General features: G+C 64.9%; 43 protein-coding genes and 1 pseudogene. 18 read left to right on the top strand and 26 right to left on the bottom strand.

Going from position 1 to position 41,446, the window contains the following annotated elements:
* From EIP85_RS20550 to EIP85_RS20530, 5 genes are all read left to right on the top strand, one after another.
* Positions 1 to 480: cupin domain-containing protein (locus EIP85_RS20550; protein ID WP_206615610.1), on the top strand; the 480-nt coding region annotated here is incomplete at its 5' end.
* A gap of 227 nt (positions 481 to 707) precedes the next feature.
* On the top strand, positions 708 to 1,292 hold the full coding sequence (locus EIP85_RS20545) for a DUF805 domain-containing protein (RefSeq protein WP_164871833.1): 585 nt from the start codon (positions 708 to 710) through the stop codon (positions 1,290 to 1,292).
* Complete coding sequence (locus EIP85_RS20540; protein ID WP_127904089.1) at positions 1,279 to 1,809, top strand: hypothetical protein; 531 nt, start codon at positions 1,279 to 1,281, stop codon at positions 1,807 to 1,809. The genes EIP85_RS20545 and EIP85_RS20540 overlap by 14 nt, the downstream gene beginning before the upstream one ends.
* Positions 1,810 to 2,068: 259 nt before the next feature.
* Positions 2,069 to 3,493 carry an alkaline phosphatase family protein gene (locus EIP85_RS20535; RefSeq protein WP_127904088.1) on the top strand — a complete coding sequence of 475 codons (1,425 nt, stop codon included), beginning with the start codon at positions 2,069 to 2,071 and terminating at the stop codon, positions 3,491 to 3,493.
* Between the two features lie 250 nt (positions 3,494 to 3,743).
* Positions 3,744 to 4,199 carry a c-type cytochrome gene (locus EIP85_RS20530; RefSeq protein WP_127904087.1) on the top strand — a complete coding sequence of 152 codons (456 nt, stop codon included), beginning with the start codon at positions 3,744 to 3,746 and terminating at the stop codon, positions 4,197 to 4,199.
* 141 nt (positions 4,200 to 4,340) lie between these two features.
* Here the strand turns inward: EIP85_RS20530 and EIP85_RS20525 are convergent, their stop codons facing one another.
* The 5 genes from EIP85_RS20525 to EIP85_RS20505 all read right to left on the bottom strand — a co-directional run bounded on the left by EIP85_RS20525 (position 4,341) and on the right by EIP85_RS20505 (position 9,445).
* A complete protein-coding gene (locus EIP85_RS20525) occupies positions 4,341 to 5,336 on the bottom strand; it encodes a Gfo/Idh/MocA family oxidoreductase (RefSeq protein ID WP_277749325.1) in 996 nt (331 codons plus the stop codon).
* The gene (locus EIP85_RS20520; protein ID WP_127904085.1) at positions 5,333 to 6,580 is read right to left on the bottom strand and encodes a Gfo/Idh/MocA family protein; all 1,248 of its coding nucleotides are present in this window, start codon (positions 6,578 to 6,580) and stop codon (positions 5,333 to 5,335) included. Before EIP85_RS20520 ends, EIP85_RS20525 begins: the two co-directional genes overlap by 4 nt.
* 7 nt (positions 6,581 to 6,587) lie before the next feature.
* Positions 6,588 to 7,589, bottom strand: coding sequence for an ABC transporter permease (locus tag EIP85_RS20515; RefSeq protein ID WP_127904084.1), 1,002 nt, complete (start codon positions 7,587 to 7,589; stop codon positions 6,588 to 6,590).
* Positions 7,586 to 8,407: an ATP-binding cassette domain-containing protein gene (locus tag EIP85_RS20510; RefSeq protein WP_206615613.1), complete on the bottom strand. Its 822-nt coding sequence runs from the start codon at positions 8,405 to 8,407 to the stop codon at positions 7,586 to 7,588. Before EIP85_RS20510 ends, EIP85_RS20515 begins: the two co-directional genes overlap by 4 nt.
* 69 nt (positions 8,408 to 8,476) lie before the next feature.
* Complete coding sequence (locus EIP85_RS20505) at positions 8,477 to 9,445, bottom strand: sugar ABC transporter substrate-binding protein (protein ID WP_127904083.1); 969 nt, start codon at positions 9,443 to 9,445, stop codon at positions 8,477 to 8,479.
* A 243-nt stretch (positions 9,446 to 9,688) separates the two neighbouring features.
* Between EIP85_RS20505 and EIP85_RS20500 the strand changes: the two genes are divergently transcribed.
* The gene (locus EIP85_RS20500) at positions 9,689 to 10,693 is read left to right on the top strand and encodes a LacI family DNA-binding transcriptional regulator (protein ID WP_164871831.1); all 1,005 of its coding nucleotides are present in this window, start codon (positions 9,689 to 9,691) and stop codon (positions 10,691 to 10,693) included.
* A 1,077-nt stretch (positions 10,694 to 11,770) separates the two neighbouring features.
* On the opposite strand, the gene EIP85_RS20495 is transcribed toward EIP85_RS20500, so the two are convergent.
* From EIP85_RS20495 to EIP85_RS20465, 7 genes are read right to left on the bottom strand one after another with little or no spacing between them, the layout of a single operon-like run.
* Positions 11,771 to 12,685 (bottom strand): FAD:protein FMN transferase, encoded by a 915-nt coding sequence (locus EIP85_RS20495; RefSeq protein WP_127904081.1) that lies wholly within the window; start codon positions 12,683 to 12,685, stop codon positions 11,771 to 11,773.
* On the bottom strand, positions 12,685 to 13,278 hold the full coding sequence (locus EIP85_RS20490; protein WP_127904080.1) for a nitrous oxide reductase accessory protein NosL: 594 nt from the start codon (positions 13,276 to 13,278) through the stop codon (positions 12,685 to 12,687). The genes EIP85_RS20495 and EIP85_RS20490 overlap by 1 nt, the downstream gene beginning before the upstream one ends.
* On the bottom strand, positions 13,275 to 14,102 hold the full coding sequence (locus EIP85_RS20485; protein ID WP_127904079.1) for an ABC transporter permease: 828 nt from the start codon (positions 14,100 to 14,102) through the stop codon (positions 13,275 to 13,277). Before EIP85_RS20485 ends, EIP85_RS20490 begins: the two co-directional genes overlap by 4 nt.
* Positions 14,099 to 15,010: an ABC transporter ATP-binding protein gene (locus EIP85_RS20480; RefSeq protein WP_127904078.1), complete on the bottom strand. Its 912-nt coding sequence runs from the start codon at positions 15,008 to 15,010 to the stop codon at positions 14,099 to 14,101. Before EIP85_RS20480 ends, EIP85_RS20485 begins: the two co-directional genes overlap by 4 nt.
* Positions 15,007 to 16,269 (bottom strand): nitrous oxide reductase family maturation protein NosD, encoded by a 1,263-nt coding sequence (locus tag EIP85_RS20475; RefSeq protein ID WP_127904077.1) that lies wholly within the window; start codon positions 16,267 to 16,269, stop codon positions 15,007 to 15,009. Before EIP85_RS20475 ends, EIP85_RS20480 begins: the two co-directional genes overlap by 4 nt.
* A gap of 12 nt (positions 16,270 to 16,281) precedes the next feature.
* Entirely contained in the window at positions 16,282 to 18,186 is a 1,905-nt protein-coding gene (gene nosZ, locus EIP85_RS20470) for a TAT-dependent nitrous-oxide reductase (RefSeq protein WP_127904076.1), read from the bottom strand.
* A 12-nt stretch (positions 18,187 to 18,198) separates the two neighbouring features.
* Positions 18,199 to 20,391, bottom strand: coding sequence for a NosR/NirI family protein (locus tag EIP85_RS20465; protein WP_127904075.1), 2,193 nt, complete (start codon positions 20,389 to 20,391; stop codon positions 18,199 to 18,201).
* Positions 20,392 to 20,602: 211 nt separating this feature from the next.
* Here EIP85_RS20465 and EIP85_RS20460 point away from each other — a divergent pair, with 211 nt between their 5' ends.
* Together EIP85_RS20460 and EIP85_RS20455 are read left to right on the top strand one after the other, a co-directional pair.
* Positions 20,603 to 21,040: a pseudoazurin gene (locus EIP85_RS20460; protein ID WP_127904074.1), complete on the top strand. Its 438-nt coding sequence runs from the start codon at positions 20,603 to 20,605 to the stop codon at positions 21,038 to 21,040.
* A gap of 68 nt (positions 21,041 to 21,108) precedes the next feature.
* The gene (locus EIP85_RS20455) at positions 21,109 to 21,324 is read left to right on the top strand and encodes a DUF1858 domain-containing protein (protein WP_127904073.1); all 216 of its coding nucleotides are present in this window, start codon (positions 21,109 to 21,111) and stop codon (positions 21,322 to 21,324) included.
* 73 nt (positions 21,325 to 21,397) lie between these two features.
* On the opposite strand, the gene EIP85_RS20450 is transcribed toward EIP85_RS20455, so the two are convergent.
* Positions 21,398 to 22,093: a Crp/Fnr family transcriptional regulator gene (locus EIP85_RS20450; RefSeq protein ID WP_127904093.1), complete on the bottom strand. Its 696-nt coding sequence runs from the start codon at positions 22,091 to 22,093 to the stop codon at positions 21,398 to 21,400.
* Between the two features lie 124 nt (positions 22,094 to 22,217).
* Between EIP85_RS20450 and EIP85_RS20445 the strand changes: the two genes are divergently transcribed.
* Both EIP85_RS20445 and EIP85_RS23525 read left to right on the top strand, forming a co-directional pair.
* Positions 22,218 to 22,520 carry an NnrS family protein gene (locus tag EIP85_RS20445; RefSeq protein WP_127904072.1) on the top strand — a complete coding sequence of 101 codons (303 nt, stop codon included), beginning with the start codon at positions 22,218 to 22,220 and terminating at the stop codon, positions 22,518 to 22,520.
* Positions 22,517 to 22,723 (top strand): annotated as a pseudogene (locus tag EIP85_RS23525) (hypothetical protein); the annotation flags it as partial. The gene EIP85_RS20445 and the pseudogene EIP85_RS23525, both read left to right, overlap by 4 nt.
* A gap of 73 nt (positions 22,724 to 22,796) precedes the next feature.
* Here EIP85_RS23525 and EIP85_RS20435 read toward each other — a convergent pair.
* Genes EIP85_RS20435 through EIP85_RS20400 form a run of 8 tightly spaced genes read right to left on the bottom strand, consistent with a single transcriptional unit; the run spans position 22,797 to position 27,545 of the window.
* Positions 22,797 to 23,180, bottom strand: coding sequence for a DUF488 domain-containing protein (locus EIP85_RS20435; protein WP_127904071.1), 384 nt, complete (start codon positions 23,178 to 23,180; stop codon positions 22,797 to 22,799).
* On the bottom strand, positions 23,177 to 23,521 hold the full coding sequence (locus EIP85_RS20430) for a carboxymuconolactone decarboxylase family protein (RefSeq protein ID WP_127904070.1): 345 nt from the start codon (positions 23,519 to 23,521) through the stop codon (positions 23,177 to 23,179). The genes EIP85_RS20435 and EIP85_RS20430 overlap by 4 nt, the downstream gene beginning before the upstream one ends.
* Complete coding sequence (locus EIP85_RS20425) at positions 23,514 to 23,999, bottom strand: hemerythrin domain-containing protein (RefSeq protein ID WP_127904069.1); 486 nt, start codon at positions 23,997 to 23,999, stop codon at positions 23,514 to 23,516. The genes EIP85_RS20430 and EIP85_RS20425 overlap by 8 nt, the downstream gene beginning before the upstream one ends.
* Positions 24,000 to 24,011: 12 nt before the next feature.
* Positions 24,012 to 24,458, bottom strand: coding sequence for a group III truncated hemoglobin (locus EIP85_RS20420; RefSeq protein WP_338325357.1), 447 nt, complete (start codon positions 24,456 to 24,458; stop codon positions 24,012 to 24,014).
* A gap of 46 nt (positions 24,459 to 24,504) precedes the next feature.
* On the bottom strand, positions 24,505 to 25,764 hold the full coding sequence (locus EIP85_RS20415; RefSeq protein ID WP_127904068.1) for a NifU family protein: 1,260 nt from the start codon (positions 25,762 to 25,764) through the stop codon (positions 24,505 to 24,507).
* Complete coding sequence (locus tag EIP85_RS20410) at positions 25,757 to 26,938, bottom strand: P-loop NTPase (protein WP_127904067.1); 1,182 nt, start codon at positions 26,936 to 26,938, stop codon at positions 25,757 to 25,759. Before EIP85_RS20410 ends, EIP85_RS20415 begins: the two co-directional genes overlap by 8 nt.
* A 4-nt stretch (positions 26,939 to 26,942) precedes the next feature.
* Positions 26,943 to 27,239, bottom strand: coding sequence for a DUF6522 family protein (locus tag EIP85_RS20405; RefSeq protein WP_127904066.1), 297 nt, complete (start codon positions 27,237 to 27,239; stop codon positions 26,943 to 26,945).
* A 45-nt stretch (positions 27,240 to 27,284) separates the two neighbouring features.
* Complete coding sequence (locus EIP85_RS20400) at positions 27,285 to 27,545, bottom strand: DUF2249 domain-containing protein (RefSeq protein ID WP_127904065.1); 261 nt, start codon at positions 27,543 to 27,545, stop codon at positions 27,285 to 27,287.
* A gap of 99 nt (positions 27,546 to 27,644) precedes the next feature.
* On the opposite strand from EIP85_RS20400, the gene EIP85_RS23080 reads away from it, so the two are divergent.
* Both EIP85_RS23080 and EIP85_RS20390 read left to right on the top strand, forming a co-directional pair.
* Positions 27,645 to 27,896 carry a hypothetical protein gene (locus EIP85_RS23080; RefSeq protein ID WP_127904064.1) on the top strand — a complete coding sequence of 84 codons (252 nt, stop codon included), beginning with the start codon at positions 27,645 to 27,647 and terminating at the stop codon, positions 27,894 to 27,896.
* A gap of 154 nt (positions 27,897 to 28,050) precedes the next feature.
* Positions 28,051 to 28,482, top strand: coding sequence for an RrF2 family transcriptional regulator (locus EIP85_RS20390; RefSeq protein ID WP_127904063.1), 432 nt, complete (start codon positions 28,051 to 28,053; stop codon positions 28,480 to 28,482).
* A gap of 114 nt (positions 28,483 to 28,596) precedes the next feature.
* Here EIP85_RS20390 and ubiV read toward each other — a convergent pair whose 3' ends face one another.
* From ubiV to ubiT, 3 genes are read right to left on the bottom strand one after another with little or no spacing between them, the layout of a single operon-like run.
* Positions 28,597 to 29,514: a ubiquinone anaerobic biosynthesis protein UbiV gene (gene ubiV, locus EIP85_RS20385; protein ID WP_127904062.1), complete on the bottom strand. Its 918-nt coding sequence runs from the start codon at positions 29,512 to 29,514 to the stop codon at positions 28,597 to 28,599.
* 4 nt (positions 29,515 to 29,518) lie between these two features.
* Positions 29,519 to 30,538, bottom strand: coding sequence for a ubiquinone anaerobic biosynthesis protein UbiU (gene ubiU, locus EIP85_RS20380; protein WP_127904061.1), 1,020 nt, complete (start codon positions 30,536 to 30,538; stop codon positions 29,519 to 29,521).
* Positions 30,535 to 31,038 (bottom strand): ubiquinone anaerobic biosynthesis accessory factor UbiT, encoded by a 504-nt coding sequence (gene ubiT / locus EIP85_RS20375; protein ID WP_127904060.1) that lies wholly within the window; start codon positions 31,036 to 31,038, stop codon positions 30,535 to 30,537. The genes ubiU and ubiT overlap by 4 nt, the downstream gene beginning before the upstream one ends.
* 507 nt (positions 31,039 to 31,545) lie before the next feature.
* Between ubiT and nirK the strand changes: the two genes are divergently transcribed.
* Positions 31,546 to 32,733: a copper-containing nitrite reductase gene (gene nirK / locus EIP85_RS20370; protein WP_127904059.1), complete on the top strand. Its 1,188-nt coding sequence runs from the start codon at positions 31,546 to 31,548 to the stop codon at positions 32,731 to 32,733.
* A 296-nt stretch (positions 32,734 to 33,029) separates the two neighbouring features.
* Here nirK and EIP85_RS20365 read toward each other — a convergent pair whose 3' ends face one another.
* A complete protein-coding gene (locus EIP85_RS20365; protein ID WP_127904058.1) occupies positions 33,030 to 34,049 on the bottom strand; it encodes a nucleotidyltransferase family protein in 1,020 nt (339 codons plus the stop codon).
* Positions 34,050 to 34,763: 714 nt separating this feature from the next.
* Positions 34,764 to 35,699, bottom strand: a complete 936-nt coding sequence (locus EIP85_RS20360; RefSeq protein ID WP_127904057.1) for a LysR family transcriptional regulator — start codon at positions 35,697 to 35,699, stop codon at positions 34,764 to 34,766.
* A gap of 137 nt (positions 35,700 to 35,836) precedes the next feature.
* Here EIP85_RS20360 and chvE point away from each other — a divergent pair, with 137 nt between their 5' ends.
* From chvE to EIP85_RS20335, 5 genes are all read left to right on the top strand, one after another.
* Entirely contained in the window at positions 35,837 to 36,901 is a 1,065-nt protein-coding gene (gene chvE / locus EIP85_RS20355; RefSeq protein ID WP_127904056.1) for a multiple monosaccharide ABC transporter substrate-binding protein, read from the top strand.
* Positions 36,902 to 36,964: 63 nt separating this feature from the next.
* Positions 36,965 to 38,482, top strand: coding sequence for a multiple monosaccharide ABC transporter ATP-binding protein (gene mmsA / locus EIP85_RS20350; protein WP_127904055.1), 1,518 nt, complete (start codon positions 36,965 to 36,967; stop codon positions 38,480 to 38,482).
* Between the two features lie 10 nt (positions 38,483 to 38,492).
* Complete coding sequence (gene mmsB, locus EIP85_RS20345) at positions 38,493 to 39,728, top strand: multiple monosaccharide ABC transporter permease (RefSeq protein WP_127904054.1); 1,236 nt, start codon at positions 38,493 to 38,495, stop codon at positions 39,726 to 39,728.
* 3 nt (positions 39,729 to 39,731) lie between these two features.
* The gene (gene araD1 / locus EIP85_RS20340) at positions 39,732 to 40,703 is read left to right on the top strand and encodes an AraD1 family protein (RefSeq protein ID WP_127904053.1); all 972 of its coding nucleotides are present in this window, start codon (positions 39,732 to 39,734) and stop codon (positions 40,701 to 40,703) included.
* Positions 40,704 to 40,732: 29 nt separating this feature from the next.
* On the top strand, positions 40,733 to 41,446 hold a 714-nt coding region (locus EIP85_RS20335; RefSeq protein ID WP_206615609.1), incomplete at its 3' end, for a dihydroxy-acid dehydratase domain-containing protein.

Below are 41,446 nucleotides of genomic sequence, written 5' to 3'. Positions count from 1 at the left end.
CATCGCAACCAAAGGAGAAAAGCGATGAAAGTTGACGTGAACCGGCCCAAGGAGGGCGACGCTCTCTGGGTCGTGGGTGACCGCATCCGGTTTCTCGGGGGTCTTCCGGGCTCGGAACTCGAACTGATCGAGGTCGAGGTGCCGGACGGATCGGGAACACCGCCCCACAGCCACGCCTCCGCCGAGATGTTCTACATCGTCGAAGGCGAACTGACCGTTCGGCAGTTTCCCGGCGCAACCGAACCGCCGGTGGTGATCACGGCCGGTCCGGGCACTGCGGTCCGCATTGCTTCGGGCATGCCACACAACTATGCGAACGAAAGTGGCTGCACTGTACGAATGGTAGTATTGATCGAGCCGACCATGATCGCCTTCTTCCGCGACATCGGCACCGCCGAGGCGCAAGAGCAGCCTGACTTCGCCAGGATCGGTGCCGCGATGGAACGGCACGGCATCGACGTGCTTAACATGGCTGCCTGAGTAACGGCGACCTTTGCGAACTGCACCGTCGGCCGCGCGACCCCATGCGCGGCCGGCCCAGAGCTGGCGTTGGTCCTTGGTTCACGCCAACGTCCACTTCGCGTCCCAGACGCACGGAGCGGTCGCGCTATGCCACCGACACCTTGAGGCGCGCTCGCTGCAAAATTGGCGAACGCGTTAGAGAAGTGGTCGCGCATCAGGGGGCGATTGACTCCGATCAAGGCACAATGGCCGAAGACCTGCCAGTTCAAGAAATAGAGTTGTATGGGCGAATTGGCATGTCTTTCGAGAGGGCCATTGCAACCTGCCTGCATCAATATGCAAACTTCTCCGGGCGCGCCTCGCGGTCGGAGTTCTGGTGGTTCACTTTGGCAGTCACTCTCGCCTATGTCGTTGCCGCGCCCGCCCTCGGGTTTCTGGGTCTCGCACTTTTTGACGATCCACTTTCTGGGCGAGCCGCTCGACTGCTCTTGGGCTTTGCACTTTTGGTCCCATGGCTATCGGCCGGTTATCGTCGCTTGCATGATATCGGCTGGCCCGGATGGCCAATCCTGTTGCCGTCCGTAATGACTCTGGCGTGGCCTGCCACTTTCATAGCGATGTGGTTCTTTGGAGGCGATGCGAAGCCAGCGTCCGAGGTGCAGTTCGCGATTGCCCAGGTCCTGGCAGTGCTGCTTTGGGTTCTGACCTGGATGACACTGCCGACCTGGGCCGTCCTGGCCTACTTTCTTGCTCGGCCCAGTAAAGGTGCTGCGAGCGCGTCCGATCCCCCATCGTCTCTGGATGAGGGAGGGGCAGATGGAGCCGGATGACCAAGCCGATCTCAAAGGCCGTAGCTCGGCTCGTGTGCTTATCCATGCAATCTGGATAAGCGGCTTGGCTCTTCCCGCTTTAATGGGCGTGGTGGCGCGCGAGACGCTCAGGGCTCAGAACGTCTCTGTGGTCACTCTCCCGGACGGCCTTGCCCTCATTCTCCCACTTTCTGTTTGGTTCGAAATTCCCTTCCTTGTCCTGGCCTTGATTACTCGGTGGCTTCTCGCGCGGACGATCCAAAGACGGCCCCAACGCTTTTCCTTCTGGCTCACTGCCTTGATCGGCGCCTTCCTGGCGATGGCTGCGTTCGATGGATACTCGCTCTTCAATATGCTCATGTATCAAGGCCCCGGCGGCCTGGCAGAGGCCGTCTCCATGACGCTCGCCTTATGGATGCTGACCGTTCCTTTCTTGCTGATCCAAAGCGGCGGCGCTGCTCTGGCTGGCGGCGCTATCGTATCGCTTGCGCTGTGGGTCTCATCCAAAATCGGATACCGAGTAATGGGACGTTTCTGATAGCGACCCAGGCACGAACCGGCCATTCGTCCCTGCCGCAGCGAATGCCCGCATCCCGCCCTTTCTTCCCCAAGACGCAGGCGCGGCATTGGCGACGGTTGTAGGTGCTCGGAGACGCCCCAAAGGTCATGCAGTTTCCGACCGGTAGGAATTGCCGCATGACCTACAGTAAGGTCCTGTCGGGACTCGATTGGCCGTACCGGATTGCTCTGGATCAGGCGATCGACCCATCCTGGCTTCGTGAACCGGAGGTGTAACGATGGCCGAGATTGACCATGTCGTTGTGCTGATGCTCGAGAACCGATCCTTCGACAGCATGCTCGGACGGCTTTATCCCGACCGCTCGGATTTTGCGGGTCTAAAGGGGAACGAGACCAATGTCGTGAATGGCAAGAAGATCCGCGTGTGGACCAGCGGCGGAATCCAAGAGCCTTCTTTCACGATCCCCGACCCGGACCCGGGAGAGTCATTCGACGACATCACGGCCCAGATTTTCGGCGCGGGAAACGCGCCACCATCACCGGCCACCATGGAGGGATTCGCCACAAACTACGCAAGCATCCCAAATGCCACCGCGAAGGACATCATGCATGGCTACTCGCCGGATCAGGTTCCGGTCCTGAGCACGCTCGCGCAGTCCTTTGGTGTGTCCGACGATTGGTTCGCCTCGGCGCCTAATCAGACCTGGCCAAACAGGTTCTTCGTCCACACCGGAACGGCAAGCGGCTACGTGAACAACATGCCCCTGCATGTCCCCTACCTGATGGAGACGATCTACAATCGGCTGTCGGCTGCCAACCGGAGTTGGCGGGTGTACTTCCACGACATGCCCCAGGTGGCGACACTCTCGAGAATCTGGGCGGACCTGCCCGATCACCTCTATTCGTTCGAAGAGCATTTCATGGCCGACGCGATGGCGGGACGGCTTCCCAGTTACAGCTTCATCGAACCCCGATACTTCTCCGACCCACTTCTGAGCCGGATGCCGAACGATCAGCATCCACCGCATGACATCACTTACGGCGAACGGTTGATTGCGCGCTGTTACGACGCGATCAGAAATGGTGCGGCGTGGACCCGGACCTTGTTCATCATCACCTACGACGAGCACGGCGGCCTGTACGATCACGTCCCGCCGCCTGACGCAGTTCCACCGGATGATCTGGCGTCCGACGGCTTCAAGTTCGACCGCTATGGAGTGCGGGTGCCGGCGGTCTTGATCTCCCCATGGATCCCCGCTGGTAGCGTTGTGCGTCCCCCCGAAGGATCAACGTATCCGTTCGACCACACGTCGATCATCGCAACGGTGAGAAAGCTGTTCGGGATCACGGAGCCTCTGACCAAGCGGGATGCCGTTGCACCGGATCTCCTACATGCCCTTTCGCTGCAAGAGCCGTCGAATGTCGGCCCGGCTAATCTAACCGTCCCTGGTACGGCTCCCCGGGCTGAGGAGGTCAAAGCGGTTCATCAGCAGAATGCCAATCACATGCAGATGGCACTCTCGCAGTTTGCCGACCACCTCCCCTCCGGTTCGGCAAACGTGTTAGGGCACCTTGATGCTGACGGAGCGGAGCAGCTTGAGGACGACGCAGAGAAAGCAGGCTCGACCGTCGGCGCCACGCTCGACAGGGCCAAGAAAGGGCTCACTCGATTCTTGCAGGGCGAAGGCATCTCCAATTTGTAGAATTATGTGAGGCGTGGCGCTGCCGGCCCCGACAACACGCTTACACGATGCGCAGACTGGATGATCTCGCCGTGCCAACTCGTTTGAACTCTCTCTATATTGCTGGGCCGACGGTGGGTGCTCTTCGCGTGACCAGCCGCCTCGCGATACAGGGCAGCCGAACACCGGATGACAGCCATCAATGAGAAGATATGACACTCTTAGACAGTAGGCCTTGCGACGAACTCTTTCACATCGCAGGAGGTTCAAGATGTTCATCCAAAGTATTAGGCTGAAGGGCGCCGCTGCTACCTCTGCCGTGCTTGTCCTTCTTTTCGCGCCACTTCCGACCGCTGCGGCCGACTCTACGAGCATCGCGCTCGGCCAGATCGAATACATGCAGTCCTGTGCTACCTGCCACGGCAGCGACGCCAAAGGGGGCGGCCCCGTCGCTCCAGCACTCAAGACACAGCCGACGAACCTGACGGTTCTCGCGCAGAGAAGTGGGGGCACGTTCCCGAGGCAGCAGATCCGGGACTACATCGACGGTCAGTCCATGATCAATCCTCACGGAGACCGCGCCATGCCGGTCTGGGGCTACCGCTATCTCGCCGAGGCTTTGCAGAAAGCTCATGAGGTTCCTCATGGCGTGGACGCCGGGCAGCTTGCGAACAGCCGTATCGACGCGCTGGTCGACTACTTGGAGTCGATACAGGTTAAGGGGTGATCGTCGGGGTAGAAGTCTCTGGCAGAAGAGAATGGCCCCGGCGGGAGAAGAGACGCCGAGGCCACCCGGTCGCCGGGACCCGGTGTCGAGGGGCCGAGTCCCGACGGCATCGGCGGTCAAACGCCATGCCGATGCATTGCTTCACCACGGATCGCGCCCGACGGGCGGGACGGGTGACCAGCCGCCCGACCGCAGCGAGGCGATCGCGGCTTCGGCCGCCTGCATGGCGCGAAGCCCGTCGACGGCAGAGGCACCTTCCGCTGTGGGTATGCCGTTGCCGATGCCCTGCACCCAGCACGAGAGCATGACGCGATAGGCATCCGCAAAGCGTTCGACGAAATCGGCGCACGGTACCTCGACCATCCGGCCGTTCACGCCGACCTGGGCAAAGGACGGCGCGGCCATCTCGATCATGCCCTCGCGTCCAAGCACCTGGGTCCGAATGTCGTATCCGTAGCCTGCGTTCATCGACACTTCGATGTCCGCCAGAGCGCCGTTCGAAAGTTCCACGAGGGCCAACAGCGGATCGCGCTCCTGCGCATTCGCGGGCGGGGCCGATACCAGCACGCGGACGGGCTCTGCTCCTGTCAGCCAGCGCAGGATGTCGAACTCATGCACCATAGCATTGGAAATGCCCATCGCTCCAGTGAAGAAGGCGGGAGCGACCCGGTTCCGGTGGACGCAACGGATGAGGCGGAGGGGCCCGACCTCGTCGCGTGCCAGTTCCATCTTCAGGCTGCGATAGGCAGGATCAAAACGCCGCATGAAGCCGACGAGAACCGGCGGCGCTTCGGGTGACGCGGCATGGGACGCGATCTGACGGCAGGCGGCGGATGTGTCGGCGAGCGGCTTCTCGCACAGGACCGGCTTGCCCCGCCGGATGCAGGCCGCCGTATATCCGGCGTGGGTGTGGTCCGGGCTCGCGATGATGACCGCATCGACATCCGGCGATGTGATGAGGTCTTCCGGATCGGCGAAGATCGCGACCGGCCCGATCGCAGCCCGAAGCGCCGCGACGTTCCGCTCTTCCGGCTCGCTGACAGCCGCGAGTGCCGCACCCTTGATTTCACGATCGATCGCGATGGCATGCGCGCGCCCCATCGTTCCGGCCCCGATGATCCCTACCCGGATTGTCAACTCGGTACCCCCGCTTCGACCGTAGGCGGCATGTTCGCCGTCAGTGCATTCCTTGGTCCGCCGGGGTCGATCCAGCGGCCACCATTCCGGCTCGATTGAACACAGGCCTCGACAAAGGAAATGCCCAGGACACCATCGTAGATATCGGCGGCAAGGCATGGAACTTCGGATGGGAGCCCGGTAGCGCGCGCAGAAATATCGACCGCGATTTCCGAATAAAGGTTCGCAAATGCTTCCAGATAACCTTCCGGATGGCCACGCGGCACGCGCGACATTCGTTCAGTGCCGGCAAAGAGCCCCGGTTCTCCCCGCGCCAGAGTTCGGATGGCACGACCGAAAGGGGCGAAGCGGAGGTGGTCGCTATCCTCCTGCGCCCATTCCAGCCCTGCCTTCTCGCCATACACGCGCAGCCGCAGACCGCACTCGTTGCCGGGCGCCACCTGCGAAACCATCAGTGTCCCCTCGGCGCCGTTCGTGAAACGCAGCAGCACATGAGCGTTGTCGTCCAGTGCTCGCCCCGGGATGAAGCTGCGCAACTGCGCCGAGAGGCCTTTCACCTCGAGTCCGGTGACAAAGCGGGCGAGGTGGAAGGCATGAGTGCCGATGTCCGAGATTGCGCCGCCCTTGCCTGAGCGGCCGGGATCGGTCCGCCAAGCCGCGTGGCGATCACCTTCTTGGTCGATGGGCTCAGTCAGCCAGTCCATCATGAACTCAACGTGTACGAGCCGGATATCTCCCAGCAGTCCCTGTCGCACCATCTCTCGCGCCTGGCGGATCATTGGATAGGCGGCGAAGGCATGGGTGACGTAGAAAGCCGCGTTGCCGAGTTCGACGGCGCGTTGCAGGTCCAATGCGTCTTCAAGCGTCGCCGTCAGGGGCTTGTCGCAGATGACGTGGATGCCGGCCGCGACAAAGGCGCGGGCAATCGCGTGGTGGGTGTGGTTGGGTGTGGCGATGGCCACGACTTCAATCCCGTCGGCCCGCCGCGCCTCCCGCTCCGCCATCTCTCGATAGTCAATGTAGGTCCGCTTAGGGTCAAGGAAGAAAGCCGCGCCAGCGCGCCGGGCAGTTTCCGGGTTTGATGAGAGTGCTCCGGCAACCAGTTGGTAGCGATTGTCCATTCTTGCGGCGAGCGCATGGACGGGTCCAATGAACCCACCGCCCCCGCCGCCGACAAGGCCGAGGCGCAGCCGCGCCTTGGGAGCCGGGAAGCGGTTGGCGGAAACATAGGCGGTGGAACTCATGGGACACTCAATGCTTGATGCGGGCACGGGTGCGCAGGGTGTCGATATAGACCGCTGCAATCAGGATCACGCCGACGACGATCTGCTGGATGAATGGCGACATGCCGAGCACGTTCAGCCCGAACCGGATCTCCGCCATGATCAGCGCGCCGATGATCGCGCCCCAGACGGTGCCGCGCCCGCCCATCAGGCTGCCGCCCCCGATCACCACCGCGGCGATCGCGTCGAGTTCGTAGCCGAAGCCGATGCCGGGATGGGCAGAGTCGATCCGCGAGGCGAGGATGATCGAGGCGAGCCCCGCCGTGGCCCCCGAGATGGCAAAGATGGCAACTTTGTAGGCGCGCAGGTTGATCCCGGCGCGTCGCGTCGCCTCCTCATTGCCGCCCATGGTAAAGGCGTAGCGGCCGACTTTCGTCTCGTAGAAAACGCCGAGCATGATCACCGCAAAGACGGCCAGGATGATCACGGCGACTGGGATGCCAAGGATCGTGCCACCGGCGATCAAGTCGAATCCCGGCGGGAACCCGTAAAGTGAACGGCCGTTGCTGATCATCAGCGCCATGCCCTGGGCGATGCCGAGGGTGCCGAGGGTGACGATGAACGAGGGCAACCGGGCAAAGGCGACGAGGAAGCCATTCGCCGAGCCCATCAGAGCGCCCGCGCCAATGGCGACCACGAAACCCAGTTCCATGGGCATACCGCCGTCGATGACCGAGACCCCCATGGTGACCATGGCGAGCGACATCACCGTGCCGACCGAGATATCGATCCCGCCGCTGATGATCACCAACATCTCGCCAATGGCGAGGATCGCCCGCGTCGTCGCCTGCAGGAAGATCAGGCTCACGTTGCTGAAGGTTATGAAGCCGGGGCGGGCGGCTTCGAGAAGCGCCAGGATCAGAATGAAGACGAGAACCGTCGAGAGCTTGTCGAGCAGACGCAGCGTGAGGTCCTTCGTGGACGTGCTTCCGGCACCGACTGTGGTGATGTTCTCCTGTCCCGCGGTCATGTCCGTGCCTCCGGGCTGCCAGCCGCAGTGAGCTCCAGTGCTTCGTCGATTCCGGAGATGATCATCCGGATGAGCCCGTCCCGGTCGACCTCGCCGACGGGACGGTTGGTGACAACGCGCCCGGTCTTCAGGATGACCACGCGATCGGCCACCCGCATCACGTCATCCATGTTGTGACTGATCAGCACGATCGCCTCGCCGCGGTTGCGGAGCCCTTCAATCAGCGTCAGCACCTGCTCCTGCTGGGCCACGCCGAGCGCCGCGGTCGGCTCGTCCATGATGATGAGCTTGGCGGCGGAATAAACGCTCTTGGCGATGGCGATCGTCTGCCGCTGGCCGCCGGAGAAATCACGCACCGGGGCGTGAATGTCCGTGATGTTGATCTTCAGATCGGTAAGCAGGCGCCTGGTTTCCTCGGCCATCCGGCGGCGGTCGAAGACACTTACGAGCCCGCGGACCACGGACCGCCGGATCTCCCGTCCGAGGAAGATGTTAGTGGGCACGTCGACATTGTCACAAAGCGCGAGATCCTGATAGACCGTCTCGATCCCGAGTTCCTTGGCCCGGGCGGGCGAGCCGATCTCCGCCTCCTGCCCATCCACATGAATGCTGCCCTCGCTTGGAAACACGGCACCTGCAAGAATCTTGATTAGCGTCGACTTGCCGGCCCCGTTGTCACCCAGAAGAGCAACGACCTCACCTTTGTTGACATGGAAATCCACGTCCTCGAGGGCTGCGACACCACCGAAGAATTTCGAGATTCCACGCATTTCCACGATCGGCAGAATTCTCGTGCCGCTATCGCTTTGAGCGATCATCGTCGCCACCCTCCGCAACGGAATTGTGTTCTGGCCGTGGGGCGGCCGGTCCGGCCGCCCCACGGCGGATCAGGCTTTGATGCCGAGGATGTCGTGCCGGTAGGTGTCGACGTTCCAATAGTTGAGAAGCTTCATCCCAGAGTTGATGCTCTTCGGAAAATCCGATGGCTTCTTCTTGCCCGCTGCAATCTCGGTCAGAATCTGGACTGCCATCTCCCCCATCGCCTTGGCGTTCTGAGACACATCACCGGCAGATTCGTGTTCCTTGACCAAGGCAGTGCCTTCGCGGATGCCATCGAATCCGACAACGATGATATCCTCGCGCTTGTGGCGCTTGAGGACCTCGGCCGCGCCTACAGCCATCAGGTCCGACGAGGCGAAGATCAGGTTGAGGTCCGGGTTGCCAGTCAGGATCGCCTCGGTCGCATCCACAGCGCCAGAAGTTGTCCAATGGCCAGTGATGGAGGAGACGATCTTCATCTTGGGGTACTTGGAGATCCCCTTGTGGAAGCCAGTCCGGCGGTCGATCGCTGCCTCGGAGCCGGGCTCGCCCTCGAGCTGTGCCACTTTACCCTCGTAGCTCAGGAGCGACGCTGTGTAGTCTGCCGCGAGGCCGGCGGCCACGACGTTGTCGGTCGCGATGAGCGTGACAAAGTTCTTCGGATCTGTCTCGACGCCGCTGTCGATCATCACTACGGGAATGCCCGCCTTCGCGGCGCGTGCGACCACGGGTGCTAGGCCCTTGCTATCCAATGCGGCCAGCGCGATCCCGTCGACCTTGCGCGAGATGAGGTCTTCCATCATCGAGACCTGTTGCTCCACTGCCCCGTGGCCGGAGGTCGAATGGATCTCGATATCTACGCCGAGTTTCTTGCCTTCCTGTTTGGCGAACTGGGCAATGTTGTTCATAAAGACGTCGTTGATCACGGTCTTCGGCAGGACGCCGATAACAAACCGGCCTCCCGTCGCAGCAAAAGACTTGGAGGCAACAGCCATGGCGGCCGCCCCCACGAGCACCTCGCGTCGCGCAAGCTTCATCGATTCCTCCCTATCGCGCCTGTGGGTCCCTGAGCGGGGCGGCCAGGCTTAACCGCTTCCCTGCTTGGTCGTGCTCCGGCGCCCCCCTTCTGCAAATGTGCAGGGCAACTCCGTTTTGCTACCGGTAGCACAGCATTTGCTACCGGTAGCATATTAGTAACAAACATGTCAATATGCATCATGAGATTGTTCTCATCCCCCAGGGGGGCTATCGCCTCGGGGGCGGCAAATGGAGAAGCGAACTTGAAAGAAGATGGCGCGGCGGCGACGGCCGCAGATGTCGCGCGGCTGGCAGGTGTATCGAAGTGGACCGTGATCCGCGCCTTCAAGACGGATGGCCGGATTGCGGAGAAGACGCGCAGGCGCGTCCTCGATGCGGCGGCCACGCTGAACTACCAGCCGAACCTTCTGGCCCGCAGCCTTGCCACGCGACGGACGCATCAGGTCGCGATTCTGGTGGATGACTTCGACAACCCCTACAAGCTGCCCACACTGAAGCGGCTGACGGCGGGCCTCCAGCGCGAGGGGCTCCTCGCCTTCCTCGTGAACATCAACGACGACTTCACCCATTCGGTCGCACTCTCGAATGCGCAGCAGAGGCGCGTCGACTCGGTCGTCTTCTTCGGGACGGCCTATGACCCGACGGCCGCCAGCGCGCAGATTCTCCGGTCCTCAAGCCAGCCGACCTTCGTCCTGGCGCGGGAATCGGCACACGACACGCTGCCCAGCGTCTTCACCGATCCGGTCCACGGCGTGACCGAGTTGGCCGAACACGTCTATGAGCGGGGTTACCGCAAGCCTGTTTTCGTCGCCGGCCCGCCCCCGGCGGCCACCCCCCTCGGCCGCCGCCGCCAATATCAGAAGTTCTGGAAGGCGCGGGGGCTCGAGACACTCCCCGAGATCCGGGTGAACGTCTACGACTACAAGACCGCCTGCCGGGTCATCGGCGAGCGTTTCGAGAGCGACCCGCAGATCCGGGCCTGCGACGTGCTTCTCTGCGAGAACGACATCCTCGCGCTCGCAGCGCTCGACGTGGTCCGCTACGACCTCGGGCTAAAGGTCCCTTCCGACGTCGCCGTCGTCGGCTTTGACGGCATCGACCTTGCAGCCTCTGGGTCGTACCGGTTGACGACCTACCGGCAGCCGTTCCAAGAAATGGTCGACGAGCTCATTGAAATGATCACGGAACGAAAGCCCGCGAGGCGGCTCGTCCTGCGCGGAGAAGCGATCATCCGGTCTACGACATAGAGGTTTGAATGTGTCGGCCAAGCACCCTTGCGCGGCTCGCCAGTCGGCGGCTGCGCCACCCTACTGTGGTGAAGCCTCCGCTGGCCAACGCTTTTTTTGGGAGGCTCTGGCGAAAGAACCCGTTGCGTAAATTTGGGCACCGTCGCAAGACAAGTCCTGGCCCTTCTGCCCGATCCCGCCCCCATGCCGTGCTAACAGAGCTCGCGGCTCCGGTGCGACCTAACTGAAGGTTTGGGCCGACTTCATTGTCGGCCCAGAGCTGACTTTCGGACTGAGTGCGGCGGAAGTCTGGAGCCAACTCAATCCGTCCGGTCCAGCAGAGCTCGAACAGTTAAGTAGCGTCCGCGGCGAATTACCCGATTTGCGGGCGCAGTCAGCCTCCTTGGCGTCATGTGGCCGCCCTCGTGGCGTCTGTAGGGCCGCAATGCTTGAATTCCCTCAGCGACCACCCATCTCCACGAAATGAAGATTCGGCGCATTATGTTTTACCTCATTTTGCCCGTGTTTCTCGCACTCGCTTTCGTTGGCGTGCCTCCACCAATCATGTACTGGAATCCCCCGACCCAGCAGGTGCAGACGCAGATGCTGAAAGAGAAATCTTAGCGGTAGAGCTATGTCACTTGAGGTTTTTCGATGCCGTGTGGCTGTCAGGGCGTAGGCCGTTTGCCACTCCTTGAGGGTGGCTGATATCCGCTGGCTGCCTTAGCCGCAGTAAAACGCTCACGCGGGGCAGTTCTCTCAACATTCCGCCGATAGCATGTGATCAAGTTTGCGCCGCGGCGGACGTCGGGTTTGGAATGATCGAGTCCCTTAGCCATGCTCGCGTGCCAAGGCTTCTCCGCGTCCGCTTCGCTCAGCATGGCGGCCATTCGTCCCTGCCGCAGCGAGCGACGGCTCCCGGCCCTTCCTTTCAATGCCCTAACGGGAGCAGCATCGAGCGAGCAGGTGCAGCGAATGGCCGGAATATCCCCAAACCAGACATTCATGCCGCTCTCAGCACCCGCAAAGTCCCTCAGGAATTCATCAATGGCCGAGCTCCCAGCGAGCGTGGCGGCGGGGTCAACGCCGCAGGAAAGGTCAGGTCCAAGAGAACGTGAGCCCGTTTGCCTGCCAGCCGCACGCCACGTCTCGCGTAGCAAGGGTTGCAGCCGTTGCATAGGCGTCGGCGACAGCGGCGGAGGCGTGCTGCGCGTTCACAGTGAGGGCCGGGCCTGTGGGCGCCGCCTCGCCCGGGAGCGGATCAAAGATATGGCCGACACCCGCCGCCGGGTTCACCAGCGTCCCGAGCCGGTTCGACGAGGCGATGGCCCGGTCGTTTAGCACGACGCGCGAGCCATCACTCAGCCTCACCTCCCAGCCGCCGGCGGCCGGCCGATTGCCGATGGCACGTATCTCGCCGATATCGACCAGCATGTCGCGCAGCCCCGCCTCGCGCAGAACTTTGGTGATACGGTCGGTGATGAAACCCTGGGCGATGCCATTGAGCGTAAGCGCCATTCCCGGGCGAGCGAAGGCAATGCGGTCGGGCGAGATCGCGACGCCGTCGAAGCCGACGAGTGCATAGGCGGCGGCAAGCTCTTCAGCACTTGGCAGGCGGCCCTCTACCGCGAGGGTAGCGTAGAGTGCGAAGAGTGGCTGGACGGTCGGGTCGAAGAGGCCCCCAGTGCGGTCGTGAACGCTTCCCGCCAGGGAAAGCAGCTCAAGCATGTCCAGCGGCGGCCTATCGAGCCGACCTTCAGCGTTCAGGCTCATCAGCACGCTGTCGGCGCGGTAGAGGCTGAAGAGGCTCTCCAACCGGTCGAGCTCCGCCTCCACCCGGGCGAAGGTCGGCTCCGCCTCGGCATAGGTGAGGCCGGCGAGGCGAATCTCGGCATGGGCGCCAAGCGCATTGCCCTGCCAGCGCGCGACCGGCGCCGCCGCGGCGAGCTTCGGCAGGGCGCAGGCGGCGGCCGCGATGAAGAGCGCGCGGCGTCGGGTAATCCGGGGTTGCATCAGTTTGTCTCCTTCGCGTTCATGGCCCCCGCCGCGGCGCCCGCAGGCATCGCCGACATGCCGGGCATGTCCTGCATTCCGGGCATCGCCGCGCCGTTGCCGATCTCCGGGCGGACATAACCTTCCGGCACTTCGGAAAGCGCGGCGATCCGGCCGCCGGCATCCTTCAGGAAGGCCTCGGCATCGGCGCGGGAGGCAAAGGGGACGGCTTCGGGCATACCCATCCCGCCCTTGCGGTTGCTGTCGAGGACGTAGACGGCTTTGTTCCCGTCGGTCCACGCTTTCTCGCCGGGCACCGCCCAGCTTTCGGCCCGGGCTGTATCGGTGACGTAGAACGCAACGATCTCGCCGTCGCGTTCCGGGTTGTGCAGGTAGGCAATGGCGTCGCTCACCTGGCCGAACCAGAGCGGCGTCTTCACGCCCTTGAGGAAGATCTGCGACTTCGGACCCGCGTGGTCGGCCACCAGCATCTGGCAGTAGTGGCCGAGCGCATCGGCCGTCAGCTTTGCGGGCGCGGGAATGTCGGCAGCCGCGTCCTGGCGGCAGGCGGCGAGCGAAAGGGCGGCGATGGCGACGAGCAGGAAGCGCGTCATGGCTTGATCCTTCTTGTGAGTTGGGCGCCGAGCGCAAGCAGCGCGGCGAGCCAGAGGCCGAGCGCGGCAAGCGCCGCCTCGGGCGGGAATGGCATGGTGTGCGCGAGGCCGTCGACGCCCGAGACCGGGGCGGAGCCGAAGGCCGCGAGGTTGTAGAGGCGGAAGGCGTCAGCCGGGTTGGCAAGCACCAGCCAGGGGAAGATGCGTGTGGTGAAGAGGCCGTCGCCCGCCGCGATGACACCACCGAGGAGCGCCAGGTCGTAGAGTACGACGAGCAGGAGCCAGAAGCCGATGGCATAGGCCGCGGCCGTGGCGGTGCGGCCCGAGAGTGCGGAGAGCGTCATGCCGACCGCGACGAAGACCGCGCCGAGGGCGAAGCCGGAGCCGACGAGGCGGACCCAGGCGAAGAGTCCCGGGGCGCTGGCGCCGTAGGCTGCTCCGATAGCGGCGCCGGCGATGGTGAAACCGAACGTCACGGCGAGACCCACGGCGAGCGCCTGCGCAGCGAATTTCGCGGCAAACAGTTCCCACCGACGGGCGGGAGTGGCGAGGGTCAGGGCCAGCGTGCCTCGCTCCACCTCGCCCGAGAAGGCGTCGTAGGACATCAGGAGCGCGATCAGCGGGATGAGGTAGACCGAGAGCGTCGAGAGGCTGGCGGCGGTGAGGCTCAGCACGTCGGCCTGCAGCGCGGCGCCCTGCCCTGCGCCGAGAAAGCCAAGGGCCGCGGCGAAGAGCGCCAGCGCCACGGTGGCGAGGACGACCCAGAGGTTACGCCGGGCAAGGCGGAATTCTTGGGTGGCGATGGTCAGGAGACGGCGGATCATGGGCGGGCCTCCTCGGGGGCGAGGTCGGAGAAATGACGGTAGAGATCGGCGAGGCCGGGGCGGTGCAGGTCGACATCGCTGACGAGAGAGCTGAGGCCGGCGAGCCGAGCGACGGTTGGCAGCGTCTCCTCCGGCGGGCAGGTCAGGTCGACATGGCAGCCGTTGAAACGGGTGCCGCCGACCTTGGCCTGTAGCCGGTCGGCCTGCCCCTCTCGGGCGGTGACGCGGATTCGCGCCGGCAGGGCGGCGCGCCGGGCCAGCCCTTCCAGCGTGCCGTCGGCCACCAGTCTGCCGCGCGAAAGGATGGCGACCCGGTCGGTGCGGTGCTCGATCTCCTCGAGACCATGGGAGGAGAGCAGGACAGACGCGCCACGGCCGGCAGCCTCTGCGATCACCTCGTAGAAGTCGCGCCGCGAGATCGGATCGAGCCCGCTCGTCGGCTCGTCGAGCAGCAGCAGCCGCGGCGCACCTATCAGAGCCTGCGCGAGGCCGAGGCGCTGGCGCATCCCCTTGGAGTAGCTGCCGACCGGACGGCCCGCCGCCTCGGCGAGGCCGACTCGGGCCAGCAGCTCCGGCACCGCAGTACGCGGCGCGCGGCGTAGGCCCGAGAAATAGCGCAGCACCTCGGCCCCGGTCAGGGCGCGCGGGAAGGCGACCGTCTCGGGCAGGTAGTTGACGGCGATCCGGGCGGCATCGAAGCCGGGCGCATGGCCGAGCACTCGGATCCCGCCGATCACGGGGGGAAGGAAGCCGAGGATCGCCTTAAACAGCGTGGACTTGCCGGCGCCGTTGTGGCCGAGCAGCGCCACCCGCTCGCCCGGTGCGACCGTGAGGGTCACGCCCTCCAGCACTCGCAGGCGGCCGTAGCCGAGGCTCAGTGCCTCAACAGAAAGGATCGTCTCGCTCATTCGCTTGTTCCCTCTCGCTGCGGCAGCCCCGCGCCCGCGGGCGACATCAAGGGCGCGCTGTCGATCACGCCGCCCGGCATCAGACCGGGGAAGCGCGACTGCGTCCATCGGATCAGCTGCATCGCCGGCGCTCCCATCAGCAGCTTCACCATCGGCTGCGACCAGACGAGCCGGTCCACCGAGGTGTTCGGGCGATAGGGGCTGTCGGCCCGGCCATTGCCGTCGATGTCGAAGGCCACATGGTCGGACCAGTAATTGCCGGTGCCGTTCTCGGACCATTCCAGCCAGCGGGTGCCGACGTATTTCACCTGAATGCGGTTGCCGATGAAGGCGTTGCGGGTGATGGCGTTGCCCTGCGAACCGGCGGTGAAATGCACGCCGATCCCACAGCCTTCGAACCGGTTCGCGACGATCCGGTTGAAGTTGGAGTTATAGAGGAACAGGCACTTCTCGCCGCCGTGCCGCACCTCGTTCTGTTTGAGCAGCATGTGGTTGGCATAGTTCATGAAGAAGCCGTGGGCGGTGTCGCCGTCCGACAGGTTCCGCTCCACCGTGAGCCGGGTGGAATACATCAGTGCGAAGCCCATGTCGTTGCCGCGACTGACGTTGTCCTGCACGACGAGATCGTTGGAATACATCGAGTGGAAGGCATAGCGAAGGTTCGTGAAGACGTTCCGCCGGTAGATCGCGTGGTCGGAGGTGGTGATGAACACCCCGTCGCGGCCTTTCGAGATCCGGTTTCCCTCGACCAGTAGGCCCGGTGCGTTCCAGACGTAGATGCCAGGCCCCCGCTCGGGCACGCGCAGGTCGTCGCGCCCGGTGATGGCGTTGTCGCGGACAGTCACGCCCTGGGCGCCCTGCACGTCGACGCCGATCAGGTTACCGGCCAACCGGTTGTCCTCCACCAGCGCCCGGGTGGCGGTCTTTTCCAGCATGATGCCGCTGTCGCGCTGGTCGAGCCGCCTGCCGGCGCCGGTGACGGTGAGCCCACGGAGCGTCACGTCCGGCGCAGTGACGGTGACGACGGAGCCCTTGCCGGGCCCCGCTACCTCCGCCCCCTGCCCCGCCAGCGTCAGCGGTTTGTCGACGGTGACCGGCCCGGCGTAGCGACCCCGCATCAGGGTCAGCACGTCGCCGGGCCGGGCGGTCGCGATGGCGGAGGCCAGCGCATCCGGCCCGGGCGCAACCATGACCTTCCCCGCCGTCGCGGAGAGCGGCAGCAGGGCCAGGGCCAGGGCGGGCAGGAGCCGGATGCGCATCGCCGCCCCTCCTCAGGCCTTCGCCGGGTGGACGAGCATCCGGCCGCGCATCTCCATGTGGAGCGCGTGGCAGAACCACTGGCAGTAGTACCAGTGCACGCCGGGCCGGTCGGCGGTGAAGGTGACCGAGGCGGTTGCCTGCGGCCCGATCTCCATCGCGATGCCGTGCTTGCCGAGGGTGAAGCCGTGGGTGAGGTCGTCGACGTTGTCCATGTTGGTGATCGTCACCGTGACCTCGTCGCCCTCGTTGACCTCGAAGCTTGTCAGGCTGTACTCGGGCGCCACGGAGTGCATGTAGACGCGGACCTTCTTCGGGTCAGTCTTGTCGCGGACCACATCGGCGGCGTAGTCGAGCTCGATCCCGTCGGCCGCAGCCTGCTTGCGCGCCTCCTCCCACATCGGGTCGTCACGCTTGTAGATCGAGATCGGGTTGATGATGTCCGGGCGAACCATGATCGCATCATGCGGTTCAGCGAAGCTCGGCCCGTCGTGGACGAGGTTCATGCCTCCGCCGGAGATGTCGATCAGCTGATCGTTCTCCGGTTTCAGCGGTCCGACGTTCAGGAACCGGTCCTTCGAGAACTTGTTGAGCGAGATGAGGAACTTGCCGTCCGCATCAAGGGTTTCTCCCATGGTCGTGTGGTTGTGGCCCGGCTGGTACTCCACGTCGATCTTCTTGATGATCGGATCGACCTTCTCGCCGTTGAACGCCCGGACCGCCTTGTCGATGTTCCAGTGCACGATCTGGCTGTCGAGGAAGAGCGTGGTGAAGGCATTGCCCTTGCCGTCGAAAGCAGTGTGGAGCGGCCCGAGGCCCAGCTGCGGCTCCGCCACCACGGCCGAGCGCGGCTCAGCGCCGTTGAAGACGGCCTCGAGCTTGCGCACGTCGATCACCGTGACGGTGGGCGAGAGCTTGCCGGCGATGCAGAGGTGCACCTTGTCCGGCGCCATGTTGCAGCCGTGCGGGTTGTTCGGCACCGGAATGTAAGCGGTATAGGGCGAGCCGTGGCGGCCATCGAGGACCTTCACCCCATTGTAGACCTTGTAGTCGCCCTTCCTGATGCCTTCCTCGATGCGGGCGATGTTGAAGACGGTCACCCAGTCTTCCTCGCTCGCCGTCATCTCCTTGAGGGTAACGCCGCCTTCCGAGTTATAGCAGGTGGAGAAGGCGTATTTGCCCTCGTAGTCGGCGTCGCAGTTGTCGAGGTTGCCATCGACGATCACCTGCCATGCGACCTCCATCGTGTCGCCGTCGATGGCCGTGAAGATGGCGTTGTACTTCTTCGGCTCATCGAGGATCGAGCCGTCGTTCGGCAGCGGCACCCGGTGCTCGCCATTGGCGAAGATGTAGCCGGTGCGGGGATATTTCTGCGGCCGCATCCCGTGGATGTCGGAGGCGTTCGGGATCTCGATGATCTTGTCGGCCCGCATGATGTCGCAGCGGATTCGCGCAACGCGGGTATTGGCCTTGTCGTTGGCGAAGATATAGCGCCCGTCGTAGGTGCCGTTGGTGAACGACATGTGCGGGTGGTGCAGGTCACCATTGTCGTAGGTCTTCATGCCGCGCTTGGCCAGGAACGCCTTGGTGTCCGGCAGCAGATCCTGGGTCAGGATCTTCAAGCTCTCGTTGGTGATGCCCCAGCCGGTGGCAGAGCAGCGATTGAACACCGGGATCCGGATCAGCTCCCGCATCGAGGGCACGCCGAGGATGCGGATCTCGCCCGACTGACCGCCGGACCAGATGCCATAGTATTCATCGAGCTGGCCTGGTTTGATCTCGACATTGGCGCCCTTGGCGCGTGCCGGTCCGGCCGCGAAGAGCCCGCCGCCCGCGGTGGCACCCGCCAGGATCGCGGCGCCCGCCGTGCCCTGAAACAGGCCGCGACGTGAGATGCCAGTCTTGGTTTCGTCCGTCATTGTCCCTCTCCTTCATTCAGCTTTGACAGGGGATTTGGTTGCCTTGATCGTATTCGGATGACCTGTGGCGCGGGCGGCGACCGCCTCGGCCGAGCCCTTCGCCTTCTCCCGCCGCTTCTCGCGCAGGATCACCACCGGGCAGCGGGTCTTGTCCTGGTAGAGGACCTGACAGTTCAGGCAGGAGATGCACTCGTTGGGATTGATCTCGCCGGTCGGGTGGATCGCCTCCACGGGGCAGTCCTTGGCGCAGAGCTGGCAGGGGTTGCCGCAATCCTTGTAGCGCTTCAACCAGCGGAACATGTGCAGCCGGGCCGGTATTGCGAGCCCACCGCCGAGCGGGCAGACGTAGCGGCAGTAGAACCGCTCGATGAACAGGCTCGGCGCGAGGCAGACAAGCGCGAAGAGGACGTAAGGAAGCGGCCGAGCGAATTTCAGGATGATCGCGGTCTTGAACGGCTCGACCTCGGCCAGATGCTCGGCCAGCGACAGCGAGTAGAGCGAAGCACCGAAGAGGCCGAGGAACAGCACGTATTTCAGCGCCCAGAGCCGCTCGTGGAGGCCCCAGGGCAGCTTCACCTGGGGGATGTGGAGGAGGCGGGCGACCTTGTTGGTCAGCTCCTGCAGCGCGCCGAATGGGCAGAGCCAGCCGCAATAGGCCCCGCGTGCCCAGAACAGGAGTGCCGCGGCCACCGCGAACCACATGACGAAGATCAGCGGATCCATCAGGAAGGTGTTCCACCGGAAGTCAGAAAACAGTGCCGAGGCAACCGCGAGGATGTTCACCACCGAAAGCTGGGCATTCGCGTACCAGCCGACGAAGACCAGCGTGAACACGAGATAGGCGTTGCGCAGGATCGCGAAGGTGCGGGCGTTCCGGGTCGCGAAGGTCTGGAAGAAGAAGATGCCGGTCAGCAGCGCCAGCGCGATGGCCAGCACGACGAGCTGGGTCCGCTTCACCTGCCACATCCTCTTCCACAGCTGGTCGCGCGGGCTGGCCGCCGGCGCCGCGGCCGCTACGGCAGCGTGGGCCGCTGCGATGGTCTTGGTGTAGACGGCGGGCAGCTCGTAGGAGAGGTCGTAGGTAAGGAACAGCTTCTGGATCGGCCCGACGGCGCGGTGGACGAGGAACTGCAGCCGGAACGGGAGCGCCGGATTGAAGCCGGCCTTGGCCGGAACGATGAAGACATCCATCTCCGGCAGGTCCGGCGCGCCGGCCGCGGCAACGCTCACCAGCCGGCGGTGCTCGGTGTCGCGGAAGCGATGGGAGATCTCGCCCTGGATCAGCTCGAACCGGTCGAAGATGCCGCCGCGGACGTAGCCTGAGCCCTTGAAGGACCAGCGGCCGGCGCCGAAGATCGCGATTGCCTCGTCGCCCGGTTTCATCATGGCTTGGACGTTTGTGAACATCCGTTCGCCGAGTAGGCTCTTCCCGATCGCAGGCTCGCTCACCAGCGCCGTGTAAAGGTCGACATAGGCTTCGTCGAGCGGCGGCGGCTCGGCCTTGCTGGCCGCGCGAGGGTCACCAAGAGCTTGGAAATCCTTGTTTATCTTCTTCACGTCCACGGTCAGCCGGCGGATCGCGCCGTTGCCCGCGAGGGTCGCCCAGTCGGCCACTGCGCCAGCGCTGCGGTCTATCGCCCGGGTGGGCCCCGCCGCAGCAGGGGCCTCGAAGCCGTCGAGCTTCAGCGCCTGCGCCACCTTGATTCCGGCGCGCAGGATCGAGTCGTCGATCACCATCATGGTGACGGTGGCGCCCGAAACGATATCCATGTCCGCGGTGTCGCGACCCTTGATCACCGTGTGCAGGTCAAGCCCGCTGTATTTCCGGATCACCGCGTGGATCTTCGAATCCGGGATGCCGACGAGCACGATCGGCTCAGAGTGCTTCACCAGTTTCGCGCCGGTGATTACTCCCTTCGGCGAGAGGCCGACGACGATGTGGATCGGCTTGCCGGAATATCCGGTGGTCGAGACCCAGTCGGAGGTGAGAAACACCCAGCCGATTTGTTTGTCGCCCGCCAGCGCCGGAGCGAGGTTCCGCGCGTCGATCTGGCCGAAGTGGTCGGCGCCGGGGACGATCTCGGTCGGGCTTACCTTGTCGATGTACTGCGCAAGGATCGGCCCCGCCGCCGCGCCCTGGCCAAGAATCGCGAGAACGGCCGCAAGCAGGCAGGCCAGCCAGAGTTTTGCCGTCGGTCGTGTCATTCCGTCCTCGCATTCCGTCCGCCGTTCACGGTGGCGTGAGACGGGGGATAGGCGGGTTTCGGGTGACGAAGTTTGCGCTTTCGCAAAGTCCGGGCGGATTGCTGCGCCGAGGGCCGGCGATGCGCTTCTGAGTTTGCGCTACCGCAAACAGCAGCAGGACGGATTGGCCTATCTGGTCTCCAGTTCGAAAACCTCAAGGATGGAGAAAGTCATGAAAGGGTTACGGATTTCGGCGGCGCTGATGGCGACGAGCCTGGTGCTCGGGGTCGGTGCGGCGCATGCCGACGAGATCGTGGTGAAGATGCTGAACCGCGGCCAGAGCGGGACGATGGTGTTCGAGCCGGGCTTCGTGAAGGCGAAGGTCGGCGACACGATCAAGTTCGAGGCGACCGACGCCGGGCACAATGCCGAGACGATCCCCGGCTTCCTGCCGGACGGGGCAACGCCGATTGCCGGCAAGCCGGGCCAGACCGTGGAGATGACGGTCACGAAGGAGGGCCTCTACGGCATCCGTTGCCACCCGCACTACGGGCTCGGCATGGTGGCGCTGATCGAGGTAGGCAAGCCCGCCAACCTCGAGAAGGTGAAGACGCTGCACATCCCCAAGAGGCCAGAGGAAAAGCTCGAGAAATGGTACAGCCAGCTCTGAGCTGAACTGCAACCGCTTGCGCCGTATCGGTATTCCGGTCCGGCGCAGCGACAGGGGGAGGCGGCGAGATGGGCGCGGACATCGACGAACCTGACCTGCCGCTCGCCCGGATATTCGAGCGCTGGCCAGAGGTGGCGGAAGCCTTCCTCGAGCGCCGGATGCTCTGCGTCGGCTGCCCGGTCGCGCCGTACCACACGATCGCCGATGCCTGCGCGGAATACCGCCTCGACGAGCCGGCGTTCCGGGCCGAGCTTCGCCGGATCATCGTGCGTAGCAATCGTTGACCGGATCCTGCGGCTATGCACGCAAGCGATCATCCGTGCTGGAAGTCGGCGGCTACCGGCGGACGGCCCTAACCTACCCTGCCGCGCCGCTGAGCAGCACCAGCCGGTGCGGCGCGGTCACCACGATGTGGCGGCGGGTGCTACGGACGAGGCCGTCCTTCTCCCACGCACTCAGGAGCCGGCTGACAGTGTGCAGCGTGGTGCCTGTCATCTCCGAGATGTTCTGGCGCGTCACCGGGAAGGCGATCTCGATCCCGTCCTCCACCTTCCGGCCGGTCTGGTTGACCATCCGCAGGATCGCCCCCGCGACGCGCTGCTCCACTGCCTTGGTGGCGAGATCGGCCATGCGCGTCTGCATCTCGCCCAGCCGCTCCCCGACGGTGCGGTAGTTCTCGGTGGCGAAGCCGTCGTAGCGCGTTGCGAAATCGCGCCAGAGCCGGGCCGGCCAGGAGATCGCGAGCGACTCGGCCGCGGCCACGGCCGTCGCCGGATAGGTGTTTCGCTCGAGCGCTGGCGCGATCCCGAAGAGCTGGCCCGGCGCGATGTGGAGCGCAATGACCTGCTCTCCGGTCGCTGTGGTACGCACGACCCGGATCACCCCGTCGAGCAGGAGGAAGAACCGATCCGCCTCAGCCCCCTCGTCAAAGACCGCAGTGCCCTCGTCGTACCGTCGCGGGGTCGCGAGATCCAGGATCTCGCGAATCTCGGCGCGAGTCAGGCGGCTGAAGGGCGGCAGGTCGGTCAGCAGGCTTTCGTCGAGCTTGGCCAAGAAGAACTCCGGAATTTGCACCGGCAGAAAGAGCGCGGGGCGCTTGTAGCGCATCTCTCGGGAATGTGAAACCGGCCAGGGCGGCAGGGTGGTCCCTGCGCCACTCAGATCTCAGAAGCGCGGCATGCTGCGCCCGATCGCGGCCCTGCCCTGCTCAGCCTCTGTGTCCCTCCGTTCGTCGTGCTGCCAGCCTGTTCGGGGCGGCGACGATCCGCTCTGCCTTTGCGTTCGGATGGGGCGGATAACGCCGGCCAGACCATTCGATCCGATGGACCGGCACACCGACGAGATACTGTTTGGCTATGCCGGCGCGGTGCTGGCCGGATTCCTGTCCACCGAGGCACCGAACTGGACCGGGCGGATGCCCGCGCAGGCGCTCCTTCTGGCTGTGGCGGGGGTGTCCGGGCTCGGGAGGCCCGTAAGATGATGCTGATCGACGTGGCGTGCACCTCAGCCATAGCGTCGATCAACACGGCAGAGGTCGTCGCGCGCCGCAACTGGCGGGACCTGAACGTGGTGGTGCCAATGACGCTTTTCGGGGTTGCAAGCCTCTTGTTGCAACTCGGTGCGATAACCGAGGAAGGGACAGGCGCTGCGCGGCGGGAGGGGCACGCCCTTGTCGTCTTTCTTATCATGGCGATCGGCTGCCGGATCATCCAAAGCTTAACGCGCCGCTGGCTTGCGGCGCGCCGCGCGGTCTTCGTCATGCATGGTCCGTCGCGTACCGTTCAAGTCTCTCCCGCAGGTAGTCCTGGAGGACGACGGCTTGGTTGTGCTGACGGTCCCGCGCCGCGAACAGGAGCACCACGGGGCCGCGGCGGCACCAGTCGAGCGCCCGTGCGACTGCATCGGAATTGGCATCGAGTTCCGCGCGATAGCGCCGGCGGAACTCATTCCATCGCGCCGGGTCGTGACCGAACCATTGGCGCAGGGCATCGCTCGGGGCGATCTCGCGCAGCCAGGCATCGTGGCCGAGGGTGGCTCGCGCCACGCCACGGGGCCAGAGCCGGTCGACCAGCAGGCGCGCGCGCCCGGCCTCTGCCGCATCGCCGACCCGAGCCACCGCGATGTCGGCAGCGCCGGTCATGGTGCGTGCCCGTCCCCGGGCTCCATCGCCTCCAGCGCCACGAAGGCGTGCGACCAGGCGGCGCCGGCACGCATTTCGGCGGCGACCCAGATCGCCTCCATCACCTGCTCCGCACTTGCGCCAGCCCTTCGTGCAGCCTTGGCATGGCTCTCGATGCACCAGGGACATTGCGTGACATGCGCCACCGCAACCGCGATCAGCTGCTTGGTCCGGACATCGAGCGCCCCCTCCGCGAAGGCCGCTTGTGAGAAAGCGCGGAATGCCGCTTCCTGGGCCGGGGCAAGCGCCCCTCGCTGCGCAACCCGCGCCCGGCTCGCTTTGGGAAGATGCAGCTCATCCATGGGCCGGCACCCCTTCCTCGAACTGCGGAAATAGCACTTCGTTCTCCAGCCGGATATGAGCCTGAAGATCGTCGAGGAAAGTGCCGAGGCCGTCGTAGAGCGCAGCCCAGCTGCGGCAGGCCCCCTCGGGCAGCGCCAGATCGCCGGTCAGCCGCAGGATCTCGGCGCTGTCTCGGCCGTGATCGTCATGGTCGGCCCGCATTGCAGCGATCGGCTGCCCGATCCCCGACATCCCGCCGCGGCGGATGGCCGGAAAGAGGATCAGCTCCTCCTTCTTCATATGCACCTCCATCTCACCGCGAAGCCGCTCGAGAACATCGACCAGCCCCAGGGGAACGTTCTTGTCGCCGTAGTGGACAGTCTGAACCTTTTCGGCCAGGGGAATGAGCGTCGCCAGCTGCGCGCGGTGGGTTTCATGGTAGCGCGTCTCGATGAAGCGGGTGAGATCGGCAGGGTCATCTGGTACGTGCGGGTCCATTCTTCTTCTCCTTCAACTCATGTCTGGGATTGCGGCGTCTTGGCCTAAGACGGCCAGATGCAGCGAGCGGGCGATCCGTTCGGCTTTCTCCACCACAAGCGCGGCGCCGGCGGGTGGGCAGACCTCGCCGGCGGTCTCGCGGAAAAGCGCAAGCCAGCGCTCGAAATGCGCCCAGGTAACGGGCAGCCCGAGATGGGCCGGCACCGGCGCGCCGCGGTAGCGTCCCGTCATCAGCGCGACCGAGGACCAGAACGCGCACATCCGCTCGAGATGCGGCGGCCAGTCGTGAATGCGTGCCGCGAAGATCGGGCCGAGCACGGCGTCGGAGCGCACCTTGGCATAGAAGCTGTAGACGAGCTTTTGCAGGACATCATCGTTGAGCCCCGTCTGCGCCATGATCGCGGCCGTCAGCTCGGGCCGGACGGTCTGGCCAGCGATCTTCGGGGCTTCAACTGGCACGGTATGCCTCCTTTGGTTCGGATCGGATAGGTGCATCAACGGACCTCTATTGCGGCACAGAGGCATTGGCTTCGCCGTCGCCCGGCCGGAGGCTCGCCCACAGCATGCGGCGGTAGAACGCATCGTCGGTTTCCGTCGCCCGAGGCCCTCTGCCCAGCCTCTGGGCAAGATCGAAGAAGCCCCTGCCGGGCAGGCCGCTGCCCCGGCCGACGGCCCGGGCAGCGATGAACGGCCGGCCGGCCCGGGCGTCCTCGTGCATCGTGGTTTCGAGGGCCGCGGTCACCTGCCGGATCGAGCCGGGCAAGTACAGCCCGAGCGCACGCGCGAGCCGCCCGTATGTGATGGGCAGCCGGCCCTCCGGCAAAGCCTGGAGGTGGGCACGGATCCTGGTGGCGAGCGCGGCGTTTGCAGCGTCGGCCGCCGCGCGCTCGCGGGGCGGGGGAATCTCGTGGGCCGTGCCATCGGGCAGGATCTCAGCTGCCCACGCCCTTGCGGGACCGCGGACCGCAATCCGCAGGTGGTCCGAAGTGCCGCCGCTCAGGCGCTCCGTCGCCACGTCGCCATCGCGGAAGCCCGCCTCGAGGGCCTCGGCCGTCAGTCCCAGCCGCGGGGCGAGGTAGTCGGGATCGATCACGATCTGGCCGTCCTCAATGCTGACGGCATCAGGCGGAACCGGCCGGAAGAAACGGGGGCCCTCTCCGGACTTGCCCCGGTAGTAGGGGTTGGCTCCCCCCTCGTGGTCGGTCACATCGACGATCGCCCGAATGCCGGGGACCGCGGCACGCAGCATCTTCTCCACCCCCTCCCTCAGCGTGCGCGAGGAGGCGGCGCAGCCCTGGCAGCCGCCGGACATCCGCAGGGAGACGATGCCGTTCTCGACAGCCTCGGCATTGACCCGGCCGCCATGCCGCGCGATCGCGGGATTCGCCCGCGCGTCAAGAACCTCGGCCACGGCAGCAAGCATTGCCGCATCGTCGCCGTGTCCGACAGCCGCCTCGGAGGGTGGCCCAAGCGGCGGGTCGCCGCGGTCCAGAGCCTCGCGGATCGCAGCGGCGATGGGGGCTTTCAGCCGGTCCCAGTCGTGTTCGGGGGCGCGGGTCACAAGGATGGTCTCGCCAGAGACCTGCATGCCGGTCACGCCGTCGACAGCGAAGAGCGCCTGTGCCAGAGGCACGTCCGGCGCGGGCGCGTCGAAGCGCAGAGTTCCGTCGGTGTGGATCGGCGCGTCGAGAATGAACCGCATCACCAGAGGGTCGTGCGCCGATCCCTGGGCCCGAATGCGCCGGTGCTGGGTGGCTTCAGACATCCTCGGCCTCGCTGCCTTCGAGCGCACGCAGGGCCTCGAAGGTGCAGATGCCCGAGTCGTGGCCATCGCTGAAGGCGATGCCGAGCGCGTAGTTGCCGACGCTCCAGATCCGGACCGGCACCACATCAAGCGGCACCTTTGCCGGATCAAGCAGCGCCTTCCCGGTGAGTTCGTCGCGGCACGCCGCGCAGCGGCAGGCCAGGCGCAGCTCGCGCGGGTCGAGGTGCCGGCTGCCGTCGGGCCAGCCGATCGTCAGACCGGTCGCGTCGTAGTCGAGCGCCAGGGGCCGGCCGGCGGGGCCGTGGGAGGCCGGCGCGGGCCGGCCGGCGCCGGTGGCCAGCGTCCAGTCGAACGGCATGCGGAGCCCGCCGGACGGCGCCAGATCGCCCGTCAGGGCGTCAGCGACAACCTCGAAGGCGCGGGCGGCCAGGCTCGTCGGGGAGTCGACGACCAGCGGTACGCCACTGTCGCCTCCATCGACGATGGCCGGATCAAGCGGGATGGCGCCGAGGAAGGGAACGCCGAGACCTTCGGCGACACTCCGGCCGCCACCCTGATGGAAGATATGCGTGACCCCGCCGCAGGAGGGGCAGGTGAACCCGCTCATGTTCTCGACGATGCCGAGGATCGGCACGCTCACCTGCTCCATCATCCTTATCCCGCGACGGGCGATCTTCAGGCTCACGTCCTGCGGGGTGGAGACGACGACGGCGCCAGCGAGCGGAAAGGACTGCGCAAGGGTCAGCTGCGTGTCGCCGGTGCCGGGCGGCAGGTCGAGCAGCAGCACGTCCAGCGTGCTCCAGTCCACCTGGGTGACGAACATCCGGAGGTACTTCGTGACCATCGGTCCGCGCAGGACGGCGGGCCGGTCGTCGCCGGTCAGCATCGCCATGGAGATGACCTTCACGCCGTGGGCCTCGGCCGGGATCACCTTGCCTCCGGGCGACATGGCCGGAGGTGTATCGGCGGCGATGCCAAGCATGCCCGGGATCGACGGGCCGTAGAGATCGGCATCGACCAGCCCGACCCGCAGCCCACGCCGGGCCAGAATGGCGGCGAGATTGGCCGAAACCGTCGACTTGCCCACGCCACCCTTGCCGCTGGCAACGGCGATGAGCCGGCCGAGACGGGCCAGAGGATCGGCGGGCTCGGCCTGGCGTAACACAGCGCTCATGGCTTCACCGACCTTCCGTCTTCGGTCCGGGACCTGTGTTGCCGCGCGTGGCGGTCAGCGGCACCGTGACGCAGGTCAGAACCCGCCCCGTCTCGTCGGCGACGATCCGGGACCTGCGGTGGGGGGAGAAAAAGGTCAGGCGGATCCGGCCCGAGTCCTCCCCCTCGCCCCGTTCGAGCCGGCTTGTGATCGCGCCCTCGCGCATGCCGCGCTGCAGCTCTTCGGGGCTCAGGGCAAGCGCCCGGGCGAGGTAGGCGGCCTCGACCTGCGCGCGCCCGCTAACGAATTCGATCCGTGCCATATTTGCCTCTTTCCGTTTCCCTGGACGCATCGGAGAGGGACGCCCCTATGCCTCCGCCGTGCGGGTGATGGCGAGCTGCCACTCCTCGGGCCCATCTTTCAGCCATGCGCTCTCAAAGAGGCCTGGCCAGTTGGCCTCGATATGCCGCAGCAGCGGGAGCGGGGCGTGATCGTTGATCAGAACGAAGCTCTCCCCCGGCAGCAGCCGCTCGAGCGCGGCGAAAACCGTTGCATGTCGTTCGGGCGGAATGAGCGGGCGAAGGTCCAGGACGGTGGTCGCCTCGGTGGAGTCGGCGTCGGTCGGCATGACGGCTTTCCTTTCTGAAGATGGCCGCAGACTGCACCCTAAAAAAATATTGTCAATATTTCTTTTTTCCGATAGGTGAACCTCAGAATGGAGGGGACGATGGCTGACCGAATGCAGCAGTGTGTCACCTGCCCTAGTCGGGCAACGGCCAAGCGCACGCCGGCAGACCGCATCGCCGGTCACCACCACCCATTTGTCCGCCGCCTCGATCTCTGGCGTCTCGTTGTGATCGGCGGCGGCGATGCCGCGATGGACTGCGTGCGCACGGCGGTACGGCAGGGCGCCGCCGGGGTCACCTGCCTCTATCGGCGCGACCGCGCAAACGTGCCCGGCTCGGCGCGTGAGGCTTAACATGCCGAGGAGGAAGGGCATCGCCTTCGGCTGGCAGAACCAGCCCGAGGCGCTGATGGATGTGTCGGTGGACGTGATCACCTCGCGGCCGGAACTGGAAGCCAGTGCGACGGCGAGGTAAGGCGATGACCAACGACCTGCGGAGGAGCGCCCCATGCGGCTGACCATGGCATCCGACTACGCCCTGCGCGTGCTCCTCTTCGCTGCAGCGCACGGGGAGCGGATGATCACCATCGAGGAGACGCTCGCGGCCAACAACATCTCGCGCGGGCACCTGATGAAGGTGGTGCGGGTGCTGGCGAACAAGGGGTTTCTGCGGTCGCAGCGCGGGCGTACCGGTGGCTTCACGCTCGGCCGAAGACCCGCGGATATCCGCCTCGGCGATGTCGTGCGCGCGACCGAGCCCGACTTCCGCATCGTCGAATGTTTCGGCCCGGGTAGCGACTGCGCGATCCTCCCCGCCTGCCGCTTGCCTCGCATCCTGAATGAAGCGCTGGCGGCCTTCATGGCAGTCATGGACGCGCATACACTCGAAGAACTGATCCTGCGCCCCGGCGATTTCGGCCTGAGCCTGCCGGCGCAGTGACCACACGGGGGCGGTCCGCCCCAAGAGCCGTGCGATCCCGGGACGGGTTGAATGTCGTGGTCGGCGACGGAGCCTCGTCCCCTCGCCGACCATCAACTGGGCCGTTTCGCCGTTTCAGGATGAGGCAGCCGCCCCAATTCTCTCGATCCGGCGATAGCCGGCAGCGCCGTGATAGAAACCGTTGCTGAAGCCCGTTCCGGCACATAGGCCACCGAGGCGATCCCGGGCCTGCCCGGCCTCGAGATGCCCTGCAAGACAGGCGGCGAACACCTCCGCGACAGCCACCATGTCCACGTCCTGCGGCATGAGGCGGGCGTGGGAGACACCCATCCTCTGCAACGCCGGCAGTTCGTCCAAAAGCTCGACATAGCTCTCGGACTGGGTCTGGATTCCATTGACTCGAAGGATTGCGCCGCCATCGCGTGTGGAAAGCGGCATCCCGTCGGGATCCTCTTCACAGACGAACTGGCAGTTGTCCTTTATCCGTCCGTGGGCGCGTGCGTGATAGCAGCGCGCCGAGACGGCAAGCGGCGCTCGCCCGAAGACCTGAACCTCGACACCGATCCCGAGCGCCCCGGCCGCCTTCGACGCCGCCGCGATCGCTTCGGAGGGCATCTCGACCGGGAGGCAGACGTGGCTTGCCCCCTGCCCGGCCAGCCAGGCGATCGTCGCCTCGTTGTAGGCGTTGAGGAAGGGCCCGATCCGGTGCGGCCGGCCCCGTCGCGCAAAGAGCCCGGAGGCGTTGTTGATCTCGATCTCGGGACGCTCCAGCGAGGCGAGGCCCGCCGTCGCCTCGCGCTCGCGCTTGAGCATCACCTCGGCGAGCGACGACAGAACGACCGTCTTTCCCGCCCGTTCCAGCCGGGCGATCACCTCCGGCAGTTCGCGCTCGAAGAACGGTGCGCGCTTCGAGCAGATCACCTCGCCAAGATAGACCGTGCCGACCGGCACCTCGTCGGCGATGCGCGCGTAGAAGTCGCGCTTCTTTTCGGCGGACCAGTGATAGGCGATCGGGCCAAGAGTGAGTTCCATCGCCTTACCTCCACTTCTTCGATTTGAATGCGCCCTGGGTTTCCTTCTGGCCCTCGGTCAGGGCGACCAGATCAGCAAGGTTCGGCTCGGCGCCGGCGCGAATGTCGTCCACCGCGCGACGGAAATTCGACACGACGCTGCGGACATAGGATTTCGACCGCTGCCGGCCCTCGATCTTGAAGGCGTGGACGCCGGCGGCCATCAACTCGGGCAGGAGCCGGCCGAGGTTGAGGCTCACGGGCTCCTCGAAGGCGTAGTATCCTTCTGGCCGGTGCGGGGCGACATAGCGGCCCTTGCAGATCGTCGGGTAGCCGGCGTTCTCCTCTGGGCCGAAGGCGTCGATCGTGAAGCCTGCGAGGCAGCTTCGCATCGAACCGTCCGCCTCACGCTCATAGGTCACGTCGGAGGCGGGGGAACACACGCCGTCCATGTTCGTCGACTGTCCGGTGAGCCAGTTGGTCAGGCTGCACCGCCCCTCGACCATCAGTCCGTGATTGCCGAAGACGAAGGTTTCGATCTCGCAGGGGATCTCGCGCTTGATCTCGCGGATTTCCGGTATCGTCAGGATGCGCGGCAGCACCACGCGGCGCACCCCGAAATGCTGGCAATAGTAACGGATCGCTTCAGGGCTGGAGGCGGCGGCCTGAACCGAAAGGTGAAGCCGGGCGCCGGGGTGCGTTTCGGCGATGTAATGGGCGACCCCCATATCCGCGACGATGAAGGCATCCACCCCCGCCCGCACACCGATGTCCGCGGCGTCCCGCCAGAGGCCGACCTTGCCCGCAGGCGGGTAGGTATTGAGCGCGAGGAGCACACGAGCCCCCCGGGCATGAGCGTAGGCAACCGATGCCTCAAGTTCCTCGGCCGTGAAATTCAGGCCGGGGAAGTTGCGCGCGTTGGTGGCGTTGCGGAAACCGCAATAGACCGAATCCGCCCCCGCATCGACAGCGGTGCGCAGGGCAGCCGGGGTACCGGCCGGGCAGACGAGTTCGCCGGCCGCCGAGAAGTCACTCGTTTCGTTCATTGTCTTCCGCTTCTCCGCCTGAGGATGTTGAGGACCGCCCGCCCGGGCGGGCCGAACAGATCGGCCGTCTCCTGGGCAACCGATCCATCGATATCGTCGAGCGCGTTGCGCAGGCTGACGACGGCCTCGGTGTTGCCGGAGATCGTGAGGTCGCGCGAAAAGAAGGCAGCGTCTCCATCGCTTTCTCCATCGACCAGTTCCAGCAGCAGCAGGAAGCGCCCCTCGATACACGCGTGAAAGGGCGGCAGGCGATCCTTCGGCACGGCCCTGAGCATCGGCGCCGACGGCTCGGGGCGCAGATGCAGCGCAAAGGGCAGTTCCTTTGGCACGATGACAAAATCCGCCGTTTCGTAAGGTGCGATCCGGGCAAACATCTCGGGGTGATGCGCAGCTATACGGCGAACGACCCGACCGAGAACTGGACGCAGAGCGGTACACATCAGCCCAACGGGCATCATGCGCCCCGGCGGCGGACCCACGGCGGCATCTGGAGCATTCATCTCAGTCTCTCCTCTTCAGCGCACGCTTCCCGGCCCGGACCTTACGCCCCGGTCAAGGGCATTGCTGCGGGGCAAAACCGCGCGGTCCCGTGGTCGGGCCAGACGATCCGCTCCACGATCACTCGGCCAACGCCGGAGCTCGCTTGCCTCCTGCGGTTCGGATCGAACGCTGCTTCCGGAATGCGCCTCAAACCTTCCGCGATGGCTGCACTCTGCCGAGCCTACTTCGCCCCTTCCACTCAGGGCATGGCCTGCACCAGTCAACGACAGCCCGGCTACAGGCTCAGCTCGAGCCGTGGAGAGACCGATGGCCGAAGGATTGCGGCAGAAACCGCCGGGTTCGTGAACCGGCTAGTCGGCCCTGCCGAAGATGGCCCGGGTGCCAATACCAGCGCAAACACGACTAAGTTTGCGCGAGAACAAATAGCATACTTTTTTTGTCGGATATGGAAATGCCATCGACGACCGGACTGAGCCAGCCGCCGAAACTCGATGATGGAGATCATGATGGCTATTCATTCCACGGAGACGGCATGCAACGCGGGCCGGCGAGCCTTCCTGACGGCAGGCGCGACCGCCTCGGCAATGGCTGGGATCGTTCTCGCGGGCGCTCCCGGCAAGGCACTCGCGGAAACCGCTTCTGCCGCGCCTCCGGCGGCCGATCCGCTCGGGATCCCGACCGACAAGATCAATATCTCCACTCTTCCGCGCGAGAAGCAGACCCTTGTCGCCCCGCCTGCCGTGCCGGACCACGAACAGGTCGCCACCGGCGGCCCGAAGATCGTCGAGGTGACGATGACCGTGCACGAGAAGAAGATGCAGATCGATGACGATGGCACCGAGATCTGGGCGCTGACCTTCAACGGCTCCGTCCCTGGCCCGATGATCGTCTGCCACCAAGGCGACTACATCGAGCTCACGCTGCGAAACGCCGCGGAGAACGTATTCGAGCATAACGTCGATTTCCACGCCTCGACGGGCGCACTGGGTGGTGGCGCTTTGACCAAGGTCTCACCCGGAGAAGAGGTGAAGTTGCGCTTCCGCGCGCTGGAGGCCGGCGTCTTCGTCTACCACTGCGCGCCTGGCGACATCATGGTGCCCTACCACGTCACCCACGGGATGAACGGGGCGGTCATGGTGCTGCCGCGCGACGGGCTGAAGAAGCCCGACGGCTCGGCCCTTCGCTACGATCGCGCCTTCTACATCGGCGAGCAGGACTTCTACATCCCGCGCGACAAGGACGGTGCCTACAAGTCCTACGCCTCGGCGGGCGAGGACATGGCCGACTGGATGGATGTCGCCCGCACTTTGACCCCGACCCACGTCGTCTTCAACGGCCGCGTCGGTTCGCTCGCCGGCAAGAACGCGATGCAGGCCAAAGTGGGCGAAACGGTGCTGATCGTCCACGCCCAGGCAAACCGTGACACCCGGCCCCACCTGATCGGCGGTCACGGCGACTACGTCTGGGAAACCGGCAAGTTCGCCAACCCGCCCCAGGTCGACCAGGAAACTTGGTTCATCCGAGGAGGCTCCGCCGGCGCGGCGGCCTGCACCTTCCTTCAGCCGGGCGTCTACGCTTACCTGAACCATAATCTGATCGAGGCGTTCATGCTCGGCGCGGTCGCCCGGTTCAAGGTCGAGGGCAAGTGGGACGACAGGATCATGGCGCAGATCGGCAAGCCAACCGCGGCCTGATCCCCACTGGGCGCGGTGCCCGGCGCCGAGTGCCCCACGACTCCTGGCCGCCTTGGCGGCCACACTTCCCTGGCCGCAGGTCCGGTCAAGGGCTGGTGGCAGCGGGCATCTCGCGGATGACGGACACTGCGATCACTGGGTCCGCTGTCCGAGGAACCATCCCTCCCACCGCGTTACGATCGGGTCGATCAGGCGGCATTCGTCGGTCGTGTCCTCGAGTGCTTCCAGCATTCCGAGAAGGCCTACCCGCACATTGAAACGCGCCTCACCGCCGGAGTGCGCCGAGAACCCGTTTGTCAGCGCAGCGCGTCGAGGCGCGCGCGGGTTTCCGGCATTCGTTTCAGTGTGGCATCGAGACGCGCCCGCCACTGCGGCCCTTTCTCCCGGGCAGCCTCATAGGTTTCAAGAAGGTCCTCCGGGCGCTCTTCACTCAGAACCTCGATCAGGAACGCCGCCTGGGCACGGTCCTTACGCGCCTTGAGCTGGTCGGGATCCGCCCGGCGCCGATCCGCGATGATCAGCTTGTGGATCGCGAACCGTTCCGGTCTCGGGATCTGCACAAGGGCGCCAGACCGATATAGAAACGGGACCTGGATCGGATCGGCGATCAGGTAGTTCAGATGATGCAGGCTCTGGGCACTGACCCCTAGCGCTGGCAGGTCCCGTAGACCTTCGTGCTCCTCGAACGACGGTGTCAGGAACTCCACCAGTGTCGAGCGATCGGTTTGCCGCCAACGCCAGACCTTGCTCTTCTCCAGCGGCGGCAAAGGTTCGAACTTCAGCGTCGAAAAGACATCCGCCAGGCTCTCGTTCACCGTGTCGCCCAATGCGATCGACAACCGTTCGAAATTTGCAATGTCGATATCGTCCGTGATGGCGGATTGATCGAACGCGATCCGCACACCGAGCTCCCCCTCGTAGAGCCGGAACGCTTGCGTTCCAACAAGCGTGCCACCCAGCCGGAAAACACCCGACCGCTCCATCGCGGAGATGATCTGCCCTGTGGCCGCGTCACTCATGAGATAGCCTTCGGCGCGCAGGATACGCATCAGCCGCGCACGCTCGCGCTCGCCGGTTTTCCGAGCCTCACCGATCTCCCGGGCGCGTTCGAGCCGCGCACGCAACTCTTCGCTGTCCTCTCCGATGTAGCGGTCCACAACCTCGGACCCGATCCGGAAGTGATCATACCAGTATGATCTTCCTCCGACCGTCCGCATCTTTGGCACACCCCGGAGATCCGAGACCCGGGCGTCTTTTAGAAGACGCAGAAGATCCGACCAAGCGGCTGAGCCGATCTGACTGTGATATGTAACCATGCCTTACACCACAAACATTTGTCTGTGGTGTATATAGCCAAAACCATACACCACGTAATTTTTTTTGTGGTGCATAACCTGGGCGACCCTTCGCTTAAGAGACCCCAGCCTCCGACCGGCGATGGGGTGCCGGGAGACTCTGTCTCTCGTGGAGGCAAAAGGAGATCCGGAAGGTCTGCCCATCCCGGCCTTTCGCCTATCTCATTCCCGCGGCGACCATTTTGGGTTATCTCCACCAGGATGGGGATTTCCGATGAGACCCGCAATCTCACCAAAACGGGATCAGCTGGCCCCGTTCAGACCGGCCTGAGCGCGAGCGACCAGTTCCATCCGTCATGCCGCAATCCCAACAGCTGGCAATCCAAGCAGAGGTCTCGGATGCTCCTCTCTCCACCGCAGTTTGCGATACGACCGCACCGCCTTTATTCGGGGGTGTCGCGGACATCCGTCGCTCCGCTGTACGGAGGTTTCGGGACCTGAGCTCATTGGCCAATGGTCAACACAAGCCGTACGAGCTCCGCCTTCCTGCGCATGCCGCTCTTGGCATAAACGCCTTTGCCTGATTTCACACGGTGTGAATGCTGACGCCGAGCTGTGTGCCAGAGTGGGTCTGCAACGATCCTTTAGACTCAATCGTCATGTGCCAGCTTCGGTCCGATGTCCTCAGCGCCGGCCGGCGAGGTTCTGGGACTTGGATGCTCAAGTCAAAGCCCCTCACGCAGAGCTTGCGACTGCGCGCTCCCGGCAATGCTGGTAGAGCCTTTGAGCGATCGGCGACAGCAAGCGGTCGCGCGCCCGGAGCAGTTGGTAGGGCACCACATTGATCGGGTTGGTCAGCGCGAGGATCCGGAAGCGGGCAGCGATGCTTTCACCCACCATGAGGTCCGCCACCTCACGCGTCATCGCGGCGACTGCATCCGACTCGACGAGCAGCGCCATGATGAAGAGCAGCGAGGAGGTCGTGACCACATCGCCCGGCGGCGGACGACCGATCGCTGCGTAGGCGGTCTCGACCGCCTGCCGGATTGGCGCGCCGCGCTGCTGCAAGATCCACGGCAGGTTCGCCAGTTGGGACAGCTCGAGGCTGCTGCGGGCGGCAAGCGGATGGCCAGCCCGCACCAGGAGAACGACGTTCTCATGCAGCGCCGGTTGGATGTCGAAATCGGCCGGATCGAGATCCTCCGGGAGGCGCGCGAAGGCAAAGTCGAGCTCACCTCGCGCAAGGGCACCGACCAGGGCGGCGGAGGGAGCGACCTCCACGGCGATATCCGCGCGCGGAGCTTCGGACTTCAGCGCGAGCACCGCGGGCGCCACCGAACCCAGGGCCGGTCCGGTCACCGCGCCAACCCGCACCCGCCCGCCGCGGCCGCTGCGGAAATCCATCAGGTCGCGCTCCATGTCACGCAGTTCTGCCACCACGCGCGCCGCGCGCCGGGCGACGACCTCGCCGATGAAGGTCGCAACCATGCCCTTCGGCGTCCGTTCGAAAAGCGGCGCGTAGAGGTCACGCTCAATATCCGACAACATTCGCGACGCCGCCGGCGGGCTCATGTTGCAGGCCTGGGCGGCGAGCTGAAGTTGGCCGTGCTCAGCAATCGCGCTGACCAGACGGGCCTGCGCCGGCCGGAGATTGGTAAGGCGTTCGGGCATTGATGTTACCGCTTTTGTTAATCGAATTAATCATATTGGTATTTGTTTGTTATGTCACGCACGGATAACGATTGCGTGGGCTCGGGTTTGTGAGCCGACTGGGGCCGCGGAGGGCGGCCCTCAGAGGGAGGAGACAGATGAAGGTTCTGCATCTCGCGAGCGCGCTCGCGATCGGTATTTCTATGCTCGCTGGTCCGGGTCAGGCCGCCGACAAGGGCACCATTGGCATCGCCATGCCGACGAAGTCCTCGGCTCGCTGGATCGCCGACGGCAACAACATGGTGAAGCTCTTCCAGGCGCAGGGGTACAAGACCGACCTGCAATACGCCGAGGATGACATCCCCAATCAGCTGAACCAGATCGAGAACATGATCACCAAGGGCGACAAGGTCCTGGTGATCGCGGCGATTGATGGGACGACGCTTTCGAACGCGCTGGCCAATGCGGCAGCGTCCGGAATCAAGGTCATCGCCTATGACCGCCTGATCCGCGACAGCGCGAACGTCGACTATTACGCCACCTTCGACAACTTCAAGGTCGGCGTGATCCAGGCCAATTCGCTGGTCAATGGTCTCAAGCAGCGCTTCCCGGGTGTGCATCCCTGGAATGTCGAACTCTTCGGCGGCTCACCGGACGACAACAACTCCGGCTTCTTCTACAACGGTGCCATGTCGGTGCTGCAGCCGATGATCGATAAGGGCGATATCAAGATCGTCTCTGGTCAGATGGGCATGGACAAGGTCGGCACGCTGCGCTGGGACGGCGCGGTGGCCCAGGCGCGGATGGATAACCTTCTGTCGGCCTACTACACGACCGCGCATGTGAACGGCGTGCTCTCGCCCTATGATGGGCTGTCGATTGGGATCCTCTCCTCGCTGAAGGGCGTGGGCTACGGTTCGGGCGACCTGAAGATGCCGGTGGTGACCGGGCAGGATGCCGAGATCCCCTCGATCAAGTCGATCGAAGCAGGCGAGCAGTATTCGACCGTGTTCAAGGACACTCGCGAACTGGCCAAGGTCACGGTGGAAATGGTTAACGCCATGCTCTCGGGCGGTACCGTGCCGGTCAACGACACCAAGACCTACAACAACGGTGTGAAGGTCGTGCCGTCCTACCTTCTGACGCCCGTTCTGGTGGACAAGACCAACTACTCCAAGGTCCTGGTCGACTCCGGCTACTACAAGGCCGATCAGCTGAAGTAGGCCAAGGGCCGGGCCCCGCCGCATCTCTCCCCGCGGCGGGGCGCTTTCATGGACATAGAACACATGGTCCCCATCCTTGAGATGCGCGGCATTACCAAGACCTTCCCGGGCGTCAGGGCGCTCGACGAGGTCAGCTTCCAGGTGATGCCCGGTGAAATCCACGCCCTTGTCGGCGAGAACGGCGCGGGTAAGTCGACCCTGATGAAGGTGCTCTCCGGGGTCTATCCCCACGGCACCTACGAGGGCGAGATCCTCTACGAGGGAGCGCCCGTCCAATTCTCCGGCATCCATGACAGCGAGGCACGGGGGATCATCATCATCCACCAGGAGCTGGCGCTGGTGCCGCTGCTCTCGATCGCCGAGAACATCTTCCTCGGCAACGAGCAGGCGTCGCACGGCGTGGTGAACTGGCACGAGACGATGTCGCGTGCCCAGGCACTGCTGAAGAAGGTCGGGCTGGCCGAGGCGCCGGGCACACTGGTCGACAAGATCGGCGTCGGAAAGCAGCAGCTGGTCGAGATCGCCAAGGCGCTTTCGAAGAACGTGAAACTCCTGATCCTAGACGAGCCGACGGCGGCACTGCAGGAGAACGACTCGCGCAAGCTTCTGGACCTGATGCTGGAGTTGAAGGCGCAGGGCGTGACCTGCATCCTGATCTCGCACAAGCTCAATGAGGTGCGCTACGTGGCCGATACGGTGACCGTGATCCGCGACGGTCGCACGGTCTCCAGTCGTCCAGCCCGGTCAGGCCTGTCGGAGAACGACATCGTCCGTGACATGGTCGGCCGCGACATGTCCCAGCGCTACCCGGACCGCGACCGCCAAGCTGGCGAGGTCCTGATGGAGGTCACCGGCTGGAACGTCTGGCACCCGGACCATGCCGACCGGCATGTGATCCGCGACATCTCCTTCGACGTGAAGGCTGGCGAGGTCGTCGGCATCGCAGGGTTGATGGGCTCGGGCCGGACCGAGCTCGCGATGTCGATCTTCGGTCGCAGCTGGGGCCGTCAGATCAGCGGCGAAGTGAAGCTGCGCGGCAAGCCCGCCGATGTGAGCCGCGTGGACCGCGCGATCGACGCCGGCATGGCCTATGTCACCGAGGACCGGAAGGCCCTTGGCCTGATCCTCGAGGAAACCGTTAAGTTCAACACTTCGCTTGCCGATCTCGAGGCTGTGGCAAGCCGCGGCGTGCTTGATGACATGCGCGACATTGAAGTGGCGGAACGCTACCGAAAGGCGCTCGGCACCCGCACGCCATCGGTCTTCCAAAAGGTCGGCAACCTCTCCGGCGGCAACCAGCAGAAGGTGGTGCTGGCCAAATGGCTCTTCACCGGGCCGGAGGTGCTGCTTCTCGACGAACCCACGCGCGGCATCGACGTCGGCGCGAAATACGAAATCTATACCATCATCAACGAGCTGGCGGCGGAAGGGAAAGGCGTGATCATGATCTCGTCCGAAATGCCCGAGCTGCTGGGCATGTGCGACCGGATCTACGTGATGAGCGAAGGCTCCTTCGTGGCCGAGCTTCCGGCAGCCGAGGCCTCTCAGGAGCGGATCATGTCGCTCATCGTCAGCGAATGAGGAAATCCAGATGACCATGCCTGTCCAGATCGAATCCGAAACGCCGGCGACGGGGATCGGGGCCTACCTCAGTTCGCACATGCGCGACTACGGGCTCCTCTTCGCGCTGATTGCGATCATGGTCTTCTTCCAGATCGTGACCAACGGCACGCTGATGCGGCCGGTGAACATCACCAACCTGTTCCTGCAGAACAGCTACATCATCATCATGGCGCTTGGCATGCTGATCGTCATCGTGGCCGGGCATATCGATCTCTCGGTCGGCTCAGTCTCGGGCTTTATCGGCGCGGTGGCGGCGGTGATGATGGTACAGCTTCACCTCCCCGTGCTGGTGACGGTCGTGGCGACGCTGGCACTCGGCGGCGCAATTGGCGCGGCGCAGGGCTACTGGGTGGCCTATTGGCGGATCCCATCCTTCATCGTCACGCTGGCGGGGATGCTGGTCTTCCGGGGCGCCTCGCTTCTCGTGCTGAACGGGCAGTCGGTCGGACCCTTCCCGCGCTCCTTCCAGATCCTCTCCAACGGGTTCGTGCCTGACGTGATGCCGGCCGCCGTGACGAAGCCCCTCGCCGCGGCGGTGGGCGCGTTCAACTTCAACATGCTGGCCATGGGCATCGGTGCTGTCGTGGCACTGGCAACGATCTGGATGGGCCTGCGTGGCCGCGCCCGCGCCCGCCAATACGGCATGGAGAAGGAGCCGCCGGCCTTCTTCTGGGTCCGCAACCTTGTCGTCCTTGGCGCCTTCCTGTTCCTGACCTTCAAGCTCGCCACCTTCCGCGGCCTTCCGAACGTGCTGGTGACGATGGGGATCCTGATTGTCGTCTACGCCTTCGTGACCGAGAACACTGTGCTCGGCCGACGGATCTACGCGCTTGGGGGCAACCTGAAGGCCGCGAAGCTCTCGGGCATCAAGACCTCCTGGCTGACCTTCCTCGCCTTCGTGAACATGGGAGTGCTCTCGGCGCTCGCAGGGCTGATCTATGCCGCACGGCTGAACACGGCGACGCCAAAGGCGGGTTACGGGCTAGAGCTCGACGTGATCGCCGCGGTCTTCATCGGCGGCGCCTCGATGGCCGGCGGCTCGGGCAAGATCGTCGGCGCTGTCGTTGGCGCCTTCATCATGGGCGTAATGAACAACGGCATGTCGATCATGGGGATCGGCATCGACTACCAGCAGATGATCAAGGGACTCGTGCTGCTCGCGGCCGTGATCTTCGACGTCTACAACAAGCAGAAACAGGGCTGAAAGATGCATCTTTCACAACTGGTCGGCGGCGGAGTGATCTGCCGCCAGGGCGAGGCTGCGCGCCTGCTGCCCGGACCCGCCACCATCTTCGAGCTGGCAGAGGAGGCGGTACGCCGTGCCATGCCGCTCGCAGAGATCCTGCCCCGGGGCGGCGAGAAAGTGGACCTCGCAGCGCTTGCCGCCTCTAACCGGCTGGACGTGCCGCTGCGCCATCCGGAACCCGCGCGGATGTATCTCACCGGCACCGGGCTCACGCATACCGGCTCCGCCTCGGCGCGCGATGCGATGCATGCGGCGCAGGCAGGCGAGGCCTCGGACTCTCTCAAGATGTTCCGCATTGGACTCGAGGGCGGGCGCCCCGACCCAGGCCTTGCCGGCGCTCAGCCCGAGTGGTTCTACAAGGGCCCCGGCACCGAGGCCGTGGCCCCCGGCGCGGCCCTCGCCTCACCCGCCTTCGCACTCGACGGCGGCGAGGAGCCTGAGATCGCGGGCTATTACCTGATCGGGCCGGACGGCCAGCCCTGGCGGATCGGATTCTCGCTCGCCAACGAATTCTCCGACCATGTGACCGAACGTATCAACTACCTCTATCTCGCGCATTCGAAGCTCCGCCCGGCCGCCTTCGGGCCCGAGCTGCTGCTGGGCGAGTTGCCGAAACGCATCGAGGGCCGCTCCCGTGTGCTGCGCGGGGGAGAGGTGATCTTCGATGCGCCGTTCCTGTCGGGCGAGGATCACATGTCCCATTCCATCGCCAATCTCGAGCACCACCACTTCAAATACGCGCCCTTCCGGCGGCCCGGCGACCTGCACATCCACATGTTCGGTACGGCGACACTCTCCTTCTCGCGCGGCGTCACTGCGCAGGAGGGGGACGTCTTCGAAATCTCGGCGCCGCCCTTCGGGCTTCCACTGCGCAACCCGCTGACCGTGCTGTCGGGCGACCCCGAACGCGCGGTACCCATCCGCGCGCTTTGACCTGAACCGTAAACAGGGAGACCGAAGAGATGACCGCAAAGACCTTCACGCCGGCCTCCTGGCCCCGCCGCCTCCGTTCGCAGGAGTGGTATTCCGGCACGTCACGCGACGCGATCTACCACCGCGGCTGGTTGAAGAACCAAGGCTACCCGCATGACCTCTTCGACGGGCGTCCGGTAATTGGGATCCTCAACACCTGGGCGGAGCTTACCCCCTGTAACGGACACCTGCGCGAGTTGGCCGAAAAGGTGAAGACCGGCGTCTGGGAGGCCGGCGGCTTCCCCGTCGAGGTGCCCGCCTTCTCGGCCTCGGAAAACACCTTCCGCCCCACCGCGATGATGTTTCGCAACCTCGCCGCCATGGCGGTGGAAGAGGCGATGCGCGGCCAGCCGATGGATGGTGCAGTTCTTCTTGTGGGCTGCGACAAGACCACGCCTTCGCTGATGATGGCCGCGGCCTCCACCGATCTGCCCTCGATCGTTGTTTCCGGCGGGCCGATGCTGAACGGCTGGTTCCGGGGCGAACGGGTCGGCTCCGGCACCGCGCTCTGGCAGATGTCGGAGGCAATCAAGGCCGGCGAGATGTCGGAGGCCGATTTTCTCGAGGCGGAGCAGGCGATGTCGCGCTCCTCCGGCACCTGCAATACGATGGGCACAGCCTCCACCATGGCCTCGATGGCCGAAGCGCTAGGGATGGCACTCTCAGGCAACGCAGCGATCCCGGCCGTGGACGCGCGTCGCCGC

Origin of the sequence: Solirhodobacter olei (genome assembly GCF_004010155.1) — a bacterium.
Taxonomy (GTDB): domain Bacteria; phylum Pseudomonadota; class Alphaproteobacteria; order Rhodobacterales; family Rhodobacteraceae; genus Solirhodobacter; species Solirhodobacter olei.
The sequence above is the reverse complement of the archived record's forward strand: the minus strand, read 5'-3'. Positions and strand labels throughout refer to the sequence as shown.

What these genes read in the sequence shown, in the direction of transcription:
- EIP85_RS20460 (WP_127904074.1), top strand. Translation starts at nt 20,603, where the DNA reads ATGAAAGGGTTACGGATTTCGGCGGCGCTGATGGCGACGAGCCTGGTG.
- mmsA (WP_127904055.1), top strand. Translation starts at nt 36,965, where the DNA reads ATGGTCCCCATCCTTGAGATGCGCGGCATTACCAAGACCTTCCCGGGC.
- ubiV (WP_127904062.1), bottom strand. Translation starts at nt 29,514, where the DNA reads ATGGAACTCACTCTTGGCCCGATCGCCTATCACTGGTCCGCCGAAAAG.
- ubiT (WP_127904060.1), bottom strand. Translation starts at nt 31,038, where the DNA reads ATGAATGCTCCAGATGCCGCCGTGGGTCCGCCGCCGGGGCGCATGATG.
- EIP85_RS23080 (WP_127904064.1), top strand. Translation starts at nt 27,645, where the DNA reads ATGGCTGACCGAATGCAGCAGTGTGTCACCTGCCCTAGTCGGGCAACG.
- EIP85_RS20475 (WP_127904077.1), bottom strand. Translation starts at nt 16,269, where the DNA reads ATGCGCATCCGGCTCCTGCCCGCCCTGGCCCTGGCCCTGCTGCCGCTC.
- EIP85_RS20530 (WP_127904087.1), top strand. Translation starts at nt 3,744, where the DNA reads ATGTTCATCCAAAGTATTAGGCTGAAGGGCGCCGCTGCTACCTCTGCC.
- EIP85_RS20515 (WP_127904084.1), bottom strand. Translation starts at nt 7,589, where the DNA reads ATGACCGCGGGACAGGAGAACATCACCACAGTCGGTGCCGGAAGCACG.
- EIP85_RS20540 (WP_127904089.1), top strand. Translation starts at nt 1,279, where the DNA reads ATGGAGCCGGATGACCAAGCCGATCTCAAAGGCCGTAGCTCGGCTCGT.
- EIP85_RS20465 (WP_127904075.1), bottom strand. Translation starts at nt 20,391, where the DNA reads ATGACACGACCGACGGCAAAACTCTGGCTGGCCTGCCTGCTTGCGGCC.
- EIP85_RS20365 (WP_127904058.1), bottom strand. Translation starts at nt 34,049, where the DNA reads ATGGTTACATATCACAGTCAGATCGGCTCAGCCGCTTGGTCGGATCTT.
- EIP85_RS20535 (WP_127904088.1), top strand. Translation starts at nt 2,069, where the DNA reads ATGGCCGAGATTGACCATGTCGTTGTGCTGATGCTCGAGAACCGATCC.
- EIP85_RS20545 (WP_164871833.1), top strand. Translation starts at nt 708, where the DNA reads ATGGCCGAAGACCTGCCAGTTCAAGAAATAGAGTTGTATGGGCGAATT.
- EIP85_RS20430 (WP_127904070.1), bottom strand. Translation starts at nt 23,521, where the DNA reads ATGGATGAGCTGCATCTTCCCAAAGCGAGCCGGGCGCGGGTTGCGCAG.
- EIP85_RS20445 (WP_127904072.1), top strand. Translation starts at nt 22,218, where the DNA reads ATGCTGCGCCCGATCGCGGCCCTGCCCTGCTCAGCCTCTGTGTCCCTC.
- ubiU (WP_127904061.1), bottom strand. Translation starts at nt 30,538, where the DNA reads ATGAACGAAACGAGTGACTTCTCGGCGGCCGGCGAACTCGTCTGCCCG.
- EIP85_RS20510 (WP_206615613.1), bottom strand. Translation starts at nt 8,407, where the DNA reads ATGATCGCTCAAAGCGATAGCGGCACGAGAATTCTGCCGATCGTGGAA.
- EIP85_RS20435 (WP_127904071.1), bottom strand. Translation starts at nt 23,180, where the DNA reads ATGACCGGCGCTGCCGACATCGCGGTGGCTCGGGTCGGCGATGCGGCA.
- EIP85_RS20405 (WP_127904066.1), bottom strand. Translation starts at nt 27,239, where the DNA reads ATGGCACGGATCGAATTCGTTAGCGGGCGCGCGCAGGTCGAGGCCGCC.
- nosZ (WP_127904076.1), bottom strand. Translation starts at nt 18,186, where the DNA reads ATGACGGACGAAACCAAGACTGGCATCTCACGTCGCGGCCTGTTTCAG.
- EIP85_RS20390 (WP_127904063.1), top strand. Translation starts at nt 28,051, where the DNA reads ATGCGGCTGACCATGGCATCCGACTACGCCCTGCGCGTGCTCCTCTTC.
- EIP85_RS20495 (WP_127904081.1), bottom strand. Translation starts at nt 12,685, where the DNA reads ATGCAACCCCGGATTACCCGACGCCGCGCGCTCTTCATCGCGGCCGCC.
- EIP85_RS20455 (WP_127904073.1), top strand. Translation starts at nt 21,109, where the DNA reads ATGGGCGCGGACATCGACGAACCTGACCTGCCGCTCGCCCGGATATTC.
- EIP85_RS20480 (WP_127904078.1), bottom strand. Translation starts at nt 15,010, where the DNA reads ATGAGCGAGACGATCCTTTCTGTTGAGGCACTGAGCCTCGGCTACGGC.
- EIP85_RS20505 (WP_127904083.1), bottom strand. Translation starts at nt 9,445, where the DNA reads ATGAAGCTTGCGCGACGCGAGGTGCTCGTGGGGGCGGCCGCCATGGCT.
- EIP85_RS20360 (WP_127904057.1), bottom strand. Translation starts at nt 35,699, where the DNA reads ATGCCCGAACGCCTTACCAATCTCCGGCCGGCGCAGGCCCGTCTGGTC.
- EIP85_RS20520 (WP_127904085.1), bottom strand. Translation starts at nt 6,580, where the DNA reads ATGAGTTCCACCGCCTATGTTTCCGCCAACCGCTTCCCGGCTCCCAAG.
- EIP85_RS20410 (WP_127904067.1), bottom strand. Translation starts at nt 26,938, where the DNA reads ATGAGCGCTGTGTTACGCCAGGCCGAGCCCGCCGATCCTCTGGCCCGT.
- EIP85_RS20425 (WP_127904069.1), bottom strand. Translation starts at nt 23,999, where the DNA reads ATGGACCCGCACGTACCAGATGACCCTGCCGATCTCACCCGCTTCATC.
- EIP85_RS20400 (WP_127904065.1), bottom strand. Translation starts at nt 27,545, where the DNA reads ATGCCGACCGACGCCGACTCCACCGAGGCGACCACCGTCCTGGACCTT.
- chvE (WP_127904056.1), top strand. Translation starts at nt 35,837, where the DNA reads ATGAAGGTTCTGCATCTCGCGAGCGCGCTCGCGATCGGTATTTCTATG.
- nirK (WP_127904059.1), top strand. Translation starts at nt 31,546, where the DNA reads ATGGCTATTCATTCCACGGAGACGGCATGCAACGCGGGCCGGCGAGCC.
- mmsB (WP_127904054.1), top strand. Translation starts at nt 38,493, where the DNA reads ATGACCATGCCTGTCCAGATCGAATCCGAAACGCCGGCGACGGGGATC.
- EIP85_RS20490 (WP_127904080.1), bottom strand. Translation starts at nt 13,278, where the DNA reads ATGACGCGCTTCCTGCTCGTCGCCATCGCCGCCCTTTCGCTCGCCGCC.
- EIP85_RS20485 (WP_127904079.1), bottom strand. Translation starts at nt 14,102, where the DNA reads ATGATCCGCCGTCTCCTGACCATCGCCACCCAAGAATTCCGCCTTGCC.
- araD1 (WP_127904053.1), top strand. Translation starts at nt 39,732, where the DNA reads ATGCATCTTTCACAACTGGTCGGCGGCGGAGTGATCTGCCGCCAGGGC.
- EIP85_RS20415 (WP_127904068.1), bottom strand. Translation starts at nt 25,764, where the DNA reads ATGTCTGAAGCCACCCAGCACCGGCGCATTCGGGCCCAGGGATCGGCG.